General features: G+C 60.2%; 53 protein-coding genes and 1 pseudogene (2 of these 54 running past the window's edge). 37 read left to right on the top strand and 17 right to left on the bottom strand.

Annotated features, from left to right (window positions below):
- Window positions 1–634, bottom strand: partial view of a biotin synthase BioB gene (gene bioB / locus CFE47_RS07430; protein ID WP_016977842.1) — the 5' portion only. 422 nt of this gene lie to the left of the window's left edge; the window shows 634 of its 1,056 coding nt (coding positions 1–634); it begins with the start codon at window positions 632–634; its stop codon lies beyond the left edge, outside the window.
- Between the two features lie 92 nt (window positions 635–726).
- On the opposite strand from bioB, the gene CFE47_RS07425 reads away from it, so the two are divergent.
- The 5 genes from CFE47_RS07425 to rarD all read left to right on the top strand — a co-directional run bounded on the left by CFE47_RS07425 (window position 727) and on the right by rarD (window position 6,486).
- The gene (locus tag CFE47_RS07425; protein ID WP_286836124.1) at window positions 727–1,464 is read left to right on the top strand and encodes a ComFC family protein; all 738 of its coding nucleotides are present in this window, start codon (window positions 727–729) and stop codon (window positions 1,462–1,464) included.
- A 59-nt stretch (window positions 1,465–1,523) separates the two neighbouring features.
- Window positions 1,524–2,288, top strand: coding sequence for a TOBE domain-containing protein (locus CFE47_RS07420; protein ID WP_286836123.1), 765 nt, complete (start codon window positions 1,524–1,526; stop codon window positions 2,286–2,288).
- Between the two features lie 89 nt (window positions 2,289–2,377).
- On the top strand, window positions 2,378–4,276 hold the full coding sequence (locus tag CFE47_RS07415; RefSeq protein ID WP_286836122.1) for a PhoX family protein: 1,899 nt from the start codon (window positions 2,378–2,380) through the stop codon (window positions 4,274–4,276).
- A gap of 172 nt (window positions 4,277–4,448) precedes the next feature.
- The gene (locus CFE47_RS07410; RefSeq protein WP_010207031.1) at window positions 4,449–5,423 is read left to right on the top strand and encodes a serine/threonine protein kinase; all 975 of its coding nucleotides are present in this window, start codon (window positions 4,449–4,451) and stop codon (window positions 5,421–5,423) included.
- A 178-nt stretch (window positions 5,424–5,601) separates the two neighbouring features.
- Window positions 5,602–6,486: an EamA family transporter RarD gene (gene rarD, locus CFE47_RS07405; protein WP_185709245.1), complete on the top strand. Its 885-nt coding sequence runs from the start codon at window positions 5,602–5,604 to the stop codon at window positions 6,484–6,486.
- Window positions 6,487–6,709: 223 nt separating this feature from the next.
- On the opposite strand, the gene CFE47_RS07400 is transcribed toward rarD, so the two are convergent.
- The gene (locus CFE47_RS07400) at window positions 6,710–7,222 is read right to left on the bottom strand and encodes a glycine cleavage system transcriptional repressor (RefSeq protein WP_286836121.1); all 513 of its coding nucleotides are present in this window, start codon (window positions 7,220–7,222) and stop codon (window positions 6,710–6,712) included.
- A gap of 266 nt (window positions 7,223–7,488) precedes the next feature.
- On the opposite strand from CFE47_RS07400, the gene CFE47_RS07395 reads away from it, so the two are divergent.
- Window positions 7,489–9,666 (top strand): malate synthase G, encoded by a 2,178-nt coding sequence (locus CFE47_RS07395; RefSeq protein WP_286836120.1) that lies wholly within the window; start codon window positions 7,489–7,491, stop codon window positions 9,664–9,666.
- 161 nt (window positions 9,667–9,827) lie between these two features.
- Here the strand turns inward: CFE47_RS07395 and CFE47_RS07390 are convergent, their stop codons facing one another.
- Complete coding sequence (locus tag CFE47_RS07390) at window positions 9,828–10,274, bottom strand: response regulator (RefSeq protein ID WP_185709242.1); 447 nt, start codon at window positions 10,272–10,274, stop codon at window positions 9,828–9,830.
- Between the two features lie 245 nt (window positions 10,275–10,519).
- On the opposite strand from CFE47_RS07390, the gene CFE47_RS07385 reads away from it, so the two are divergent.
- From CFE47_RS07385 to CFE47_RS07350, 8 genes are all read left to right on the top strand, one after another.
- Window positions 10,520–12,442 (top strand): putative nucleotidyltransferase substrate binding domain-containing protein, encoded by a 1,923-nt coding sequence (locus CFE47_RS07385; protein ID WP_353744893.1) that lies wholly within the window; start codon window positions 10,520–10,522, stop codon window positions 12,440–12,442.
- Window positions 12,439–13,146: a 3'-5' exonuclease gene (locus tag CFE47_RS07380; RefSeq protein WP_286836118.1), complete on the top strand. Its 708-nt coding sequence runs from the start codon at window positions 12,439–12,441 to the stop codon at window positions 13,144–13,146. The genes CFE47_RS07385 and CFE47_RS07380 overlap by 4 nt, the downstream gene beginning before the upstream one ends.
- 298 nt (window positions 13,147–13,444) lie before the next feature.
- The gene (locus tag CFE47_RS07375; protein WP_185709239.1) at window positions 13,445–13,963 is read left to right on the top strand and encodes an RNA polymerase sigma factor; all 519 of its coding nucleotides are present in this window, start codon (window positions 13,445–13,447) and stop codon (window positions 13,961–13,963) included.
- Entirely contained in the window at window positions 13,960–14,928 is a 969-nt protein-coding gene (locus CFE47_RS07370) for a FecR domain-containing protein (RefSeq protein WP_286836117.1), read from the top strand. The genes CFE47_RS07375 and CFE47_RS07370 overlap by 4 nt, the downstream gene beginning before the upstream one ends.
- A gap of 198 nt (window positions 14,929–15,126) precedes the next feature.
- Window positions 15,127–17,559: a TonB-dependent siderophore receptor gene (locus CFE47_RS07365; protein WP_286836116.1), complete on the top strand. Its 2,433-nt coding sequence runs from the start codon at window positions 15,127–15,129 to the stop codon at window positions 17,557–17,559.
- Between the two features lie 63 nt (window positions 17,560–17,622).
- Window positions 17,623–18,717, top strand: coding sequence for a PepSY-associated TM helix domain-containing protein (locus tag CFE47_RS07360; RefSeq protein ID WP_286836115.1), 1,095 nt, complete (start codon window positions 17,623–17,625; stop codon window positions 18,715–18,717).
- The gene (locus CFE47_RS07355) at window positions 18,714–18,896 is read left to right on the top strand and encodes a hypothetical protein (protein WP_286836114.1); all 183 of its coding nucleotides are present in this window, start codon (window positions 18,714–18,716) and stop codon (window positions 18,894–18,896) included. The genes CFE47_RS07360 and CFE47_RS07355 overlap by 4 nt, the downstream gene beginning before the upstream one ends.
- 142 nt (window positions 18,897–19,038) lie before the next feature.
- Window positions 19,039–19,668 carry a glutathione S-transferase family protein gene (locus CFE47_RS07350; RefSeq protein ID WP_286836113.1) on the top strand — a complete coding sequence of 210 codons (630 nt, stop codon included), beginning with the start codon at window positions 19,039–19,041 and terminating at the stop codon, window positions 19,666–19,668.
- Between the two features lie 189 nt (window positions 19,669–19,857).
- Here the strand turns inward: CFE47_RS07350 and creD are convergent, their stop codons facing one another.
- The 4 genes from creD to rloA2 are packed head-to-tail and all read right to left on the bottom strand — an operon-like array spanning window position 19,858 to window position 23,900.
- On the bottom strand, window positions 19,858–21,231 hold the full coding sequence (gene creD / locus CFE47_RS07345) for a cell envelope integrity protein CreD (RefSeq protein ID WP_286836112.1): 1,374 nt from the start codon (window positions 21,229–21,231) through the stop codon (window positions 19,858–19,860).
- Window positions 21,232–21,282: 51 nt separating this feature from the next.
- The gene (creC, locus tag CFE47_RS07340) at window positions 21,283–22,722 is read right to left on the bottom strand and encodes a two-component system sensor histidine kinase CreC (protein WP_286836111.1); all 1,440 of its coding nucleotides are present in this window, start codon (window positions 22,720–22,722) and stop codon (window positions 21,283–21,285) included.
- Window positions 22,722–23,390: a two-component system response regulator CreB gene (gene creB / locus CFE47_RS07335; protein WP_286836110.1), complete on the bottom strand. Its 669-nt coding sequence runs from the start codon at window positions 23,388–23,390 to the stop codon at window positions 22,722–22,724. The genes creC and creB overlap by 1 nt, the downstream gene beginning before the upstream one ends.
- Before the next feature lie 9 nt (window positions 23,391–23,399).
- Window positions 23,400–23,900, bottom strand: a complete 501-nt coding sequence (rloA2, locus tag CFE47_RS07330) for a retropepsin-like aspartic peptidase RloA2 (protein ID WP_286836109.1) — start codon at window positions 23,898–23,900, stop codon at window positions 23,400–23,402.
- A 173-nt stretch (window positions 23,901–24,073) separates the two neighbouring features.
- Here rloA2 and yihG point away from each other — a divergent pair, with 173 nt between their 5' ends.
- Window positions 24,074–24,961 carry a 1-acylglycerol-3-phosphate O-acyltransferase, YihG family gene (gene yihG, locus CFE47_RS07325; protein WP_286836108.1) on the top strand — a complete coding sequence of 296 codons (888 nt, stop codon included), beginning with the start codon at window positions 24,074–24,076 and terminating at the stop codon, window positions 24,959–24,961.
- On the opposite strand, the gene CFE47_RS07320 is transcribed toward yihG, so the two are convergent.
- Window positions 24,958–25,527: a DUF2780 domain-containing protein gene (locus CFE47_RS07320; protein WP_286836107.1), complete on the bottom strand. Its 570-nt coding sequence runs from the start codon at window positions 25,525–25,527 to the stop codon at window positions 24,958–24,960. The two genes, yihG and CFE47_RS07320, sit on opposite strands and share 4 nt — an antisense overlap.
- Window positions 25,528–25,715: 188 nt before the next feature.
- On the opposite strand from CFE47_RS07320, the gene CFE47_RS07315 reads away from it, so the two are divergent.
- The gene (locus CFE47_RS07315) at window positions 25,716–26,342 is read left to right on the top strand and encodes an RNA polymerase sigma factor (protein ID WP_286836106.1); all 627 of its coding nucleotides are present in this window, start codon (window positions 25,716–25,718) and stop codon (window positions 26,340–26,342) included.
- Complete coding sequence (locus tag CFE47_RS07310; RefSeq protein WP_286836105.1) at window positions 26,339–27,016, top strand: anti-sigma factor; 678 nt, start codon at window positions 26,339–26,341, stop codon at window positions 27,014–27,016. Before CFE47_RS07315 ends, CFE47_RS07310 begins: the two co-directional genes overlap by 4 nt.
- A 127-nt stretch (window positions 27,017–27,143) precedes the next feature.
- On the opposite strand, the gene fdhA is transcribed toward CFE47_RS07310, so the two are convergent.
- The 7 genes from fdhA to glyA all read right to left on the bottom strand — a co-directional run bounded on the left by fdhA (window position 27,144) and on the right by glyA (window position 36,026).
- On the bottom strand, window positions 27,144–28,343 hold the full coding sequence (gene fdhA / locus CFE47_RS07305; protein WP_286836104.1) for a formaldehyde dehydrogenase, glutathione-independent: 1,200 nt from the start codon (window positions 28,341–28,343) through the stop codon (window positions 27,144–27,146).
- Window positions 28,344–28,542: 199 nt separating this feature from the next.
- A complete protein-coding gene (gene purU, locus CFE47_RS07300; RefSeq protein WP_286836103.1) occupies window positions 28,543–29,400 on the bottom strand; it encodes a formyltetrahydrofolate deformylase in 858 nt (285 codons plus the stop codon).
- A 10-nt stretch (window positions 29,401–29,410) separates the two neighbouring features.
- Window positions 29,411–30,043: a sarcosine oxidase subunit gamma gene (locus tag CFE47_RS07295; protein WP_286836102.1), complete on the bottom strand. Its 633-nt coding sequence runs from the start codon at window positions 30,041–30,043 to the stop codon at window positions 29,411–29,413.
- 124 nt (window positions 30,044–30,167) lie between these two features.
- On the bottom strand, window positions 30,168–33,185 hold the full coding sequence (locus CFE47_RS07290) for a sarcosine oxidase subunit alpha (protein WP_286836101.1): 3,018 nt from the start codon (window positions 33,183–33,185) through the stop codon (window positions 30,168–30,170).
- Window positions 33,182–33,484 (bottom strand): sarcosine oxidase subunit delta, encoded by a 303-nt coding sequence (locus CFE47_RS07285; protein WP_286836100.1) that lies wholly within the window; start codon window positions 33,482–33,484, stop codon window positions 33,182–33,184. Before CFE47_RS07285 ends, CFE47_RS07290 begins: the two co-directional genes overlap by 4 nt.
- A gap of 15 nt (window positions 33,485–33,499) precedes the next feature.
- Window positions 33,500–34,750: a sarcosine oxidase subunit beta gene (locus CFE47_RS07280; protein ID WP_010207084.1), complete on the bottom strand. Its 1,251-nt coding sequence runs from the start codon at window positions 34,748–34,750 to the stop codon at window positions 33,500–33,502.
- A gap of 22 nt (window positions 34,751–34,772) precedes the next feature.
- Entirely contained in the window at window positions 34,773–36,026 is a 1,254-nt protein-coding gene (gene glyA / locus CFE47_RS07275) for a serine hydroxymethyltransferase (RefSeq protein ID WP_033898051.1), read from the bottom strand.
- Window positions 36,027–36,409: 383 nt separating this feature from the next.
- Between glyA and CFE47_RS07270 the strand changes: the two genes are divergently transcribed.
- Both CFE47_RS07270 and CFE47_RS07265 read left to right on the top strand, forming a co-directional pair.
- Window positions 36,410–38,635, top strand: coding sequence for a hypothetical protein (locus CFE47_RS07270; protein ID WP_286836099.1), 2,226 nt, complete (start codon window positions 36,410–36,412; stop codon window positions 38,633–38,635).
- Window positions 38,636–38,659: 24 nt separating this feature from the next.
- Window positions 38,660–39,631, top strand: a complete 972-nt coding sequence (locus CFE47_RS07265; protein ID WP_286836098.1) for an NAD(P)/FAD-dependent oxidoreductase — start codon at window positions 38,660–38,662, stop codon at window positions 39,629–39,631.
- Between the two features lie 88 nt (window positions 39,632–39,719).
- Here CFE47_RS07265 and CFE47_RS07260 read toward each other — a convergent pair whose 3' ends face one another.
- Window positions 39,720–40,442, bottom strand: a complete 723-nt coding sequence (locus tag CFE47_RS07260) for a TraX family protein (RefSeq protein WP_286836149.1) — start codon at window positions 40,440–40,442, stop codon at window positions 39,720–39,722.
- 90 nt (window positions 40,443–40,532) lie between these two features.
- Between CFE47_RS07260 and CFE47_RS07255 the strand changes: the two genes are divergently transcribed.
- From CFE47_RS07255 to CFE47_RS07240, 4 genes and pseudogenes are all read left to right on the top strand, one after another.
- Complete coding sequence (locus CFE47_RS07255; RefSeq protein ID WP_286836097.1) at window positions 40,533–41,573, top strand: threonine aldolase family protein; 1,041 nt, start codon at window positions 40,533–40,535, stop codon at window positions 41,571–41,573.
- A gap of 182 nt (window positions 41,574–41,755) precedes the next feature.
- The gene (locus CFE47_RS07250; protein ID WP_185709219.1) at window positions 41,756–41,956 is read left to right on the top strand and encodes a hypothetical protein; all 201 of its coding nucleotides are present in this window, start codon (window positions 41,756–41,758) and stop codon (window positions 41,954–41,956) included.
- Window positions 41,957–41,984: 28 nt separating this feature from the next.
- Window positions 41,985–42,356: pseudogene (locus CFE47_RS07245) on the top strand (transposase); the annotation flags it as partial.
- A 118-nt stretch (window positions 42,357–42,474) separates the two neighbouring features.
- A complete protein-coding gene (locus CFE47_RS07240; protein ID WP_286836096.1) occupies window positions 42,475–42,864 on the top strand; it encodes a hypothetical protein in 390 nt (129 codons plus the stop codon).
- Between the two features lie 113 nt (window positions 42,865–42,977).
- Here the strand turns inward: CFE47_RS07240 and gbcB are convergent, their stop codons facing one another.
- Window positions 42,978–44,078 carry a glycine betaine monooxygenase reductase subunit gene (gene gbcB, locus CFE47_RS07235; protein ID WP_286836095.1) on the bottom strand — a complete coding sequence of 367 codons (1,101 nt, stop codon included), beginning with the start codon at window positions 44,076–44,078 and terminating at the stop codon, window positions 42,978–42,980.
- Window positions 44,079–44,360: 282 nt separating this feature from the next.
- Here gbcB and gbca point away from each other — a divergent pair, with 282 nt between their 5' ends.
- The 14 genes from gbca to CFE47_RS07165 form a co-directional block, all read left to right on the top strand.
- Window positions 44,361–45,656, top strand: a complete 1,296-nt coding sequence (gbca, locus tag CFE47_RS07230; RefSeq protein ID WP_185709217.1) for a glycine betaine monooxygenase oxygenase subunit — start codon at window positions 44,361–44,363, stop codon at window positions 45,654–45,656.
- 933 nt (window positions 45,657–46,589) lie between these two features.
- A complete protein-coding gene (locus tag CFE47_RS07225) occupies window positions 46,590–47,087 on the top strand; it encodes a prepilin-type N-terminal cleavage/methylation domain-containing protein (protein WP_286836094.1) in 498 nt (165 codons plus the stop codon).
- Window positions 47,062–47,442 (top strand): type II secretion system protein, encoded by a 381-nt coding sequence (locus tag CFE47_RS07220; RefSeq protein ID WP_286836093.1) that lies wholly within the window; start codon window positions 47,062–47,064, stop codon window positions 47,440–47,442. Before CFE47_RS07225 ends, CFE47_RS07220 begins: the two co-directional genes overlap by 26 nt.
- A complete protein-coding gene (locus tag CFE47_RS07215) occupies window positions 47,429–47,944 on the top strand; it encodes a type II secretion system protein (protein ID WP_286836092.1) in 516 nt (171 codons plus the stop codon). The genes CFE47_RS07220 and CFE47_RS07215 overlap by 14 nt, the downstream gene beginning before the upstream one ends.
- Before the next feature lie 64 nt (window positions 47,945–48,008).
- On the top strand, window positions 48,009–49,538 hold the full coding sequence (locus tag CFE47_RS07210; RefSeq protein ID WP_286836091.1) for a lytic polysaccharide monooxygenase: 1,530 nt from the start codon (window positions 48,009–48,011) through the stop codon (window positions 49,536–49,538).
- A 193-nt stretch (window positions 49,539–49,731) separates the two neighbouring features.
- The gene (gspG, locus tag CFE47_RS07205) at window positions 49,732–50,163 is read left to right on the top strand and encodes a type II secretion system major pseudopilin GspG (RefSeq protein WP_286836090.1); all 432 of its coding nucleotides are present in this window, start codon (window positions 49,732–49,734) and stop codon (window positions 50,161–50,163) included.
- A gap of 1 nt (window position 50,164) precedes the next feature.
- A complete protein-coding gene (locus CFE47_RS07200) occupies window positions 50,165–50,629 on the top strand; it encodes a transglycosylase SLT domain-containing protein (RefSeq protein ID WP_286836089.1) in 465 nt (154 codons plus the stop codon).
- Window positions 50,626–51,810 (top strand): type II secretion system F family protein, encoded by a 1,185-nt coding sequence (locus tag CFE47_RS07195; protein ID WP_286836088.1) that lies wholly within the window; start codon window positions 50,626–50,628, stop codon window positions 51,808–51,810. Before CFE47_RS07200 ends, CFE47_RS07195 begins: the two co-directional genes overlap by 4 nt.
- 4 nt (window positions 51,811–51,814) lie before the next feature.
- Entirely contained in the window at window positions 51,815–53,455 is a 1,641-nt protein-coding gene (locus CFE47_RS07190) for a GspE/PulE family protein (RefSeq protein ID WP_286836087.1), read from the top strand.
- A complete protein-coding gene (locus tag CFE47_RS07185; protein ID WP_286836086.1) occupies window positions 53,436–54,161 on the top strand; it encodes a hypothetical protein in 726 nt (241 codons plus the stop codon). The genes CFE47_RS07190 and CFE47_RS07185 overlap by 20 nt, the downstream gene beginning before the upstream one ends.
- Entirely contained in the window at window positions 54,158–54,712 is a 555-nt protein-coding gene (locus tag CFE47_RS07180) for a hypothetical protein (RefSeq protein WP_286836085.1), read from the top strand. The genes CFE47_RS07185 and CFE47_RS07180 overlap by 4 nt, the downstream gene beginning before the upstream one ends.
- A gap of 7 nt (window positions 54,713–54,719) precedes the next feature.
- Complete coding sequence (locus CFE47_RS07175) at window positions 54,720–55,256, top strand: hypothetical protein (RefSeq protein WP_286836084.1); 537 nt, start codon at window positions 54,720–54,722, stop codon at window positions 55,254–55,256.
- The gene (locus tag CFE47_RS07170) at window positions 55,253–55,738 is read left to right on the top strand and encodes a hypothetical protein (RefSeq protein WP_286836083.1); all 486 of its coding nucleotides are present in this window, start codon (window positions 55,253–55,255) and stop codon (window positions 55,736–55,738) included. The genes CFE47_RS07175 and CFE47_RS07170 overlap by 4 nt, the downstream gene beginning before the upstream one ends.
- A gap of 18 nt (window positions 55,739–55,756) precedes the next feature.
- Window positions 55,757–57,245, top strand: partial view of a secretin GspD/PilQ domain-containing protein gene (locus tag CFE47_RS07165; RefSeq protein ID WP_286836082.1) — the 5' portion only. Its footprint extends 437 nt past the window's final position; only the first 1,489 of its 1,926 coding nucleotides appear in the window; the start codon lies at window positions 55,757–55,759; its stop codon lies beyond the right edge, outside the window.

The raw sequence follows: 57,245 nt of genomic DNA, 5'->3' as shown, positions 1-57,245 counted from the left end.
GCAGGTTGGCACGGTCATCAAGGGACTCGCCCATGCCGAGGATGCCGCCGGAGCAGATCTTCATCCCAGAATCGCGCACATAGGCCAAGGTTTGCAGGCGCTCGCTGTAGGTGCGGGTGGTGATGATCGAACCGTAGAACTCAGGCGACGTATCAAGGTTGTGGTTGTAGTAGTCCAGGCCAGCCTGGGCCAGCGCTTCGGTCTGGTCCTGGTCGAGGCGGCCCAAGGTCATGCAGGTTTCCAGGCCCATGGCCTTCACGCCTTTGACCATCTGCAATACGTAGGGCATGTCTTTGGCCGAGGGGTGTTTCCAGGCGGCGCCCATGCAGAAACGGGTAGAACCGATGGCCTTGGCGCGAGCGGCCTCTTCAAGGACCTTCTGCACCTCCATCAGCTTTTCTTTTTCCAGGCCAGTGTTGTAGTGGCCCGACTGCGGACAATATTTGCAATCTTCTGGGCAGGCGCCGGTTTTGATCGACAGCAACGTCGACACCTGGACACGGTTGGCGTCGAAATGCGCGCGGTGCACGGTCTGCGCCTGGAACAACAGGTCGTTGAACGGCTGCACGAACAGCGCTTTGACTTCGGCGAGGGACCAATCGTGACGCAGAGTGGCGGTGGTGCTGGCGCTCATGGGCGATTCCTTGATTATGCTTTGGCAAACGCTGCGGGAAGGGCAATACCCACAGTCACGACACGGATGCTCGGCATATTTAAGGAAGATTCATGCACTGTCAACCAGAGTACAAACACACGGTTTACATCTGGCCAAAAAACGTACAATCATGTTTAGTGTGCGATGAAGCAACAGAATCCGCCGATTGTGTGTGCAACGTCTGCGAAACCGAGTTGCCATGGCTGATGGAACAGTGCGAGGTATGCGCCCTACCCTTGCCGATAGACGGTCTGATGTGCGGCCAATGTTTGCAACAGCCACCCGCGTTTAAACAGGTGATCGCCCCCTGGACCTACAGTTTCCCCATCGACAGCCTGATCGGCCGCTTCAAGCACCAGGCACGCTGGCCGTTCGGGCAGATGCTTGCGCGCCAGTTGGGCCGGCACCTGCAACATCGCTACGAGAACACCGGGCTTACCCGCCCGGACTGCCTGCTGCCGGTGCCCATGGCTCGCAAGCGCCTGCGCGAACGCGGGTATAACCAGGCCCTGATGCTGGCGAGATGGCTGAGCGAAGACCTGACTATCAACCACGATGAAGACATGTTGTTACGTCCTCATGAAACCGTCGCGCAGCAAGCCCTCGATGCCAAGACCCGCAAACGCAACCTGCTCAACGCCTTTGCATTAGCCCCCGATGCCCAAGTGCAAGGCCGCCACTTCGCCTTGGTGGACGACGTGCTCACCACCGGGGCCACCGCCCACAGCTTGGCGCGCCTGTTGCTGAACGCCGGGGCGCGGCAGGTCGACGTGTATTGCCTGGCCCGCACGCCAAAGCCTGGCGCCTGACTTGACGCGAGCACCACCTTGCCCGCAACGTTCGGGCCATCTCATCGAAGCGTATTGCCATGTCCCTGCCGACTTCCCTCAGCCAACACATCATCCGTCGTCCCCAGCGTATTGCCTTGCTGGGGCACATTGCCGAGCAGGGCTCCATCACCCGCGCGGCCAAAAGTGCTGGCCTGAGCTACAAGGCTGCCTGGGACGCGATTGATGAACTGAATAACCTCGCGCAAAAACCACTGGTGGAGCGCAGCGTTGGCGGCAAGGGCGGTGGCGGCGCCAAGCTGACCGCCGAGGGTGAGCGGGTGCTGCGCCTTTACCAGCGTCTGCAGGTGTTGCAAGCCGAAGTATTGGGCTCAGACGAAGCCGCCAGCGACTTCAACCTGCTGGGCCGCTTGATGCTGCGCACCAGCGCGCGCAACCAGTTGCATGGTCAAGTCATGACGATTGAAAGCCATGGCCGCAACGACCTGATCCGCCTGCAGCTGTCTGGAGGGCTGACACTGGACGCGCAAATCACCCACGACAGTACGCATCGCCTGGAACTGGAAACGGGCATTGAAGTGGTCGCCCTGATCAAGGCCGGTTGGCTGGAAATGCTCGCCATCGGGCAACTCGCAACACCTGGACACAATTGCATGAGCGGTGTGATCGAGACGATTCTCGACGCCGACGACGGCCCCAGCGAAGTGCGCATCTCCCTGCCCAGTGGCCAGGTTTTGTGCGCCCTGGCCCAGCCAGCCGCCCTCAAGGCGCTTAACGCGGGCGAAGGCCAACCGATCCAGGTGCAATTCGCACCCAGCAATGTGTTGCTTGGCACGCCGGTGTAGCCAACGCCTGCTCTGCCCCGCCGTTAAACTGCAACAATTGCGTCATGTCCGCTCCTTAAGGTGTCTGCAAAAACCGCAGGGAGCCTGAAATGAGCCTATTAGAAGAAAACCAAGCCACCGACCTTGAACAGATGGTCGGCCTTACCCGCCGCCGTTTTATCGGCGCCGGCGCCCTGTGCGGTGCTGCGATGTTCCTGGGTGGCAACCTGCTGAGCCGCAGTGCCCTGGCCGTGAATGCCGCAAGCGCCAGCCCATTGCTGGGTTTCACCAGCATTGCCGCCGCGACCAGCGACGCCATCACCTTGCCGCCAGGCTACAGTGCCTCAGTGCTGATCAGTTGGGGCCAGCCGCTAAGCAAGAGCGCCCCTGCCTTCGACCCGTCCGGCAACGGCACGGCCAAGGCCCAGGAGCAACAGTTCGGCGACAACAACGACGGCATGAGCCTGTTCGCCTTCCCCGGCGACGACAACCGCGCCCTCATGGCCATCAACAACGAATACACCAACTATCGCTACCTCTATGCCCACGGCGGCGCGCCGCAATCGGCCGAAGACGTGCACAAGGCCCAGGCCAGCGAAGGCGTTTCGGTGATCGAAGTGCGACGCCAAGGCGACACCTGGCAATTCGTGCAGGACTCGCGCTACAACCGGCGCATCCACGGCAATTCGCCAATCCGCCTCAGCGGTCCCGCCGCCGGCCACGCCTGGCTGAAAACGAGTGCCGACAAATCCGGCAAGAACGCCCTTGGCACCTTCCAGAACTGCGCCAACGGCAAGACGCCATGGGGCACTTACCTGACGTGCGAAGAGAACTTCACCGACTGCTTTGGTAGCAGCAACCCACAACAAACTTTCGACGCCGGGCAGAAACGCTATGGCGTGGTGGCGGCCAGCAAAGAGATCAACTGGCACCTGCACGACCCGCGTTTCGACATCGCCAAGAACCCCAACGAACTCAATCGCCACGGCTGGGTGGTGGAAATCGACCCGTTCGATCCCACCTCCACGCCGGTCAAGCGCACCGCCCTGGGCCGCTTCAAGCATGAAAACGCAGCCCTGGCCGAAACCCGCGATGGCCGCGCCGTGGTGTACATGGGCGACGATGAACGCGGTGAGTTCATCTACAAATTCGTCAGCCGCGACAAGATCAACCACAAGAACCCCAAGGCCAACAAAGACCTGCTCGACCACGGCACCTTGTTTGTCGCGATCTTCGACGCAGGCGACGGCAACGCCGACCACCCCAAGGGCAAGGGCCAATGGGTTGAACTCACCCATGGCAAAAACGGCATCGACGCCAGCACAGGGTTCGCCAACCAGGCCGAAGTGCTGATCCATGCACGCCTGGCGGCCAGCGTGGTGAAGGCCACCCGCATGGACCGCCCGGAATGGATCGTGGTCAGCCCCACCGACGGCCAGGTCTATTGCACCCTGACCAACAACGCCAAGCGCGGCGAAGACGGCCAGCCAGTGGGCGGGCCCAACCCGCGCGAGAAAAACGTGTATGGCCAGATCCTGCGCTGGAAGGCCGACGCCGATAATCACGGCGCCACGGAGTTTTCCTGGGACCTGTTTGTCGTCGCCGGCAACCCGGGCGTACACGCCGGGACGCCAAAGGGCGGCTCATCGAATATCAACCCACAGAACATGTTCAACAGCCCCGATGGCTTGGGTTTCGACAAAGCGGGTCGCCTGTGGATTCTTACGGATGGGGACTACAGCAACGCAGGCGATTTCGCCGGCATGGGCAATAACCAGATGCTTTGCGCCGACCCGGCAACCGGGGAAATCCGCCGTTTCATGGTAGGGCCGGTGGCATGTGAGGTGACGGGTATCAGCTTCTCGCCGGACCAGAAAACGCTGTTTGTGGGCATTCAGCATCCGGGTGAAACCGGCGGTTCGACCTGGCCGGAGCACTTGCCGAACGGTAAGCCGCGCTCGTCGGTGATGGCGATTCGGCGGGATGATGGCGGGATAGTCGGCGCCTGATACACCGCTTTCGCGAGCAAGCCCGCTCCCACATTTTGACCGTGCTCCAAAGGTGGAACTCGATCGAGTGTGGGAGCGGGCTTGCTCGCGAAGGCGTCCACACAGCCACCACCTATCTATGCTGTTACCATACCCGGCCGGACGCGGCGCCCTGCTGCGCGCAGGAGTTTCCATGGCCCACCCGTTTGAAACACTCACCCCCGACCTGGTCCTCGATGCTGTCGAAAGCATCGGTTTCCTCAGCGATGCACGCGTGCTGGCGCTCAACAGCTACGAAAACCGCGTGTATCAGGTGGGCATCGAAGACTCCGAACCACTGATCGCCAAGTTCTACCGCCCTCAGCGCTGGACCAATGAGGCGATCCTGGAAGAACACCGCTTCACCTTCGAGCTGGCCGAATGCGAAGTGCCGGTGGTGGCGCCACTGATCCACAACGGCGAAAGCCTGTTCGAACACGCGGGTTTCCGCTTCACCCTCTTCCCTCGCCGTGGCGGCCGTGCGCCGGAGCCGGGCAATCTCGATCAACTCTATCGCCTTGGGCAATTGCTCGGCCGTTTGCACGCGGTGGGTTCCACGCGCCCGTTTGAACACCGCGAAGCGTTGGGGGTGAAGAACTTCGGTCACGACTCCCTCACCACGCTGCTGGAAGGCAACTTTATCCCCAAGAGCCTGCTGCCGGCCTACGAGTCCGTCGCCCGCGACCTGCTCAAACGTGTAGAGGAGGTGTACAAGGCCACCCCGCACAAAAACATCCGCATGCACGGCGATTGCCACCCCGGCAACATGATGTGCCGCGACGAGATGTTCCATATCGTCGACCTGGATGACTGCCGCATGGGCCCGGCGGTACAGGATCTGTGGATGATGCTCGCGGGTGATCGCCAGGAATGTCTGGGCCAGCTGTCGGAATTGATGGACGGGTACCAGGAATTCCACGACTTCGACCCGCGTGAACTGGCGTTGATCGAGCCCCTGCGTGCCTTGCGACTGATGCATTACAGCGCCTGGCTGGCACGCCGTTGGGACGACCCGGCGTTCCCCCACAGCTTTCCGTGGTTTGGCAGTGAGCGGTATTGGGGGGATCAGGTGTTGGCGTTGCGTGAGCAGCTCTCAGCCCTGAACGAAGAACCCCTCAAACTGTTTTAACTGGCCCCACACTCCCCTGTGGGAGCTGGCTTGCCTGCGATGGCATCAACGCAGTCCGGCAGACAAACCGAGGCGCCTGCACCGCAGGCAAGCCAGCTCCCACAGAAAAGCGGGTCCCACTGGCAGACAAATATCCTTACAATCGCGCTTTGTTAGCTGCCTGAGCAAGGATTCTGCAATGCAAGCTGCCAACCCCCGCAAGGGGTACATCCTGGGCCTGAGTGCCTACGTCATCTGGGGTCTGTTCCCGCTCTACTTCAAAGCCATCGCCAGTGTTCCGGCCGCCGAAATCATCGTGCACCGCGTGTTGTGGTCGGCACTATTCGGCGGTTTGCTGCTGCTGGTGTGGAAGCACCCTGGCTGGTTCCGCGAACTGCGCGACAACCCCAAGCGCCTGGCGATCCTGGCCCTGAGCGGTTCGTTGATTGCAGGCAACTGGCTGACCTATGTGTGGTCGGTGAACAGCGGGCGCATGCTGGAAGCGAGCCTGGGTTACTACATCAACCCGCTGGTGAATGTGCTGCTGGGCATGCTGATCCTCGGCGAACGCCTGCGTCGCCTGCAGTGGGTTGCGGTGGGGCTGGCTGCCGCGGGTGTGGCGCAACAGGTGTGGCAGGTGGGCAGTTTGCCGTGGGTGTCGCTGGTGCTGGCCTTGACCTTCGGTTTCTACGGGCTGATCCGTAAGCAGGCACCGGTGAAGGCGCTGCCGGGGTTGGTGGTGGAAACCTGGATGCTGGTGCCGATTGCCGTCGCATGGTTGCTGTTCAACCCATCGGCCCACAGTGCGCAGCTTGAGTTCTGGAGCACTTCCGAAGCGTGGTGGCTGGTGGCCGCAGGCCCGGTAACGCTGATCCCATTGGTATGTTTTAACGCCGCCGCACGGCATTTGCCCTACACCGCGCTGGGCTTTTTGCAGTACGTGGCGCCGACCCTGGTGTTGCTCGAAGCCGTGCTGTTGTTCGGTGAGCACCTGGCGCCGAGCACGTTGACCGCCTTTGCGTTCATCTGGGCTGGCCTGGTGGTATACAGCGTGGATATCTGGCTGAGCGCACGCAAACGCTGATCAAAAAACACACAAACCTCTGCAAGCCACGGCCGGCTTGGCTTGCAGACATCCACCCCAAGGTTATCCACAACCTGGTCCCCGCCATTTGTGCACAAGCTTTTGAAATTGCTCGTTTTTTGCTCAAATGTCGTAGAAGCCCGGCCCGCGTGGCCTGGCGCCTGGTCTCTACAGGTTATCCACAGGCCCATGCAAGATTTCCATGCATAACCTTGTGGGCAACTTATTCCTCGTGATGCAGTTCCACCATCAAGTCGTCCGCCAGGGTTTCAAGGGATAGCTGCAAGGTATCCAGCGACAAGGCTGTCGGCACCCGCAACACAGCCTCGGCAGTAAACAATGGATCACCGCTCATAGGTGCCGGACGTACATCAGTGCTCAGGCTTTCCAGATTCACCCCCTGCTTGCTCAACAACGCGGTGATCTCGCGCACGATGCCCGAACGGTCATTGCCCACCAAGGTCATCAGAATCGATTTGGACGCCGATGCCTGCCCGCTGCTGCCCTCTCCCACCAAGACGCGGATGCCGTGTGTGGATAAGTCCTCCAGCGCCGCCACCAACGCCTGACGGTTTTCCGTAGGAACACTGACTCGCAGGATTCCGGCGAACTGCCCAGCCATGTGGGCCATGCGGCTTTCCAGCCAGTTACCACCATGGGCGGCGATGTTCTGCGCGATGCGTTCAACCAAGCCGGGTTTGTCGGCAGCGATAATTGTGAGTACAAGATGGTCCATGGCGATGCCCTCTGGAATTCAATCTACAAGGTGGACTCGGCAGCCACCGAAAACAAATCGTGTACCATTTTTATATTTATCTGGAACAATCCAATAGTTTTTTGAGAACATCCCGTTCTCCGCTGTGACCGTACGACCAAAGTGGGTCGCTAAACGACGTATTTAGTCTAATTTTCACAACCGCAAGTCATCATGTAGTATGCGCAACCGTGCACTACATAATGAAAATCTAAAAAGCGCTTAAGCTGTGCAGAGTGAGGCAAGCAATGACTGAACACGTTCAAGTCGGTGGCCTGCAGGTCGCCAAAGTCCTGTTCGACTTCGTGAACAACGAAGCCATTCCCGGCACCGGCATTACTGCCGACCAGTTCTGGGCCGGTGCCGACAAGGTCATCCACGACCTGGCACCGAAGAACAAAGCCCTACTCGCCAAACGCGACGATTTCCAGGCGCGCATCGACACCTGGCACCAGACCCACGCCGGCCAGGCCCACGACCCGGTGGCCTACAAGGCCTTCCTGCAAGACATCGGATACCTGCTGCCAGAAGCCGCAGATTTCCAGGCCACGACCCAAAACGTCGATGACGAAATCGCCCGCATGGCCGGCCCCCAACTGGTAGTGCCGGTGATGAACGCCCGTTTTGCCCTCAACGCCTCCAATGCGCGCTGGGGTTCGCTGTATGACGCGCTGTATGGCACCGATGCCATCAGCGAAGCCGACGGCGCCGAAAAGGGCCAGGGCTACAACAAAGTACGCGGCGACAAGGTGATTGCCTTCGCCCGTGCCTTCCTCGACGAAGCCGCACCGCTCACGGCCGGCAGCCACGTTGACTCCACCGGCTACAAGATCGTTGATGGCAAGCTGGTTGTCAGCCTCAAGGGCGGCAGCAACAGCGGCCTGCGCAGCGATGCACAACTGATCGGCTACCAGGGCGACGCCGCCACGCCAACCGCGATTCTGCTCAAGCACAACGGCCTGCACTTCGAAATCCAGATCGACGCCAGCACCCCGGTCGGCCAGACCGATGCCGCCGGTGTCAAAGACGTGCTGATGGAAGCTGCGCTGACCACCATCATGGACTGCGAAGACTCCGTCGCCGCCGTCGATGCCGATGACAAGGTGGTGATCTACCGCAACTGGCTCGGCCTGATGAAAGGTGACCTGGCCGAAGAAGTGGCCAAGGGCGGCAAGACCTTCACCCGCACCATGAACGCCGACCGCGTTTATACCGGCGTCAATGGCCAGGACGTGACCCTGCACGGTCGTTCGCTGTTGTTCGTGCGTAACGTGGGTCACTTGATGACCATCGATGCGATCCTCGACAAAGACGGCAACGAAGTACCCGAAGGCATTCTCGACGGTCTGGTCACCAGCCTCGCCGCGACCCACAGCCTCAACGGCAACAACAGCCGCAAGAACAGCCGCACTGGCTCCGTGTACATCGTGAAACCGAAGATGCACGGCCCGGAAGAAGCGGCGTTCACCAACGAGCTGTTCGGTCGCATCGAAGACGTGCTGAACCTGCCGCGCAACACCCTGAAAGTCGGGATCATGGATGAGGAGCGCCGCACCACGGTCAACCTCAAGGCCTGCATCAAGGCGGCCAGCGAGCGCGTGGTGTTTATCAACACCGGCTTCCTCGACCGCACCGGTGACGAGATCCACACCTCCATGGAAGCTGGCGCGATGGTGCGCAAAGCAGCGATGAAGGCGGAAAAATGGATCGGCGCCTACGAAAACTGGAACGTCGATATCGGCTTGAGCACTGGCCTGCAAGGCCGAGCACAAATCGGTAAAGGCATGTGGGCCATGCCCGACCTGATGGCGGCGATGCTCGAACAGAAAATTGCCCACCCGCTGGCTGGCGCCAACACCGCTTGGGTACCGTCGCCAACGGCGGCTGCGCTGCACGCATTGCACTACCACAAGGTCGACGTATTCGCCCGCCAAGCTGAGCTGGCCAAGCGCGAGCGCGCTTCGGTGGACGACATCCTGACCATTCCTCTGGCGACCAATACCGATTGGTCTGACGAAGAAATCCGCAACGAACTGGACAACAACGCCCAGGGCATCCTTGGCTATGTTGTGCGCTGGATCGACCAGGGCGTGGGTTGTTCGAAAGTGCCAGACATCAACGATGTGGGCCTGATGGAAGACCGCGCCACCCTGCGTATCTCCAGCCAGCACATCGCCAACTGGCTGCGCCATGGCATCGTCAACGAAGCCCAGGTACTGGAAAGCCTCAAGCGCATGGCGCCGGTGGTAGACCGTCAAAATGCCGGGGATAAGTTGTACCGCCCACTGGCACCGGATTTCGACAGCAACATCGCGTTCCAGGCAGCGGTGGAGTTGGTGATTGAAGGCACCAAGCAACCTAATGGGTATACCGAGCCGGTGTTGCACCGCAGGCGTCGGGAGTTCAAGGCTAAGAATGGCCTGTAAATGAAAAAAGCCCCGGTCGTAAGACCGGGGCTTTTTCTTTGGGTTGTGGTGACTGTGGTGCCCTCATCGCAGGCAAGCCAGCTCCCACACTTGATAGACGGCGCGGTCAAAATGTGGGAGCTGGCTTGCCTGCGATGAGGCCAGTCCAGTCACCACAGAGCTCAGGAAGCCATCCCCAACTCCCGCTTCACCATCTTCGCCAACTTCACGCTATCGATCGGCTTGAGCAAAAAGTCCACCACGCTCAAATGCATCGCATCGATCACATCTGGTGCTTCCGCGTCCCCGGACATGACGATAATCGGCAACGCCGCCCGCGTGGACCCGCGCACCTGGCGGATCAACTCCAGCCCATTGCTCGGCGCCATGCGCAGGTCGGTGATCAACAAACCAATCGAGCTGCTGGAGTTCAACAAGTCCCACGCTGCCTCACCACTCTCGGCAGTCATGCAGCGAATACCGTCCAGCCCCAGGATTTCCGCCAACAGTTCGCGAGCGTCCTTGTCGTCGTCGACGATCAACACCCGTTGCGGCGGTAAATCAGGCTCCAGCATCACGGCGCTCAGCGCCTCGCGCTCGGCATCACTTAAAATATCGTGGTCGGACATACGGTTCTCAGCAGTTCTCATCAATCTCCCAGCACACTCGTCAGACATCTGCAGAAGGGCGAACAATGTGCACTTCGTCGGAAAGTTTGCCTAGTGGGTGTTCTACGGGGTTTGGACGACAGTCATGTAAGGTTTTTCCTTAGTTTTACGCCATTTTCATCGACCTAGACTTACGTCCAATGGGCACCTGCCGCGTGGGAGTCGACCATGAAGGACGATAACGACAAAAAAATGCGGTCATGGTTATGAGTAAAGCTGATGCCTTCGCCCAGGCGGGGAAAACTGCTGTTTTGCAGAACATCCACGGCACCCTGCAGTTCCTGCAACGCTTCCCCCCGTTCAACCAGATGGAAAACGCGCACCTGGCGTTTTTGGTAGAGCAGTGCCAGTTGCGTTTCTTCGGCCCCGGCGAGAGCATCCTCAAGCCGTCGGGCGGACCGGTGGAGCACTTCTACATCGTCAAACAGGGCCGCGTTGTCGGTGAGCGACCTGACTCCGCTGAAACCACTTTCGAAATCACCACCGGCGAATGTTTCCCCCTCGCCGCCCTGCTTGGTGAACGGGCGACCCGTACCGAGCACAAGGCCGCTGAAGACACCTTCTGCCTGCAACTGAACAAACCTGCGTTTATCAAACTGTTCGCGCTCTCCAGCCCGTTTCGTGACTTTGCCCTGCGCGGCGTCAGCAGCCTGCTGGACCAGGTCAATCAGCAGGTGCAGCAAAAAGCCGTGGAAACCCTCGGCACCCAGTACTCGCTGAATACCCGCCTGGGCGAACTGGCCATGCGCCACCCGGTCACTTGCAGCCCGCAAACACCGTTGCGCGAAGCCGTTACGTTGATGCATGAACAACAGGTCGGCAGCATCGTGATCGTCGACGAGCACAAGGCGCCCCTGGGGATTTTCACCCTGCGCGACCTGCGCCAAGTGGTGGCCGATGGCACCAGCGATTTCAGCCAGGCCATCGAAGGCCATATGACCCAGGCGCCGTTCTTCCTGACGCCGGACCACAGTGCCTTCGACGCAGCCATTGCAATGACCGAGCGGCATATTGCCCACGTGTGCCTGGTCAAAGATCAACGTCTGTGTGGCGTGGTGTCCGAGCGCGACTTGTTTTCCCTGCAACGCGTCGACCTCGTGCACCTGGCCCGTACCATCCGCAATGCGCCCCGGGTGGAACACCTGGTGGCGATTCGCGGTGAGATCGGCCAATTGGTGGAGCGCATGCTCGCCCATGGCGCGTCGTCTACCCAGATTACCCACATCATTACGCTGCTCAACGATCACACGGTGTGCCGAGTGATCGAACTGACCCTGGCAGAAAAAGGCGACCCCGGCGTGCCGTTCAGCTGGCTATGTTTTGGCAGCGAAGGCCGTCGTGAGCAGACGCTGTATACCGACCAGGACAACGGCATCCTGTTCGAGGCCAAGGACGCTGCCGAAGCCGCTGCGATCCGCGCCCGGTTATTGCCGCTGGCCCAGCAGATCAACCAAAGCTTGGCGTTATGCGGGTTCAGCCTGTGCAAGGGCAATATCATGGCCGGCAACCCAGAGTTGTGCCTGTCGCGGGCCGAGTGGGCGCGGCGCTTCGCGGCGTTTATCCGCGAGGCGACTCCGGAGAATCTTCTGGGCTCGAGTATCTACTTCGACCTGCGCGTGGTGTGGGGCGATGAACGTGGCTGTGAGCAGCTGCGCCAAGGCATTCTCGACCAGGTCGCGGATAACCGTTTGTTCCAGCGCATGCTGGCCGAGAACGCGTTGCGCCAGCGACCGCCCGTAGGACGTTTCCGCGAGTTTGTGCTCACCCGTAAAGGTGGGGAAAAAGCCACGCTGGATCTCAAGGTGCAGGGCCTCACCCCCTTTGTCGACGGCGCGCGCCTGCTGGCCCTGGCCAATGGCATCCACGCCAACAACACCCTGGAGCGCCTGCGCCAACTGGTGGCCAAGGAGGTCATCGAGCCACTGGACGGTGCCGCCTATGAAGAGGCGTATCACTTCATCCAGCAAACCCGCATGCAGCAGCATCAGTTGCAAACCCGTGAGAACCAGCCGTATTCCAACCGCGTCGATCCCGACAACCTCAACCACCTGGACCGGCGCATCCTGCGTGAATCCCTGCGCCAGGCCCAACGCCTGCAAAGCAGCCTGACCTTGCGGTATCAGTTGTGAGTTGGTTCGGGTGGTTGCGTGCGAAAAAACCGGGACTCGATGCCACACAACAGCAACGCCTGATGCAGTTGCCCAAACCCGCCGCATTGGGCGACGGCTCCTTGCGCAGCCAGCGCTGGGTGGTGGTCGACCTCGAAACCAGCGGCCTGAACCTCAACCGTGACCAAGTGCTGTCGATCGGCGCCGTGGTGATTGAAGACGGCGCGGTGGATTTCTCGCAGATGTTTGAACGCACCCTGCAACGGGCGGAGACCAAACTGAGCCCCAGTGTGTTGATCCACGGCCTTGGTCCCAGCGCGATTGCCGCCGGCAGTGATCCTGTGGAGGCACTGCTGGATTTCATGACATTTGTGGGCGACAGCCCGCTGCTCGCATTCCATGCGCCGTTCGACCAACACATGCTGTGCCGGGCGCTCAAGGACAGCCTGGGTTACCGCCTGAGCCATCCGTTTCTCGATGTTGCAGAGATTGCTCCACTGCTGTGCCCCGAAGCGCATATCCGCGAAGCGGGGCTGGACGACTGGATCAACCACTTCAACCTGCAGGTAGGCGAACGCCACCACGCCAGCGCCGATGCCCTGGCCACGGCCGAGCTGATGTTGATCTTGTTCAGTCGCGCACGTCAGCAGCACATCGACACGCCACAGGCATTGCAAGAGCGTTTGAGCCAATGGAAACGGCGCAAACAATCCCCCGCCTTCTAAACACAATGATTTCCCTGTAGTGAGCGGGCTTGTCGAATCGTCGCACCGCCCGCGCTGGGTGGCGAAGCCGCCCCATTTCAGGCACTGAGTTTTTCCAGTTAGAACCGAGGTGCCTGGGTTCAGGGCGGCTTCGCCCCCCAGCGCGGGCGGTGCGACGATTCGACAAGCCCGCTCACTACATCCTCAGCGTTTACATTCGGTCTTAACCCGACAGACGCCAATTGCACCTACACGACGCCTCTGACACAATCGCGAATAATTCTCGTTAGTTTAAACCTCTTGTTTATTCGGTGATGCCTTGTCGTCGGTCCCAAACCCACACAGTGAGCTGGTTGGCGCGTTGTATCGCGACCATCGTGGCTGGCTGTTGGGTTGGCTGCGGCGCAATGTGGCCTGCCCGAGCCGGGCCGAAGACCTGAGCCAAGACACCTTCATGCGCCTGCTGGGCCGTGACGAATTGCGCGAACCCCGCGAGCCACGGGCGTTCCTGGTGGCCATCGCCAAGGGCTTGTTGTTCGACTACTTCCGACGCGCAGCGCTGGAACAGGCCTACCTCACCGAATTGATGCTGATCCCGGAAAGCGAACACCCCTCGCCCGAAGAACAGCAACTGATCCTCGAAGACCTCAAGGCCATCGACCGCCTGCTCGGCAAGCTGTCGAGCAAGGCGCGCGCGGCCTTCCTCTATAACCGCCTCGACGGCATGGGCCACGCTGAGATCGCCCAGCGCCTTGGCGTCTCGGTACCCCGCGTACGCCAGTACCTGGCCCAGGGCATTCGCCAGTGCTACATCGCACTGTATGGCGAGCCGCTGTGACGGTGATCAGCTCCAAGCCGGTGTCGGCACGCGTGCTGGATGCGGCGATTGCCTGGCAACTGTCCCTCGACTCGGGCGACGGCAGCGCGGTGGAACAGGAAGAGTTCGACAAGTGGCTGGCCAGCGATGAGGAGCACGCCCGTGCGTGGCGCCAGTTGGGCATGCTCGACCGACGTTTCAGCGTGGCCTCGGGGCCGGCGCGAGCAGCGTTGTTGCAGTCGCGCGAAGGTATTCGCCAGCGCGTGCGTAAACTGGGTAGCGGCTTGGCAAGTATCGCGCTGGTGCTTGGCCTGGCCTTGTTTGCCGGTGAGCGCTATGTGCCGATCCACTATTGGCTGGCTGACCAACGCACCGCCACCGGTGAACAACGCACGCTGAAACTGGCGGACGGCACGCTGATCAACCTCAACACCCACAGTGCCATCGACGTGCGTTTTGATGAAAAGCGCCGGTTGATCGTGTTGCAGGAAGGCGAAATCCTGGTCGAAACCGGCCACAACGACGCACGGCCGTTCTACGTGCAAACCCGCGACGGCAGCCTGCGTGCACTGGGCACGCGGTTTATCGTCAAGCGCGAAGACGACGCCACGCGCTTGAGCGTGCTGCAATCGGCAGTAGGCGCGCAGCCCGAGGCGTTGAACGAAGAGCAGATCTTCAAGGAAGGCCAGCAAGTGCTGATGCGCAGCAATGGCCTGGGCCCTGCGCTGGCCGTCACCCCTGCCACCGACGCCTGGACCCGCGGCATGCTGGTGGTGGACAACGCCCGCCTGGGGGATGTGGTAGCGGAACTGGCGCGTTATCGCACCGGGTACCTGGGTGTGGATAAACATGTGGCCGACTTGCGGATTACCGGCAGCTTCCCGCTGCATGACACGACCTTGGCGTTGAATGCGTTGCTGCCCACGTTGCCGGTGCAGATTGAGCAGCACACGCCGTGGTGGGTGACGGTGAGCGCTAAGCCTTAGGGTCTGCGGTGCCTGGTCCATCGCTATCGCAGGCAAGCCAGCTCCCACCTTGGAATGCATTCCCCTGTGGGAGCTGGCTTGCCTGCGATGAGGCCCTCAATTGCACCCCAAAAAAATATTTTCACCCAGCCCTATCACTTTTTGATTCTCGCTCGGCACCTAGGCAATTGAGAAATATTTCCATTCAGGAGCCGCCCCATGTCCCGCACGCTAGACACCCTGTTGCGCCCCAGCCTGTTAGCCGTGGCCATCGCCCTCAGTGCCCCGCTGGCCAGCCCTTTGCTGATGGCCGCCGAGCAAGCGTCCAGCGTGCGCGCCTACAACCTGCCGGCCGCGCCCTTGGCCAGCACCCTGAACCAGATCGCCAGCCAGGCCGGCCTCGCGCTGACCCTCAGCCCGGCGCTGGCCTCGGGCAAGACCTCGGCACCGGTCCAGGGTCAGTTCGATGCACCGGGTGCGCTGCGTGAAGCGTTGCGTGGGACAGGGTTGCAGCTGGAGCAGAGCAGCGCCGGGACTTATACGTTGGTGGCGATTCCGGAGGGTGTGATGGCGCTGCCGGTCACCAACATCACCGGGCAAGACGCCAACCTGGAAAGCGCCTGGGGGCCGGCGCAAGGCTACCTGGCGACCCGCACCGCCGCCGGGACCAAAACCGATACCGCGCTGGTGGAGGCACCGCGCTCGATCTCCGTCGCCACCCGCGAGCAGATGCAGGACCGCAACGTCCAGAACCTGGATGACGCTGTCAAATACATGCCCGGCATCGTGTCTGCCAGCTACGGCAGCGACACCCGCTACGACTGGATGCGTGTACGCGGTTTCGAACCGACCCAATTCCTCGACGGCCTGCCACTGCCTCGCGGCGTGTACGCCAACCCCAAGGCCGAAACCTGGAACCTCGACCGCATCGCCCTGCTGCGCGGCCCGGCTTCGTCGGTGTACGGCCAGACGCCACCGGGCGGCCTGCTGGACATGGTCAGCCGCCGCCCCAGCGCCGAGTCGAGCAATGCCATCCAAGTGCAATACGGCAGTGACAACTACCGCCAGATCAATTTCGCCAGCACCGGCAAGATCGACGATGAAGGCCAGTTCCTCTATGGCGTCAGCGGCGTGGTGCGAGACGCGGGTACCCAGGTCGACCACATCGACAACAAGCGCTACAACATTGCGCCGAGCCTGACCTGGAACATCGACACCGACACCAAGCTGACCTTTCTCTCGCAGTTCACCCGTGACGATACCGGAGCTACCAGCCAGTTCTTGCCCATTGTCGGCACCAAGATCAAATCGCCGCTTGGCGATGTGTCCCATCACAAAAACCTGGGCGACCCGGACTACGAGTTCTACGACCGTACCTACTACGCGCTGGGCTATGCCTTTGAACATCGCTTCAACGACACCTGGCAGTTCAAGCAGAACCTGCGCTACACCAAATCGGAGTTGTCGTTCCAGCAGTTGACCGTGGGCGCCTATGCCTACGCTCCCGTGGATGCCGCCGGAAATATGAATCGGCTCTCGACCAACGTCGACGAGAACATCGGCCAGTTCGCCGTGGACAACAACTTCCAGGCTGACTTCGCCACAGGCGACGTCACCCATACCCTGCTGCTCGGCCTGGACCACCAACGCACCGACACCTCGTACTTGTCGATCTACGGCGGCGCAGGCACGGTCAACATCTTCAACCCTGCCAACTCCACGCCGGTCGTACGTCCCCTGCGCTCCGGCGCGTCTTACGACTACAACCAGAAAACCGTACAGACCGGCCTCTACGCGCAAGACCAGATGGCCCTCGACAACTGGCGCCTGACCCTGGGCGGGCGTGAAGACTGGGTCCATCAGGGCACCACTTATTTCAACAAGCTGGACGCTACCAACACCGACCGCAGCAAGAACTTCAGCGGCAACGCGGCGTTGAGCTATGTGTTCGACGCTGGTTTTGTGCCGTACCTGTCCTACGCCGAGTCGTTCCAGCCGGCGAGCAATGCCAGCGTCGACCCGTTGAAGTCATACAAGCCCACCGAAGGCAAACAGTGGGAATTGGGGATCAAGTACCAACCGCCAGGCTCCAGCACCTTGTTGAGTGCGGCCATCTATGACCTGACCCAGAAGAACGTGCTGGTCACCAGCACCGGCAGCAGCGGTACTCCAGTCACAGACCAGACCGGCGAAGTGAAGGTCAAGGGCCTGGAACTGGAAGCCGTGTCTGACGTCACCGAGAACCTCAAGGTGATCGCGGCCTACACCCTGGCCAAATCCGAAGTGCAAAAAGGCGACTTCAAGGGCAACCGCCTGCAATTGATGCCAAACCAACAAGCCTCGCTGTGGACTGACTACACCTGGCACACCGGCGTACTCGATGGCTTCGGCATCGGCTTCGGCGCTCGCTACACCGGCAATACCTACGGCGACCAAGGCAACACCTGGCTGGGCAAGGCCAACGCCTACACCGTGTTCGATGGCGCGGTGCATTACGACTTGGGTCGCCTGGACAACAGCCTCAAGGGCGCCTCGGTGAAACTCAACGCCACCAACCTGTTCAACAAGGACTACATTTCCACCTGCGACGGCTCCTACTGCTACTTCGGCGACCAACGCAGCGTCATCGCCAGCGCCACCTACCAGTGGTAATCGGCTGAGTTAACAACCAGGCCGCCCACCCTGGGCGGCTTCGGTGTGTCTGAAGGCTAGAAAATGAAAAGCAAAACCATCCGCCGCTGGTCCTTCATCCACACCTGGACCAGCCTGATCTGCACGGTGTTCCTGCTGCTGCTCGCCCTCACCGGCCTGCCGTTGGTATTTCACCACGAGATCGATCACCTGCTGGGCAACGAGCCGCAATTGGCGCAAATGCCCGCCGACACACCACAGCTCAACCTGGAACAACTCGTGACCGCCGCCCAGGCCCATCGCCCTGGCGAAGCCATGCAGTACCTGGCCTGGGACGAGGACGACAAGAACGGCGTGATCGCGATCATGGCGGCCACCGCCGGGACCGAGCCCAACTCATCCCACACCTTCATGCTCGATGCACGCACCGGTGAGGCCGTGGAGATGCCATCGGCCAATGGCGGGTTCACCCTGTTTCTGCTGCGCTTGCATGTAGATATGTTTGCCGGTTTGCCGGGCAAGTTGCTGCTGGCGTTCATGGGCATTTTGTTTGTGGTGGCGATTGTCTCCGGCACGGTGTTGTACCTGCCGTTCATGCGCCGCTTGAAGTTCGCCACCGTACGCCAGGACAAATCCACACGCCTGCGCTGGCTCGACCTGCATAACCTGATCGGCGTGGTGACCCTGACCTGGGCACTGGTGGTGGGCGTGACCGGCGTGATCAGCGCCTGCGCCGACCTGATCATCGCCGCCTGGCGACAGGACAGCCTCAGCGCCATGATCGAACCCTACAAAAACGCACCGCCGCTGACCCAGCGTGCACCGGCCACCGAGCTGCTGGCCATCGCTGCCAAGGCTGCGCCCGGCATGGAGCCGGACTTCATTGCCTTCCCCGGCACGCGTTTTTCCAGTGAGCACCACTATGCGGTGTTCATGAAGGGCAGCACCCACCTCACTTCGCACCTGCTCACGCCGGTACTGATCGACGCCAGCACCCTGGCCGTCACCGCCATCGCCGAGCGGCCGTGGTACATGGACGCCATGGGCATGTCCCAGCCGCTGCACTTTGGCGACTATGGCGGCATGCCGATGAAGGTGTTGTGGGCGGTGCTGGATGTGCTGACCATCATCGTGCTGGGCAGCGGGGTTTACCTGTGGATCGTCAGGCGTAAAACATGAAGCCGCGTCAATCGAGTTTCTGGAAGGTGTTTGCGATTCCGCTGGGGATTGGCCTGCTCAGTGCCGGCGGGTTGTTTGCGGCGTTGCTGGGGGATGGACTGTGGGATTCGTTGAGTTGGCTGGGGTTGGGGATTCCGGCTGTCATTGGTGTTTGGGCGTTGTTTAAGCGGCGTGGCTGAGCCCCTCATCGCAGGCAAGCCAGCTCCCACAGGTTGATGTGTGAACACGGTCAAATGTGGGAGCCGGGCTTGCCCGCGATGAGGCCTTCAAAAACACCTTCGATACCTCTAGGCTAGCCACTGCCCACAGTGAGGAATGTCCATGTCCGCTCCCAGCATGACCTTGTTCCACAACCCCGCCTCGCCCTTTGTCCGCAAAGTTCGCGTACTGCTGCTGGAAACCGGCCAGCAGGATCGCGTCGCCCTGCAAACCTGCATGCCAACACCGGTCACCCCGGACGCCAACGTGGTGCAAAGCAACCCAGTCGGCAAGATCCCAGCCTTGCGCCTGGCCGATGGCTCGGTACTGCACGACAGCCGGGTGATCCTCGATTACTTCGACCACCAGCACGTTGGCAACCCGCTGATACCCCGCGACGGCTCGGCCCGCTGGCGCCGTCTGACCCTGGCCTCGATGGCCGACGGAATCATGGATGCTGCCGTGCTGGTGCGCTATGAAAGCGCCCTGCGCCCGGTGGAGAAACACTGGGACCAATGGCTGGATGAGCAGCGCAATAAGATCCGTCGTACCCTCGCCGAGCTGGAAGCCGACGCGATTGCCGAACTGGCCAGCCATTTCGACATTGCCGCCATCAGCGTGGCGTGTGCCTTGGGTTACCTGGATTTCCGCCACCCGGACATGCAATGGCGGTTGGATAACCCGAGGCTTGCCGCTTGGTACGCCGAAGTCAGCCAGCGTCCTTCGATGCAACAGACCCAGCCACCGGCCTAAAATCCACCGCGAACCAATGTGGGAGGGGGCTTGTGTGGGAGCCGGGCTTGCCCGCGATGGCATCACCTCGGTTTGACTGACATACCGAGGTGCCTGCATCGCAGGCAAGCCAGCTCCCACAGAGTCCCATGGCGTGATTGAGATAGTCGACAATCCGCGCCTTCATTTGCTGATCCTCGCGCAAGCCAATCATTTCACCGCCTCCAGATCAAACTGCAACGGTTCCACCACCTTGCGCTTGCCCACGCCATACCAATCCAGTTTGCGCGTCAGCACCATCACCGTCCCCAGCAAGCCAAACAGCAGCAGCGAGCCCATCAGCAACGCGTAATCCTCGGCACTCAGCAACCCGTACAACAAGCCATACAGCGCTGCCAGCCCCGCCGAAAAACCCAAGCCGTGAGTGATGCTGCGCAGCACGTGGCACACGTAAAAACCGATCAACAACACACAGGCGCTGGCGGAGATAAGGTAGGCCATGGCGAAGCCGATGTGCTCGGACAACGACAACAGCAGCAGGTAGAACAACGCCAGCGCAACGCCCACCAACGCATACTGCACCGGGTGTACCGCCAGGCTCTTGAGGACTTCGAACAGGAAGAAGCCGGCAAAGGTCAGGGCGATGAACAGCAATGCGTATTTGATCGCCCGGTCGCTCTTGAGGTACTGGTCAACCGGGTCGATGAAGTTCACGCCAAAGCTGCGGTTGCTGAAGTCCTTGCAGCTCTGGCCATCCAGGCAGTTTTGCAGCGCTTGTTCGAGGTTGGTGGAAAAGAATGAGGTCTGCCATGTGGCGGTAAAGCCCTGGTCGGTGACTTCACGCTGGGCCGGCAGGAAGTTGCCGATAAAACTCGGGTGCGGCCAATTGGAAGCCAGTGACACCTGGCTGGTCTTGCCCACCGGCACCACTTGCAATTGCTCGGTGCCTTGCAGGCGCAGGTCAAACGCAAACGCCATGACGTAGGGCTTTTTGCTGTCCTGCTCGGGCAATGTCACGTGCACGCCTTCACCCAACCAGTCGACCTGGGAGCCCGGTTCAAAGTCCAGGCGCTGGCTGCCCAGCTCAAGCTTCAGCGCGTTTTCGATGCCACGAATATCGCTGATACCCACCGCCAGAAACGCCGGATCAAAGCGGTAATCGACGAAGTCTTCGGTGATACCCAACTGCGCAGGCAGTTCGAAATGCCCACTGATGCGGTTGTCGGCATGGAACAACCGCGCCTGGTAGATACCCCGTGCCCGCAGTTCGGTCTGCACCTTGCCGTCGAGTTCAAATCGATCCGGCAGGAAATACAGACGACCACGCTCTTCACGGGTGACTTCGTAGCGTTTGTTGAGCTTTTCATTGAGCTTCCACTCGCGCACGGTCTTGCGATAGGGCACCACCATCACCGGGCCGGTGAGGCGCTGGCTGTAGCTGGAACTGCGGGCAATTTCCTCCAGCACGCTGTCGCGAGTGTATTGCCGGTCGCCGATGATGCCGTTGATCATCAGCAATGGAATCAGCAATACCAGCATCAGCAGCGCAATTGCGCCCAGTTTGAAAAGCAGACTGCGGTTCATGGGACTCTCCCTGTTTTGATGGGGCGAGTCTGGGCAGCCTGTGTGGGAGATTTATGTGGGCAATGTGGAGACTGTATGGAGATGCAGCACCACGTGCACGCCCCCCGGCACATTGCCGATCTGCAACGCACCGCCGTGCAGCTTCATCACTTCCTCGACAAAGTTGAGGCCCAGGCCCGTGCTTTTGCGCCCACTGGCCGGGCGTGGCAGCGAGTAGAAGCGCTCGCTCAGGCGCGGCAGGGCGTAGTCGGGAATTGGTGCTGCCTGGTTGAACAGGCTGACCTGCACGTCGTTGTGCCGGGTGCTGGCACTGAACCTCAGCGTGCCGCCGGGGGGTGTGAAATCCAGTGCGTTTTCCAGCAGATTGCCCAACGCCTGGCGCAACAGGAACGGCTCGCCGTACACCCTCACGTCAGCAGCAATCGCCTGCTCGACCTGCAAGCCGGCGCCTTCGATGCGCGCGCATTGGGCCTTGAGTACGTCATCGACCATCGCCGCCACCGCAATACTCACCTGCTCCTCCAGGCCCTGGCGCTGCTCGACTTGCGCCAAGTTCAGCAGGCGTTCGATCAAGTGCTGCAGGCGTGCGCTTTCACTGTCGATATTGCCGACGAAACGCTGCTGCTGCTCGCGGCTCATATCGCCCTGCAACAGCTCCGCCGCACCCCGAATTGCCGCCAATGGGCTCTTCAATTCGTGGGTCAGGGTGTGCACGTAATGTTCGACGTAGGCCTTGCCTTCCAGTTGGGTGCGCATGTGCTCCACGGCGGTGGACAGCTGCTTGAGTTCACCACCACGGTAATGCGGCAGCTCGGCACGCCGGCCTTCGCTGACGGCCTCTGCGTACGCCGTGAGCCGCCGTAGGGCGACGCTCAGCCACCACGACAGCAATGCGCCAAGCAACAGGCCGAGGATCACCAACCCCGCGCCGTACCACAGCAGGCGCCGCTCAGTGCGATCAACATAGGGCTGCAACGAGCTATTGGGCTTGGCCACGGTGACCACGCCGATGATCTCGCCGTTGTCGCGAATCGGCGCGCCCACGTGCATCACCGACGACGCCGGGTCGTCCAGTTCGCTGCGGGTGGAACGGGCGCCGTATTCACCGCGCAGGGTCAGGTACACGTCGTTCCACTTGGAATAATCCTGGCCCACCGCTTCGCCGGTGGAGTCGAGCAGCACGATGCCCTTGGCGTCGGTCACATAGATACGGTGGTTGACCTGGTTTTTCGGCAAGCCCCAGATGGTCGCCCCCGGCTGGCGATTGCCATAAGCCTTGAGCAGTTCGGGCCAGTGGCTTTGGCCGAGGGTGCCGTTCTTCACGTCATCGCGCAGGACTTCGGCCAGAAGATTGGCGGTGTCCACCAGGGTTTCTTCGGTGGACTGGCGCACGCCCGGGCGGATTTCCTTCATCACCGTGCTGAGCACGAAGTAGCCGGTGAGCCCGATAAACAGCGCGTACACCAGGAAGATCCGCAGCCCCAGGCGCATCAGCTGTTGCCCGGGCTGTAGCTGTAGCCGAGGCCGCGGTGGGTCTGGATCGGCTCGGCATCGGCAGCCACCGCTCGCAATTTGCTGCGCAGGCTTTTGATGTGGCTGTCGATGTTGCGCTCATAGCCGGCATCCGCCGCCACGCCGACAGCGTCCAGCAGTTGCTCGCGGCTGAACACCCGCTCGGGCTGTTCCAGCAGGCTGTGCAGCAGGCGGAATTCGTGGCGCGTCAGGCTCAGCGGCTGGCCGCGATAATGGATCTGCATGCGTTCCAGGTCCACTTGGAACACAGCGGGCGTCACTGCGGGGCCGACACGCTTGAGGATCGCCCGTACCCGCGCCGCCACTTCCCGAGGGCTGAACGGCTTGACCACATAATCGTCAGCGCCGATCTCCAGCCCCACCACGCGATCGATCTCGCCATCCCGCGCACTGAGGAACATCACCGGCACTTCGCTGAACCGTCGCAGTTGCTTGCAGGTTTCAAAGCCGGTGATATCCGGCAGGCCGATGTCGAGGATGACCAGGTCCGCCGGCGTCTGGCGCTGATGGGCCAGCGCCTCCTGGCCGAGGCTCAGCCAGGTGGTGGTGAAGCCCTCGCCCTGCAGGGCGAATATCAGCGTGTCGGCAATCGCCGCTTCGTCTTCGACAATCAGGATGTGGGGCATGTGGATCCGTCAGCAGTCCGGTTTGTCGGCAGTGTAACGACGCGCCGGGTTCACCGCTGCACCGAATTCACGCAGGGCCTTGGCGCCGATCAGCAGCGGGTAGTTGAAGCTGCTGCGGTCGGTGAGGTTGACCTCGACGGTGCGCTTGACGTTGCCCAGGCACATTTCCAGGTCGATCACCGGGCGCTTGGCTACGGTGGCTTCGTCCTTGTCGTCGTCTTCGTCGGCGCGGCTCTTGATCTTGCTGATGCGCGATACCTTGTGCTCGTAGACCTTGTCGCTGGCATCCTTGCCGCCGAGGCGGAAGCGCACCCAATCGTCACCGTCACGCTGGAAGGTTTCGATATTGCGCGCCGACAGCGAGGCGGTCAGGGCGCCGGTGTCCATCTTGGCCTTGAAGGTTTCGCCGATCTCCGGCAGTTGGATGTATTCGTAGCGACCGTAGAGGGTCGGTTCGGCAGCCATGACGGGCAAGGCGACCAGGGCGAAGGCGGCAAGGAGCAGTTTCACGAAGTGATTTCCTCGGAAAGAAGTAGGCGGATTCTAGACCGCAAAAGCGGCACTTAGTTAGCGTCCTCAACCATAACCGGCACATTGTGAAACATTCGTGCGGCGATTTGCGATTTGGCCTCTAGACTCAGCTCTCTTATCATGGTCCGCCCACAAGATCCCAAGAGTTGCTTATGCGCCGCCTGCTCACCGGCTGTTTTGTCACCCTGCTGCTGTTGCTCAACACCCTGGTCCTGATCGGTCCGTTGATGGTGTTTGCCCTGCTCAAACTGGTCGCCCCCGGCCGCTCGCGCGACTACATGTCGTGGGCGGTGATGTGGATCGCCGAGACCTGGGCCGAGATCGACAAGCTGATTTTCGCGCTGTGCATCCCCACCCAATGGGACATTCGCGGTGGCGGCGACTTGCGCACCGACACCTCTTACCTGGTCATCAGCAACCACCAATCCTGGGTCGACATCCCGGCGCTGATCCAGGCCCTCAACCGCCGCACGCCGTTCTTCAAGTTCTTCCTGAAAAAGGAGCTGATCTGGGTGCCCTTCCTGGGCCTGGCGTGGTGGGCGCTGGATTACCCGTTCATGAAGCGCTACACCAAGGCGTTCCTGGCCAAGCACCCGGAGCTGGCGGGGCAGGACTTGAAGATCACAAAGGAGGCGTGCGAGCTGTTCAAGCGCCAGCCGGTGACGGTGGTCAACTACCTGGAAGGCACACGGTTCAACGAGACCAAGCGCAAGCAGCAAGATTCACCGTTCAAGCGGCTGCTCAAGCCCAAGGCGGGCGGCGTGGCATTTGTACTGGCGGCGATGGGTGAACAACTGGACGCGATTCTCGACGTCACGGTGGTTTACCCACAGGAGAACATCCCAGGGTTTTGGGACCTGATCAGCGGCGCGGTGCCAAGGGTGATCATCGATATCCGCACCCGCGAACTGGACCCGGCCTTATGGCAGGGGGATTACGAGAACGATCCGGCATTTCGCCAAACCGTCCAGAGCTGGGTGAACCAGCTCTGGAAGGAGAAAGACGCGCGCATCGAACAACTGCGCGCGGAACGTCCTTAACCGCCGGTACCCCAGGCCTGGGCCAGTTTGCCCAGCACAGAAGTGCTGGCGCCCTGGCTGCCCAGGTATTGCAGGATCACCGGCGCAAACTGGCCGACCATCCCACTGTCCATGCCCAGTGCGCTGAACGCGGTGTTCAGGTCGTTGGTGCTCTTCACGTTACCCAGCAAGCCGTCCAGGCCGCTGGTCTTGCTGCCGCCACTCTGGCCGAGCATCCCGCTCAAGGCGCCGAGGCTGCCCAGGGAATTGCTGCCCGACAGTTGGTCCAGGCCGGGCACGCTTTTACCCAATTGCGAATAGTCGGTGCCGCTCAGTTGGTTCTTCGCCAGACCCAGCATGGCGCCGGTGCCGCCTACGGCTTGTTCTGGGGTGACATTGAGTTGCGAGGTCAGGGCGCTGAGCAGACCGGCGGTCTGGGAGCTCGGCGCCGCAGCCGCCGCCTTGTTGGTGCCCTGGGCGCCGGAAACGGCGTTGGCCACGTCACCGAGGCTGAAACCTGCGGCAAACACCGGGCCGGCGGCCACGCTCAGCAGGCAGGACAGGGCAAAACCGCGTGAAATCTTCATCAAAATAACCTCTGAAAGTAGGCGCTAAAAGCAGGGATTTGACTGACAGTCCCGAAGGATTGTTCCCACACTCAGATTAGTTCAGATAGTCACCGCATCCGAATCAGTCGTCTGCGCGTATATCTACCATGTACCGCCCGAAGTGGGATGGAGAGAGGGATGGAGAGAGGGATGGGGAGTGGGATGGAATGAATGCCAGAGCTGAACTACCCTCTGCCTACCGTGCGCAGTCCCATCGCCCTCGTTCGAGCGCTTGGAGAGGCCCTATTTCGATCAACGATACTGACCCATTACGGCCATTACTGGCTCAATGCGCCCTAGGCAACCGCCAGGCGTTCGAAACCCTTTACCGCAACGTTTCACCGCGACTGCACGGTGTGGCCCTGCGTTTCATGGGGCGCCCTGACCTGGCCGAAGAGGTTCTGCAGGAAGCCTTCGTGCGTATCTGGTACAACGCCCCGCGCTACGAGGCGCACCTGGCGGCGCCGATGACCTGGATGGTCAATATCACCCGCAACCTGGCCATCGACCAATTGCGCAAGCACCGTGAGCAACCGCTGGTGGATGGCCAACAAGACGCCATGGTCGATGACGCCCCCAGCGCCCACGACCTGCTCGACAGCCAACGTGAGGCCAACGCCTTGAATCGCTGCCTGGAGACCCTGGACGGCATGCAGCGCCAATCCATCAGCGTCGCTTACTTCCAAGGCCTCTCCTGCTCCGAATTGGCCGACCACTTGGCAGCGCCACTGGGTTCGGTCAAATCCTGGATTCGCCGAGGCATGGAGCGCCTGCGCAGGTGTCTTGAATCATGAATTACCAAACCCCGGCACTGCGCCGCGCCCTTGCCGCCGACTACGCCATCGGACTGATGCCCGCCACTGCACGTCGGCGTTTTGATGCCTTGTTGCTTGACGATGCCGCGCTGCGGGTCGAGCTGGGTCATTGGCAAGACGCCCTTGCCAGCCTGACCGGCACTTTGCCGGAACGGCCGGTCCCCGATCATGTTTGGGCCGGCATCCAGGCACGCATCGAGCCGCAAGTGCTGCATGTGCCGGCGAAGAAACCGTTCTGGATGAATGTGCGCCTGCTGGCAGCCGCGTGTGCGGTCGTCGTCGCAGTGTTGGTGGGCGTTCTTTATCAGCGTGATATCGGCGCCGAGTACAGGGCCACGCTGGTTGCCGCTAACCAGCAACCGGCGTTGCAGATCCAGGCTTTTGCCGATTACCTGCAAGTCGAGCCTTTGACGCTGGCGGCGCTGGAACCGACGCGCGTCCTGGAATTGTGGGCTATTCCCGCTGGCGGCAAACCGATTTCACTGGGCTTGGTGCCTAGCGCCGGTAAGGGTCGGATTGAGTTGAGCAAAGAGCAGCAAGCGCTGCTGACCGCATCACTGACCCTGGCCGTCAGCCTGGAGCCGCTAGGTGGTTCGCCGACCGGGCAGCCGACTGGGCCCGTGTTGTATCAAGGAGCGCTAGCCACTCGCTGACACCCCATAACCCATGTGGGAGCGGGCTTGCTCGCGAAAGCGGTGGGTCAGCCCCGTATCAGCCGACTGACACACCGTCTTCGCGAGCAAGCCCGCTCCCACATTTGGATCTTTGTTTGCCTGTGGTTTACGCAGCGCTGAACAGTTTGTGCGGATCGATCACAAATTTCTTCGGCACGCCCGCATCGAACTCGCCATAACCACGTGGCGCGTCATCCAGGCTGATCACCTGCACACCGACGATTTCAGCAATGTTGATACGGTCCCACATAATCGCCTGCATCAGCGCGCGGTTGTACTTCATCACTGGGGTCTGGCCAGTGTGGAAGCTGTGGGATTTGGCCCAGCCCAGACCAAAACGAATGCTCAGGCTGCCCATTTTTGCGGCGGCATCCACAGCACCCGGGTCTTCGGTGACGTACAGACCCGGAATACCGATCTTGCCCGCCACGCGCACTACGCCCATCAGCGAGTTGAGCACGGTGGCCGGGGCTTCAGCCTTGACGCCTTCATGGCCATGACCACGGGCTTCGAAGCCTACGGCATCGACGGCGCAGTCCACTTCCGGTTCGCCCAGCAATGCAGCTATCTGTTCGTGCAGCGGGGTATCAGTGGACAGGTCGGCCACTTCAAAACCCTGGGCCTTGGCGTGGGCCAGGCGGATCGGGTTGACGTCGCCGATGATCACCACCGCTGCGCCGAGCAGGCGTGCCGAGGCAGCAGCAGCCAGGCCGACAGGGCCGGCACCGGCGATATACACGGTGCTGCCTGGACCAACGCCAGCAGTGACGGCGCCGTGGTAACCGGTAGGCAGGATGTCGGAGAGGCAAGTCAGGTCGCGGATTTTCTCCATGGCCTTGTCGCGGTCCGGCAGTTTGAGCAGGTTGAAGTCGGCGTATGGCACCAGCACGTATTCGGCTTGGCCACCGGTCCAGTCGCCCATGTCGACGTAGCCGTAGGCACCACCGGGACGGGCCGGGTTAACAGTGAGGCACACGCCGGTGTGTTGCTCTTTGCAGGAGCGGCAACGGCCGCACGCCACGTTGAACGGTACGGACACCAGGTCGCCGATTTTCAGGTTCTCGACGTCGCTGCCCTTCTCGATCACTTCACCGGTGATCTCGTGACCGAGCACCAGGCCGGTCTGGGCAGTGGTGCGGCCGCGCACCATGTGTTGGTCGGAGCCGCAGATGTTGGTGGAGACCACGCGCAGGATGACGCCATGTTCGATCTTCCTGCCACGGGGGTCCTGCATTTTGGGATAGTCGATTTTCTGTACTTCGACTTGGCCGTTGCCGAGATACACGACACCACGATTACCAGACATGCTTTCACCTCGCTGTTGTTTTTATGGAACCGCGTCGCCCAGGCAGGCGGCGCGTAAAGTGCTCGGGTACAGATGCTGTTTCTTGTGTTGTTTGTTGGGGCCTCTTCGCGAGCAAGCCCGCTCCCACATTGACTGTATTTACACATTTGGATGTGTGAACACATTCCAATGTGGGAGCTGGCTTGCCTGCGATAGCGATCTAAAGAACGACTGTGCGATTGGCGTTGAGAAACACCCGCCGCTCAATGTGATACCCAACCGCCCGGGCCAATGTCAGCCCTTCAATATCCCGCCCCTTGGCAATCAAGTCCTCGGGATAGTGGCTGTGGTCCACCACCTCCACGCCCTGGGCGATGATGGGGCCTTCATCCAAATCGTTGTTGATGTAATGCGCCGTAGCGCCCACCAATTTCACGCCCTTGTTGTACGCCTGATGATAAGGCTTGGCGCCCTTGAACCCGGGCAACAACGAGTGGTGAATGTTGATGGCCTTTCCATCAAGTTTGCGGCACAGCTCAGGCGACAACACTTGCATGTAGCGCGCAAGAATCACCAGCTCCGCGCCTGTGTCTTCCACCACTTGCCACACCTGACGCTCCTGGGACGGTTTGTCGTTGGGGTCGAGGGGGAAATGGTAGTAGGGAATCTGGTGCCAGTCGGCCAACGGTTTCAAATCGGGGTGGTTGGACACCACCGCGACCACATCCATCGACAACTGGCCGATGCGCTGGCGATACAGCAGATCATTCAGGCAGTGATCGGCCTTGGAGACCATGATCACCACTTTCGGCCGGTAGTTCGGCGCCGTCAGTTCGAAGATCATGCCGAACGCTTGACCGCGCGTGGCCAGGCCATCACGGAAGGCTTGTTCGTCAAACCCATCGGGCTGGCGGAATTCCACGCGAATGAAAAACCGCCCGGAAAGCCGATCATCGAACGAGTGGTGCTCAGTCACGTAGCAGCCCTGTTCGAACAGGTAGCGGGTGACCGCGTCCACCGTGCCGAGCACGCTGGGGCAGTCGGCAGTCAAAATCCATGTATCGGGTGCGCGGCTCATGGGGCATTCCTCAGGCTTGGACGCTCAGGCCGAATTCGGCAGAGGCATCCTGCAACCACAACCACCAGTAGTCCGAGAAGCTGCGACGAATCAGCAGCTCCCAGGTGTCTTCAGCGGTGTGGCGGATCACCAGTTGCGACTTGGCGAACACCGTACCCACTGCCTTGCCCACCGGGAAGTTATTGGGGTGCACGTCGTAGCTGGTGGACTTCATCAGCACATCGCGCACGTTCGGGCCGCTGAGTTCGAGAATCTGCTGGCCGCCGCTGACGTTGACCACCTGGATATGCAGCTCGCCCAGGGCTTCGCGCAAGCTTTTCTCGGCAGCGAATTCTTCACCGCTTGGCACGATGAGCAACCACTCATCCGGGCCGAGCCATTGCAGGCTGGTTTCGCCCTTGATGATCACTTGCAGGGCGCCTGGCAGTTCGATGCCCAGGGCCTTGTGCACACCGGCTGCGAAAGCCGCGTCATGGCCATCGCCACGGATGGTCAGGTGGCCCAGGAGTTTCTTTTCACGCACGGTCACGCCGGCGTTCTTGCGGCCCTTGCCGACCAGGCTGGCGAGGTCGGCATGGTGCAGCGACGACTCGGCCTTGGCCCCGGACGTTGGGCGTTGTTGGTAAACATTGGCTGCTGTCATAAAGCACCTGTTTTGAATGCTGTGGTGTCTGTTCTGGCCTCATCGCGGGCAAGCCCGGCTCCCACAGGGGAATGCATTCCAAATGTGGGAGCTGGCTTGCGTGCGATGCAGGCGACTCGGTCCATCAGATGTTCTGACGATCGCCTTTCGGGTCAAAGAACACCGAAGACACAATCTCCGCCTCGATCACGCTGCCATCCGCTTGCGGTGAGAACACCCGCTCGCCAATACGCTTCAAGCCGCCCTTCACCACGCCCATCGCAAATGAATAACCGAGGGAGTTGTGTGCATAACTTGAGGTCACATGACCGACCATCTTCATCGGGATCGACTGCTTCGGATCGAACACCAACTGCGCGCCTTCCGGCAGCCACACTTTCGGGTCCACCGGCTTCAAGCCCACCAGTTGCTTGCGTTCTTCACGCACGCAGTCTTCACGGTTCATGCCGCGCCAGCCGATCCACGAGAACGGCTTGGTACGCCCTACGCACCAGCCCATGTTCAGGTCGTCCGGGGTCATCGAGCCGTCGGTGTCTTGGCCGACGATGATGAAGCCCTTTTCGGCCCGCAATACGTGCATGGTTTCGGTGCCGTACGGGGTCAGGTTGTACTTCTTGCCGGCCTCGACGATTTTTTCCAGCACGCCCATGGCGTAGTCGGCCTGCACGTTGACTTCATACGACAGCTCACCGGTAAACGAGATACGGAACACCCGCGCCGGTACGCCGCCCACCAGGCCTTCTTTCCAAGTCATGAACGGGAAGCCGTCCTTGTCCAGGTCGATGTCGGTGACTTCCGCCAGCAGCTTGCGGCTGTTAGGGCCGGACAGGGTCATGGTGGCCCAGTGGTCGGTGACCGAGGTGAAGTACACCTTGAGGTCTGGCCACTCGGTCTGTTGGTAGATTTCCAGCCACTGCAGAACGCGTGCCGCGCCGCCGGTGGTGGTGGTCATCAGGAAGTGGTTGTCAGCGAGGCAGGCGGTCACGCCGTCATCGAAGACCATGCCGTCTTCCTTGCACATCAGGCCGTAGCGCGCCTTGCCCACGTCGAGCTTGGTCCAGGCGTTGGTGTAGATGCGGTTGAGGAACTCGCGGGCATCCGGGCCCTGAATGTCGATCTTGCCGAGGGTGGACGCGTCCAGCAGGCCGACGCTGTCGCGCACGGCCAGGCATTCGCGTTTCACCGCCGCGTGCAGGTCTTCACCGTTGCGCGGGAAATACCATGGGCGTTTCCACTGGCCGACGTCTTCAAACTCGGCGCCGTTCTTCACGTGCCAGGCTTGCAGCGCGGTGTAGCGTACGGGTTCGAAGATGTGCCCACAGTGACGGCCTGCTACCGCGCCGAAAGTCACCGGCGTGTAGTTCGGGCGGAACATGGTGGTGCCCATCTGCGGGATGGTCACGTTCAACGAACGGGCAGCAATCGCCAGGCCGTTGACATTACCCAACTTGCCTTGGTCGGTGCCAAAGCCCAGTGCGGTGTAGCGCTTGACGTGCTCGACCGACTCGAAACCTTCGCGGGTCGCCAGTTCGATGGCGGCGGCGGTCACGTCGTTTTGCAGGTCGACAAACTGCTTGGGCGCCCGTGCGGTTGGCTTGTCATGCGGCACTTGGTACACCGCCAAAGTCGGCTCTTCCAAACGGCTCAGCGCTTTGGGCAAGGTGCCTTCCACCGGCGCAAAACCGGCTTCGCTGGCGGCGCGCACGCCACCTTCAAAACCGTCTGCCAGGGAATCGCCCAGGCCGTAGACGCCATTGATGCCGCCCACGCACACGCGTTTTTGCGGTGCTTCGCCCGGCACAAAACCGAGGATGTCTTCGCGCCAGGTCGGCTTGCCGCCCAGGTGCGAGGCCAAGTGGACCACCGGGCTGTAGCCGCCGGAGCTGGCGACGAGGTCGCAGTCCAGCCACTCGCCGGGGCTGGTGACTTTGTGCGCCTTGACGTCAATCGCGGCGATCCGCGCAGCGGTCACGCGCTTGGTGCCACGGGCCTCGACCACGGCGCTGCCGGTGAGGATACGAATGCCTTTGGCGCGGGCTTCTTCCACCAGCGCGCCGCGTGGGTTGTGGCGTACATCGGCCACCGCAACCACTTGCAGGCCGGCATCCAACCAGTCCAGCGCTACGCGGTAGGCGTGGTCGTTGTTGGTGGACAGCACCAGTTTCTTGCCCGGTGCCACGCCGTAGCGGCGCACGTAGGTAGAGACCGCACCGGCCAGCATGTTGCCCGGCACATCGTTGTTGCCGTACACCAGCGGGCGCTCGCAGGCGCCGGTGGCCAACACCACACGCTTGGCACGCACACGGTGGATACGCTGGCGCACCACGCCAATCGGCGCACGGTCACCCAGGTGATCGGTGAGGCGTTCGTGAATGGTCAGGAAGTTATGGTCGTGGTAGCCGTTGACGGTGGCGCGGGGCAGCAGCACCACGTCCGGCAACGCTTTCAATTCGGCGATGACGCTGGCGACCCACTCAGTGGCCGGCTTGCCGTCGAGGCTTTCGCGCGAATCCAGCAGCGAGCCACCGAACTCTTCTTGTTCGTCAGCGATGATCACGCGGGCACCGCTGCGCGCAGCAGCGAGTGCGGCGGCCAGGCCAGCAGGGCCTGCGCCCACCACCAGCACGTCACAGTGACGGTTGAAGTTGTCGTAGGTGTCCGGGTCGTTCTCGGTCGGCGAGCGGCCAAGGCCAGCGGCCTTACGGATGTACTTCTCGTAAGTCATCCAGAACGATTGCGGGTACATGAAGGTTTTGTAGTAGAAGCCCGGCGGCATCAGCTTGCCGCCGACCTTGCCGAGAATGCCCATCACGTCGGTGTTGACGTTCGGCCAGCCGTTGGTGCTGGTGGCGACCAGGCCTTGGTACAGCGCCTGTTGCGTGGCGCGCACGTTGGGGATCTGGGTGGCTTCGGTGGCACCGATCTGCAGCACCGCGTTCGGCTCTTCGGCGCCAGCAGCAAAGATGCCGCGAGGGCGTGAGTACTTGAAGCTGCGGCCGATGATGTCAACGCCGTTGGCCAGCAGGGCAGCGGCCAAGGTGTCTCCTTCAAAGCCCTTGTAGGTCTGGCCGTTGAAGCTGAAGGTCAGGACTTTATTACGGTCGATCCGGCCACCGTTGGACAGGCGATTGGTCTGGCTCATACCTTCTCTCCAGCAGCCTTGGCGGTGAATTGCGGCTTGGTGCCGATCTTGTAGGTTTCAAGAATTTCGTAGGTCAGCGTGTCGCGGGTCGCGTTGAAGTACTGGCGGCAACCGGCGGCGTGAATCCACAGTTCGTGGTGCAGGCCACGCGGGTTGTCGCGGAAGAACATGTAGTCGCCCCACTGCTCATCGGTGCAGGCATTCGGGTCCAGCGGACGCGGGATGTGCGCTTGGCCGGACGCATGGAATTCCTCTTCGGAGCGCAGTTCGCCACAGTGAGGACAGAAGATATGCAACATAGGAAATTTCTCCTGTTAGTGGGCGACGGCCGCAGCGCCGTGTTCGTCGATAAGCGCACCGTTGTGGAAACGGTCGATGGAAAACGGTGCCGCCAACGGGTGCATCTCACCCTTGGCCAAACTCGCGGCAAACACGTTGCCTGAGCCCGGCGTGGCCTTGAAGCCACCGGTGCCCCAACCGCAGTTGAAGAACATGTTCGGCACTGGCGTCTTGGAGATGATCGGGCAGGCATCCGGCGTGGTATCGACGATGCCGCCCCACTGGCGGTTCATGCGCACACGCGACAGCACGGGGAACATCTCGACGATGGCCTGGATGGTGTGCTCGATCACCGGGTACGAACCACGCTGGCCGTAGCCGTTGTAGCCGTCGATACCGGCGCCGATCACCAGGTCGCCCTTGTCGGACTGGCTGATGTAACCGTGCACGGCGTTAGACATGATCACGCTGTCGATAATCGGCTTGATCGGCTCCGACACCAACGCTTGCAGCGGGTGGGATTCAATCGGCAGGCGGAAGCCGGCGAGTGAAGCCATGTGCCCGGAGTTACCGGCAGTCACCACACCGACGCGCTTGGCGCCGATAAAGCCCTTGTTGGTTTCCACGCCGATGCACACGCCGTTTTCCTTGCGAAAGCCGATCACTTCGGTCTGCTGGATCAAGTCCACGCCCAGTGCGTCAGCGGCACGGGCAAAACCCCAGGCCACGGCATCGTGACGGGCCACGCCGCCGCGACGTTGCACGGTGGCGCCGAGTACCGGGTAGCGGGTGTTTTTCGAGCAATCGAGATACGGGATCTCGTCAGCCACTTGTTTGGCGTTGAGCAACTCGCCGTCCACGCCGTTGAGGCGGTTGGCACTGACGCGACGCTCGGAATCACGGATGTCTTGCAGGGTGTGGCACAGGTTGTACACACCACGTTGGGAGAACATCACGTTGTAGTTCAGGTCCTGGGACAGGCCTTCCCACAGTTTCATCGCGTGTTCGTACAGGTGAGCCGACTCGTCCCACAGGTAGTTGGAGCGCACGATGGTGGTGTTGCGCGCGGTGTTACCGCCGCCCAGCCAGCCTTTCTCGACCACGGCCACGTTGGTGATGCCGTGTTCTTTGGCCAGGTAGTAGGCGGTCGCCAGACCATGCCCGCCACCGCCGACGATGACCACGTCGTACACCTTTTTAGGGGTGGGCGTGCGCCACATCTTCTGCCAGTTTTCGTGGTGGCTGAGTGAGTGCTTGAAGAGGCCAAAGCCCGAGTAGCGTTGCATAGTCATTACTCCAAAACCGCGCTCAGCGATAAACCGGGAAATCAGCGCACAGGGCAGACACGTGCTTGGCCACGTTGGCCTCGACATCGGCGTCGCCGAGGTTGTCGAGGATGTCGCAGATCCAGCCCGCCAGTTCGATGCACTGCGGCACTTTGAAACCACGCGTAGTCACCGCCGGGGTGCCGATGCGCAGGCCCGACGTCACGAACGGCGACTGTGGGTCGTTCGGCACGGCGTTCTTGTTGACGGTGATGTGGGCGCGACCCAGGGCGGCGTCCGCCTCTTTGCCGGTGAGGCCCTGACGAATCAGGCTGACCAGGAACAGGTGGTTATCGGTGCCGCCGGACACGACATCGTAGCCGCGCTTGATAAACACCTCGGCCATCGCCTGGGCGTTGTCGATCACTTGCTGTTGATACGCCTTGAAGCCCGGCTCCAGCGCTTCCTTGAAGCACACGGCCTTGCCGGCGATGACGTGCATCAGCGGGCCGCCCTGAGCGCCGGGGAATACGGCGGCGTTGAGTTTCTTTTCGATTTCTTCGTTGGACTTGGCCAGGATCAAGCCACCACGTGGACCGCGCAGGGTCTTGTGGGTGGTGGTGGTGACCACGTCGGCGTAAGGCAGCGGGTTCGGGTACAGGCCAGCGGCGACCAGGCCGGCGACGTGGGCCATGTCTACGAACAGCAGTGCGCCTACCTTGTCGGCGATCTGGCGGAAGCGTGGGAAATCCAGGGTCTTGGAGTAGGCAGAGAAACCGGCCACAACCATTTTCGGCTTGTGCTCGACCGCCAGGCGCTCGACTTCGTCGTAGTCGATCAGGCCGGTGTCGGTGTTGATACCGTATTGCACCGCGTTGTACAGCTTGCCCGAGGACGACACTTTGGCGCCGTGGGTCAGGTGACCGCCGTGGGCCAGGCTCATGCCCAGGATGGTGTCGCCGGCATTGATCAGTGCCAAGTACACGGCGCTGTTGGCGGAAGAACCGGAGTGCGGCTGCACGTTGGCGTAATCGGCGCCGAACAGCTGCTTGGCGCGCTCGATGGCCAGGGCCTCGACTTTATCCACATGCTCGCAGCCACCGTAGTAGCGCTTGCCCGGGTAGCCTTCGGCGTATTTGTTGGTGAGGCCGCTGCCCTGGGCTTCCATCACACGCTTGCTGGTGTAGTTCTCTGACGCGATCAGCTCGATATGATCTTCCTGGCGCTGCTCCTCAGCATTCATGGCCGCCAGCAGTGCGTCGTCATATCCCTGAATCTGGTCTTGTTTGCTGAACATCGCGTCTCTCCCAGCCTTTCGTATTGTTGAGGCCCGGTGCAGGGCCCTTTGATGCGATGGTAGGGCTGGCGCCTCTGGGTCAAATGCCTACGGGCGCCACGCAAAGGTGCGTTTACGACATCAGCAGCCATACGGGCAGAAAATTAATCCTACACACCTCAACGCAGCCGCCGTAAGAAACAACTTAAAAAGCTATAAAACCATCATTCAAAACCAAACTTAAAAATACAAACTTAAAATATCCAGCCAAATAAAACCTTACACAACCCTTATAGATCGAACACCATACCCGCTGTATTAATACCCCCTTCGAAGCGCCACTCAGCCTGCAACTTAGTCACTGTAGAAAACTTGAACCTCATGTTTATTCCAGGAGACACGGCATGACATTAATCGACAACGCGACTTCTATTTGCAAACGGCTGGCCCCCGGCGGCTGGCATAACTTACTGCTTAAACATGGCCTTGATATACTGGCGCCATGCCTTGCAACTGAACTTCGCAAGCCGTTAACTCATATAGATCGGACACTCGCCGGCTTCGAAGACTTTTGCCCCACCGGCCAACATGGCATAGAGCCGGGCAAACCGGCACAAAGCCTGCTGTATCACGCACTGGCCAGCCCTAACGTGACCCACGACGCGCAAGGCACACCGCTTCAGGACTACCCCACCACAGCCGAACTAGAGACCCTCCTCAACCTGGTCTACGGGATTGATCCCCCCAGCATCGAACATCTCAAAGAGCGCGCTCAGGGCGCACCCCTGGCGGTTGTGGTGTTCTCCCATGAATATCGCCCGGCACCCGACACCGTCCACAAAGCCCGCGCCGACCTGTGCTTCTCGCGAACAGGCATCGCACGTGTGGGCACCATGCCAGCCCTGTATGACCCACAGCGCCGGGGCTTCCTGCCATTCGTGGAGGGTCAAGACCATCAAATCCGCGTATTACCTGCACGCTATAGCGCTTTTGTTGCAATACAGCGTAAGGGGGATCAAGCCAGCTTTGGCCCGATGCGCTTTGGCACCAGTGATGGCGACCGCGACTTTTGGGTGCCTGTGCACAAGCTGTTCGATGGCGACGAATGTATTGCCGGTATGAACCTTGAGCTTGAACTGCTGAGCGAACACAAAAACGAGAAGCTGCGCCGCATCCATTTGGCGCTAGGGGCAAACTCAGGCTGGGGAGAACCCGATATCAGCCGCCAACCCTTCGTAATCAACGAAGGGTTGGCCGACTGGCTAAGCGTCATTGGAGGGCTAGTGACCGATGAACATGACCCGGGACTGCTCTGCCCACTGCCACGTGACTGCTTGGTCGAAGCGGCTCGCTATCAGGGTAAACCCCTGACATTCAGAGTTCCAGGCCAGCCACTGTTACTGGACTCGAGCTTGTCCATGCCTCCCCACGCACCCGAATTTGTCCACATTCGCCATCAGGTGCTTTCCACTGGCGACATCATTGATCTCAACCAATCCCCCAGCATGATGAAGGTCTTGAACAAAGGTCGCTTCGATGCCTTGCACTATCTGGACTTTACCGCGGACGGCTGGATCAACGCCAAGTGCGCTGCACTGGATGCCATTTTTCCGCAGCGCGTTGCGGCTTACTCACTGATCAGCGCCCCAGACTTCTACCCGCTGTGCACTCAGCGCCAACTGAGTGAATGGCTTGAAAGCATGCCGACCGACATCCAAGAGGAACTTTTCAGCCAGCCCCCTGTATGTTTGTCGGACGTCAGAAGCCCCGCCAACCTGAGCTCGTTTGCTGCAACCTTTGATCGCTCGGACACAGGAATCACAGCGATTGTTGCACAAGCCGATACGCCCCTCGGCACGCCCCTTCCGGCCCTGCTCAAAGTTGACTCTGCCAGGCGAGCGTCCTATTTGCCGGACGCCGCTGCGGGACTGTTCGCACCGGGTTGGGACGTGGGAACAGACTTCGAGGGTGACGTTTTCGACTATGACAACACCGAGTGGCACCTGGCCGCTTATAGGCTGGGAAGCCCCTTCCCGGAGGATGCGAAACTGTGTGCCGCCTTGAGTTCCTTCTGGCCTGCCGTCGCACCCGACACGGTCCAGCAATTCGAACCATCGAGCAGCCGGCAGACGGTAAAACCCATGCTTGATGCCGAAATCGGCAAGGCCGGCGGCGTCCCTTGGGATGGTACCCCTGCGCCACACCATTACAGCGAAAATGGCCAGCCCTATATCGCTTTTACTTCGTCCTTATATGGGGATTACACGCAAAGTGCACTTGATGGGGCATTTTCCCTAACACATACCGGTAAAGTTGACGCCAAGGAATATCAACAGCGAATGAGCGCATTGCTGCGTGTGCGCTCAATCATTGGGAAAACATATAAAGAGTGGCGAATCATTTCATTTCGACTTGCCATGGAGGAGGATATGAAAGAACTTGATCACTGCCTGGCCGCGCAAGTTAAAAGTGTGCAAACCGCTTATCGATTTGAAATGGCACGGCTTGGCTCAGCGACGTCTACAGCGTTCAACAAAGTGCATGTAAAAGTGATTGAAAGCTCAACTTTCCTGGTATGGCCCGAAACAATCCTGCAGCGATATGCAGAGCGCCCATGGCGGCGTACCTGACCCACAACCGACACCTGGTAACCTATGGAACGCTATGACGTTATTGTCATCGGCGCAGGGCCGGCAGGTTGCGCGTGTGCGATTCATAGCGCTCGAAACGGCATGAGTGTTGCCATTATCGAGCGCCATCCCGCCACGCGTGATCGTCCGGGTGAAACCCTGCATCCCGGCATTGAGCCCCTGCTTCACCAACTCGGTGTTGCCGAGTGGGTGAACAATGGGGGCTTTGCCCGCCCCTTGGGGGTATGGGTCGCATGGCAGCATGAGCGTCGCTTCGTCCCGTTTGGCGAGGATGCAAACGGGCCGTGGCGCGGGTTTCAAATCCCCGGAGCCAGGCTGGACAGCCTGCTGCTGGAAGCGGCCAAGGCATGCAACGTCGTTATCAGGCAACCGTGCCACGCCAAAGGCGTTATTACACGGCACCAGCGGGTCATCGGCGTTCAGACCAATGAGGGGGTTTTACACAGTACCTATCTGGTCGACGCCAGCGGTGCCAACGGCTGGCTGGCACGTCAGTTGGGTCTCAAGCTCCATCGATATTCTGCGCCGCTGATGGCGTTTTATGGGTATGTACAAATCGAAGATGACGATGAACGCCCGCCTGAAGGAATGTTCGCAGATCCGTTCGGCTGGTATTGGTGGCTCATCTGGGTGACGGCCGCTATAACTGGACGCGGCTGCGATTTGAGCATGCCGCTGACCAACGGGCGAACACTGCTCCCTTGTCGCTCACAGGCATCAACCCCCTGGGGAAAACACGCGGCGCTGATGTCACCTGGAGGATCTACGACCATCTGGCGGGCGACGGCTACTTCATCACGGGGGATGCGGCGGCGGTTCTCGACCCTGCGGCATCCCATGGCGTGCTCAAGGCAATCATGTCCGGAACAATGGCTGCCCATGGGATTTTACAGAGCCGGACATCCCGGGCACAGCAACATGCAATCGCAGTGCATTACCATCAATGGTTACAGGACTGGTTCGATCAGGATGTGAAGAGCATGCGCGCACTGTACGCAGAGCATCCATTCCCACCGGCCTGGCTTCCCGTTTCCTGACGTGCGCGGGCCATTGGGCCGATCGTTCAGGCGATAACCTGCCGGACAGCGAGCAATACCACAAAATGTGCCGGGTAGAGGGCATACGCCCAACGGCGCATAGCTGGCGGGGAGGCGCTTTGGGCATGTCGCAACAAGATCAGGCCGAGCAGCGGCCCAATCAGGCATGCGGCCAGTCCCAATAGCGCCACGAGCTTGCCGTTAATGAGCAGAACCTGCCATTGGTTAGCAGCCACACAGACCAACCCTGGCAGCAGGCTGAAATACCAGGGCCGACGAAATACCAGCAGCATCGCCAACGGCAGCAATACACCGAAAAAACCGAACATCAGTTGGCTGGAAAATACTGTGGCTATGCTGAGGGCAACCAACGCCAATCCGCGATCAACAAGCGCCCTCTGTTGCCATCCTCGCGCAACCAGCAAACCCAGCGCCAAGGTCGGCAACACATTCAACGTATCGGCATCCTCGATAAACAGCCGATACGGCACTTCACTGATCACACTGAACAGCAGCAACCAGCCCAGGTAACGACCGGTGACCGGCGTGCTTCCCATTCGGTGCAAATTCGCCGCAATGGCCAAGCAAAACCACGGAAAAGCCAGGCGCCCCGGCACATACAGTCCATCCAGGCTTAAACCGACATAACGCAGGTGATCAAGCACCATGCACAGCAGCGCCAGCCACTTGAGCAGGTCCAGGGCGCCGTCTCGGACACGTCCGACAGGCAAGGTGTAGGCAGCGTGCATAATTCCCCAACGACTTTGCATTTACAGTACGTGCGCACCCCAGACAATCTTGGTTACAGTGCGCACCAACATCGACCACAGGAATGGGCCATGACCGACAAGAGCCAACAATTCGCCAGCGACAACTACTCCGGCATCTGCCCGGAAGCCTGGGCCGCCATGGAACAAGCCAACCAGGGCCATCAACGGGCCTACGGCGATGATGAATGGACCCACCGCGCCGCCGACGGTTTCCGCAATCTGTTCGAAACCGACTGCGAAGTATTCTTCGCCTTCAACGGCACCGCTGCCAACTCCCTTGCGCTGTCCTCGTTGTGCCAGAGCTACCATAGCGTGATTTGCTCGGAAACCGCCCACGTCGAAACCGACGAATGCGGCGCGCCGGAGTTTTTCTCCAACGGCTCCAAGCTGCTCACCGCCCGCACCGAAAACGGCAAGCTGACCCCGGAATCGATCCGCGAGATCGCCCTCAAGCGCCAAGACATCCACTACCCCAAGCCGCGCGTGGTCACCCTAACCCAAGCCACCGAAGTCGGCAGCGTGTACACCCCGGAAGAAATCCGCGCCATCAGCGCCACCTGCAAGGAATTGGGCCTGAACCTGCACATGGACGGCGCGCGTTTTTCCAACGCCTGCGCCTTCCTCGGATGCTCGCCGGCCGACCTGACCTGGAAAGCCGGGGTGGACGTGTTGTGCTTTGGCGGTACCAAAAACGGCATGGCCGTGGGTGAAGCGATCCTGTTCTTCAACCACAAGCTGGCCGAAGACTTTGACTACCGCTGCAAACAGGCCGGCCAACTGGCATCGAAAATGCGCTTCCTCTCCGCCCCATGGGTAGGCTTGCTGGAAAACGACGCGTGGCTCAAACACGCACGCCATGCCAACCACTGCGCGCAATTGCTGAGCAACTTGGTGGCGGATATTCCGGGGGTGGAATTGATGTTCCCGGTGCAGGCCAACGGGGTGTTCCTACAACTGTCAGAACCGGCTATCGCGGCGCTGACGGCCAAGGGCTGGCGCTTCTACACCTTCATCGGCAAGGGCGGCGCACGGTTCATGTGTGCGTGGGATACCGAGGAAGAACGTGTAAGGGAATTGGCGGCGGATATCCGGGAAGTGATGGGCGCCTGACCGTAGCGGATACTGGCGCAATGCCGAGTCTGTTATTTGATATTTCTGACAGCAGCACACTGTGTTTTCGTTGACTAGCCTCTTGAAACCCGAAGGGAAAAGCCGCTGCAGCGGCCCCCTTTCGGGAACAACTGCCTGCCGAATAATCGGCCGGAAACGGAAGTCCAGCAGAGAGCTAAACCATGGAATACCAAAGCAACGGCAACACCCTGCAAAGCGACGGCACCATCAACACCACGGTCATCGACTGGGATGAGTTCCGCAAGTACGCAAAAGTCGGCGACACCATCCGCGAGCCATCAAGGACACTGCGGATCTACGATAAAGTCTATGAATTGACAGCATCAGGCCAGCACTTCGTGGTCCATATCTACGCGCAGTAATCACACAGACTTAAGCCTTTATGGCTAAGTCATCCTCGAAAACCACCTGCATTTTGTTGCCCAGGCACCCGACCTGAACAAGTGCCTCCGCCAATTCAAATCTTTCACCGCCCGCTCCATCATTGATGACCTGCAAAACAAAGGCGTCGAACGCGTTCTGCAACGCCTGCGCTTCAGCAAACGCGCGCACAAGACAGATCGGGTTTATCAACTTTGGTAGGAAGGTTCACATGCCGAGTTGGTGTACAGCGAGGCGGTGATGCGACAGAAGCTCGATTACATCCACCACAATCCGGTTAAACGCGGCTACGTGGATCTGGCAGAACACTGGCGGTATTCCAGTGCGCGTAACTATGCAGGGGTGGAAGGGCTGATCGATATCCAACGTTGGTATGAATGAGGCGGGACGCGGAGCGTCTTGGGAGGCATTCCCACGCGGAGCGTGGGACCGATCAACAACCGAAGCCTGCGCCAGAAAGTCATGACCTCTGGCGCGGGAATGATCGAACTGGAAGCGAATGCCCTCCGGCGGACCTTCAGAAAACAATGGACAACTGCCGTTCATCTGCACTGGTATTTCTCACAGTGCCACCGTTTTCGGCCAGGGAGTAGATTCTGCGAACCTGAAAAGGAATTTGCGCAGTCTTTCAGGAAAAGGTGCCTACCGAGAACTCGGCGAGCAACAACAACTCAGAGAGGACTGCACAATGAACAGTGGAAAGCACGCCAACGCTCTAAAAAGCAAAAACCATGTCAGCGAAACAATCGTCGATTGGGATGAATTCAGGAAAATCGTGCAAGTTGGCGATACTTATGACGCCCTCGGGCAAAAAAGAACAGTCAGTGAAAAGGTCTTTGAAATGAGTGAGTCAGGGGAAGGTTTCACCATCCATGTTTTCGTCAAATGACTAAGTGCGGGAGGGGACCAACACCCTCCCCTACTCGACTGCCCCACTTGAGACATGAGAACTCGATGTGCACGTCACCCTTCGGCATGCTGCAGTACGATCAGTGATCAGGGTCAAAACTCAATGCGTACGTCGCCTTTCGGCACGCTGCAGCACGACAGGATGTAACCCTCTGCCTCGTCTTCCTCGGTGATCCCGCCGTTGTGGTCCATCTCGACTTCCCCGCCCAGCTTCATCACTTTGCACGTTCCGCAGATCCCCATGCCGCAGGCCTTCGGAATCAACAGGCCAAGCTTGGCCGCTGCTGCGTGCACGGTTTCGCCCGGTGCCACACGAATGCTTTTGCCCGAGGCAATGAATTCCACCTGGTGCAAATCTGCCAGGTCGATTTCCGGTGCATCTGCCGCTTGCTCGGCCTGTTCCACCGCGTCGGCACGGGCTTCCGGCGGCGTGGCACCGAAGGATTCCTCGTGGTAACGCGCCATGTCGAAACCTGCGACTTCCAGCAGGCGCTTCACTGCGTTCATGTAGGGCGTCGGGCCGCAACAGAACACCTCGCGCTCCAGGAAGTCCGGCACCATCAGTTCCAGCATCTTGTGGTTCAGATAGCCGCGATAACCCGCCCAAGGCTCGCCCAGGCCGTGCTTCTCACAAATCAGGTGCAGGCTGAAATTGTCGATCCGCGACGCCATGTGCTCCAGCTCACGGTGGTAAATGATGTCTTTGGGCGAGCGAGCGCTGTGGATAAACGTCATGTCGACGTTGGCATTGGTGTCGTAGAACCAGCGCGCCATGGACATCACCGGGGTGATGCCAACACCTCCGCTGAGGTACAGCACTTTTGGGCTTGGGAAGTCGATGGCGTTGAACAACCCCACCGGCCCGTGTACCGCCAACTCTTGCCCTTCATGAAGGGTATCGTGCAGCCAGTTGGAGACCCGACCGCCCGGCACGCGCTTGATGGTCACCGAGAAGCTATAAGGCACCGAAGGCGAGCTGGAAATGGTGTAGGAGCGCATGATCGGCTGGCCTTCAATTTCCAGCTCCAGGGTGACGAATTGCCCCGGCTTGAAAAAGAACAGGATCGGCTGGTCGGCCATGAAACAAAAGGTGCGCACGTCCCAGGTTTCCTGGATGACTTTGACGCAACGGACGATGTGTCGACCATTGGCCCAGGTCTGGGTGGTTACCGGGTTCAGGAAGCTGTTGGACATGCTCATTCTCCACTGCCGATGTTCGGCTTTATGGTGGCGATTCTGCGTAACGCCGGATTCGCCCATTTACCTATCTGCGACATTCACATACTTATCGCGACCAGCCCCCAACGACCTAGGGTTGCGCGTCGGGAACAGATTGGGCCATGTCGCCCATGGATAAGGTTCGGCACATCGGCGGCCCCACACTCGCTTCCAACAACGACGCTTTCTTTACGCCTTGCTGCAAACCTGATTAGCCACTTATCTCGGCCACACAGAATGGCCATGAGGACACACACGATGGACGTCACCGCAACCTTAAGCTTGGGCGATCCGCTGGAACCCGCACGCAAGGCCACCGCGCAAATGCTGCAGGAACGTGAGCGCACGTTCTCGCTGCCACAGCCGTTCTACTCTGATGAGCGGTTGTTTGATATCGACATGCAGGAGATCTTCCAGAAAGAGTGGTTGATCGCCGGCATGACCTGCGAGATCCCCACCAAGGGCAACTACCTGACCCTGCAAGTGGGCAAGAACCCGATCATCGTGATCCGTGGCGCCGAAGGTGTGGTGCATGCGTTCCACAACGTGTGCCGTCACCGTGGCTCGCGCTTGTGCACCAGCGACAAGGGCAAGGTCGCCAAGTTGGTCTGCCACTACCACCAGTGGACCTACGAACTGGACGGGCGCCTGCTGTTCGCCGGTACCGAGATGGGCGCCGACTTCGACATGAAGCAATACGGCCTCAAGCCAGTGAACGTGAAGACCGCCGGCGGCTACATCTTCATCAGCCTGTCGCAGAACCCGCCGGCCATCGATGACTTCCTGTCGACGCTCAACCATTACATGGAACCCTACGACATGGAGAACACCAAGGTGGCGGTGCAAACCACCTTGATGGAAAAGGCCAACTGGAAGCTGGTGCTGGAAAACAACCGCGAGTGCTACCACTGCAACGCCTCGCACCCGGAACTGCTCAAGACCCTGCTGGAATGGGACGACGTCACCGACCCGCGCGCCGACCAGGCGTTCAAGGACCACGTGGCCGCGTCGGCTGCCGCTTGGGACGCGGAAAAGATCCCTTACGCCCACGCCAGCTTCGGCCTGCGTAACCGCATCGTGCGCATGCCGCTGCTCAAGGGCACCGTGTCGATGACCATGGACGGCAAACAGGGCTGCGCGAAGCTGATGGGTCGCATAAAGAACCCGGATTTGGGCTCGATGCGCATCCTGCACCTGCCGCACTCGTGGAACCACTGCATGGGCGATCACATCATTGTGTTCACCGTGTGGCCGATCAGCGCCCAGGAAACCATGGTCACCACCAAGTGGATCGTGCACAAAGACGCGGTGGAAGGCGTGGACTACGACCCAGCGCGCATGCGCGAAGTATGGGACGCCACCAACGACCAGGACCGTCGCCTGGCCGAAGAAAACCAGCGCGGGATCAACTCCACCGCCTACCAGCCCGGCCCATACTCCAAGACCTATGAGTTTGGCGTGGTGAACTTCGTGGACTGGTACAGCGAGCGCATGCTCAGCAACCTGGGCGCGGCGCCGGCGCCGTACCTCAAGGGCGTGGCTGTACACGAATAACCGGCATCCCACAGGTCAAAACGTGGGTATCTACACAACTCGTAGTGAGCGGGCTTGCCCCGCGCTGGGGGGCAAAGCCGCCCCCAAACCAGCCGCCGCGTTCTGTCTGACAGAAGGCGGCGTTCTTATTGGGGCGGCTTCGCCCCCCAGCGCGGGACAAGCCCGCTCACTACAGCAAGCCCCCTCCACCTTTCAGATCTGTTTAATGGTCAGAATTTGAGCAACACCCTCGCACCCCTTTGGCTTCCTGCCCTCCAGCCTTTCCCCAACAACTTATCCACAAAGCCACCCACAGCAATTGTGGGCAACTGCGTTGTTGCGGCGAAATTAAACCAAGAAAATCCGTGACTTATTCAAGATCGCAGTTTCAACCCCTACCTGATCACTTTTTAACCATAAGTCTGTAGACCTTATGAATCGTGGCCTGTAGCGGTACGCGAACACCTTATCCACAGAACAGCCAACAGACTTTGGGTGTAACTTTGGGACCGCTGTGGAAAACCGCGTCAAACCTTCATAAACCAAGGGTTTCAGCAGTTTCATTGTCATTAAAGCGCGATTTGGTCAAAATTTAACCATAACCGCAAAAGCCTTTATCCATAAGGCCTGTAGCCGATAGCAAACATCTTATCCACAGAAGCGCCAACAGACTTTGGGGGCAACTTCAGATCGCGCAACGCGCTTATCCACACGAAAACTCTCTTAAAAACCGCAACTTAGCCTGGTCATTTTTCGTACAAGAGTCTGTAACCCTTGATACACGTGCCCTGCGGCAAGCCACGAACACCTTATCCACAGTTACGCGCACAGCGATTGTGGGTAACCGTCTTGCCTGTACAAAAAACATCCAGCATCTAGACTCATCCTTGCAGTTCATTTCACTAGCCTGGGTTAATGCGGAAGTCCTTGGCGGGATAACAGGAGATCAGAACGGTGACGTGGCAGGGCAACCCCAGCCATCACTGCGCCAAAGGTTTTACGCTGATTGAATTACTACTGACGCTGGCCCTGCTGGCCACGCTCGCGACAGTGGCTTATCCGCTGACGGCACTGATGGGTAAACGCGACCGGGAACTCGACTTGCAACGCTCGTTGCGGGAAATACGGCGCGCGATCGACTCCTACAAAGAAGCCACTGACGACGGGCGTGTTGAAAAAAGCCTCAGCGCAAGTGGTTATCCGCCCACCCTGCACGTGTTGGTTGAAGGGGTCACAGACAAAACCAACCTGCAAGGCAACAAACTCTATTTCCTGCGCCGTATTCCCCGCGACCCTGTGTGCGAGTGCCCCGAACTTGCGCCTGAAAAAACCTGGCAACTGCGCAGCTACAAAAGCACCGCTGATAACCCACAAGAGGGAGAAGATGTATTTGACGTTTCATCCCGCAGCACCCGGGAGAGTTTGAATGGAACGTCATACAGCCAGTGGTAACCAGGGTTTTACCCTGATCGAGTTGCTGGTGGTCATGGCGATTATCGCCACCCTCATGACCTTGGTGACCCCCCAATATTTCCGCCAGCACGCCAAGGCCCAGGAAACCGTGCTGCGCCATAACCTGTCGTCCATCCGCCAGGCGCTGGATCAATTTCGCGAAGACCACGGCACTAACCCCGACTCCCTGCAAGCCCTGGTGGACCGCCGCTACCTGCGGGAAATCCCGGTGGATCCGGTGACTGGTAAACGAGACACCTGGCAACTGCAACCCTCCGACGAACAAGGCCTGGGCGATGTGCGCAGCGGCGCTCCCGGCACTGCGAAAGACGGGAGCACCTATGCCGACTGGTAAGCAACGCCAGCAAGGCTCGGTGTTCATGGGCATGTTGGTGACGGTGGCCGTGGTGGCCGTAATGCTGATGGAAGTGGGCACGCTGTGGTCCAGCGTGTTGCAGCGCGAGCGCGAGCAGGAGTTGTTGGCACGCGGCAATGAAATCCGCCGGGCGATTGGGTTGTATTACCGGGAGGGCAACACCTTTCCCAAGTCCCTCGATGACCTGGTGCTAGACGGCCGCCAACCGACGATCAAACGCTACCTGCGTCGGGCCTACGACGACCCGCTCACCGGCACCGCCGAATGGGGTGTGGTTGAAGGCCCCGGCGAAACCATCATGGGCGTGTTCAGCAAGGCCAAGGGCACGCCGTTTAAACAAGGCAACTTCATAGCCAGCAACCAAAGTTTTACAGGGCAAGGTAGTTATCAAGGGTGGGTGTTTCTGTATGGCTCTGTACAGAGTAATCCTGCAACCCGCACCGGTCCCAAGGGAGATCAGCTGACCCATGATGCCAATTGAATAATCACACTGATCGTTCCAGCAGTTCGGAACTTGTTTATCTGAATTGAAGGTGGACTAGAGCATGAATAATTTACAGCGATATACGGAGCATTTGTTTAAGTGGGTGTTGGCGGCAGTATTACTGGCGCCCGCGCTGGTCTGGGCCCATGGCGCATTAGACTTCCCGCAGACGCGCGCAGTGAACTGCCAAGTTACCGGAGGTTACTGGCAGCCACCGATCCTTGATAAAGGTTGCCGAGAGTCGGCAAAAATATTTAATACCGATGCGGAAAAAGTATATCCCGCACAACAGTGGAATGAGGTTGCGCACATTCCGTTGATTGATAATCCAACGCTGGATCAGATCAAGGCAATCATTAAAGATGGTCAGATATGCTCCGCGAATGATCCGAAAAAGGCCAGTTTGGACCTCCCTTTGCCCGATTGGACAAAAACCGATGTCACCCCTGGGCAACCCCTGACGATGCGCCTCATCGGTACAGCCCCTCATGTGCCCAGTACGTTCTATGCATTTACAACGAGAGCTGGCTTCAACAGCGCTACTGACACGCTCAAATGGAGCGATCTGACGCCTTTAGCACAACCCGAATTACTCACCGTTGCCAAAACCGTCTATCCCCCCAATAACCCACCAAAAATCTCGGGGGCCTGGGGATACTTTGAGATTGTGAGAACAATCCCAAGTGGACTCTTGGGAAATGGCTTGATCGTTACCATCTGGGTCAGGAGCGACCCGCATGGTGAGTTTTTTATCGGTTGCTCAGATGTGAATTTCAAGGGCAATAGCGTACCGAGTAAACGCTACAACTTAGGTCAGTTCATTAAGCCTGACATGCAAGCCCTTAAACCTGGCGATGCTGTGCACTACCGGATTTTCGGCAGGGACAGTAAAGTTAGCGAAATTGTCGATATCGAGCTTCTCATTACCCAATCCAATCTGCCTCCAGGTAAGTGGGGGAAGGAGCTGGCGAGCAAGGTGAATGCAACGGATGCCGAGATCGGTGAACTGGAAAACGATATCGTTACTTTCAATGATGTCGATGCACTTCTTAACTCCACATTTGTTAAACAAGAAGGTTACTCCCAAGCAATGTCGATTATTGAAGGGGGGGGCACCGGCCCAGTGAACCCGGCTCCACCCGTAGCACGAATCACGGGACCAACATCGATAAAGTCGGGAGACTCCTTCACGTTCAATGGCACGGCTTCATCCGGTAGCAACGGACCACTGCTTTATCAATGGGCTATCCCAGGATTGGTCGGCTCACAAGGTAACAGTACAGCGAGCGGGAAAGCACCCACCGTCACCCAATCAACCCCCTTCAAAGCGCGACTTAATATTCGTGATCAAAAAAATGGAAAAACCAGCCAAGCGGAGTTTGATTTTACGGTAACGCCTGCGGGCGGCGGCGGGGATCATCCGGCTTATAAAGAGGGCACTCCTTATAAAGATGGAGATGTCGTGAGCAACAACGGTAAAAACTATAAGTGCAAACCTCACCCTTATACCGCGTGGTGTGCGGGTGCGGCATGGGCTTATGCGCCCGGTTCAGGCACTGCCTGGGAGCAAGCATGGGACGAGGTCCAGTAGCCCACTGGGTATATTCGTTAATCCAATAAATGTCAGAGCCAAACGTTATAGGGCGCCTCACCGCGCCCTATACACGACAACGCTACAGTTGAAGAAGTACAACGCAGTCCTACCGGCGGTGCCCGCGTAAAAAACGCGGGCCGGGAGAGTTACACACAACCGCCGTACCTTGGCACTCCCACAGGGTATCTCCATGCGCAATCGTTCGCTTATCCACAGCCCCCTACGCGGCTTCACGCTGTTGGAACTGCTGGTCGTCCTGCTGATCATCGCCCTCCTCGCCGGCTACGTCGGCCCGAAGATGTTCGATCGCCTGGAACTGGCCAAAGTCCAGACCGCCCAAGGCCAGATGAAGTCCCTCGCCGACGCCTTGAATCAGTTCCGTCTCGACAACGGCAACTACCCCGACGAAACCCTCGGCCTCAACGCACTGACTACCCGCCCCGCCAACGCGGGCAATTGGCAAGGGCCCTATTTGAAGACGCTGCCACCAGACCCCTGGGGCAACCCGTACCTGTACAAGAACCCCGGCACACCGCCCAACGATGTGGAAATCATCTCGCTGGGCCGCGATGGCAAAGCCGGTGGTGTGAACACCTACGCCGACATCGTGTACGGCCTGTGATATGCACACCCTGCGGATTGCCCTGACCCTGCTGTGCCTCACGGGCACCGCCCAGGCCAACTGTTGGCAACTGGCGGCCAGCCGCTACCACGTCGACCCGCTGCTGCTGTATGCGATCGCCAAGGTCGAATCCAACCTCAACCCCAACGCACGCAATATCAACGGCGACGGCACCCAGGACATCGGCCTGATGCAGATCAACAGCCGCCACTTGCCCGCGTTGGCACGCTTCGGCATCACCGAGCAGCACCTGCTGGCTCAGCCGTGCACCAGCGTGATGGTCGGTGCGTGGATCCTTGCCGGGTTCATCCAAGAGAAGGGCTACGGCTGGCAGGCCGTCGGCGCCTATAACGCCGGGGGCAAACCCGGCCGCGATGAGCGCCGTGCACGCTATGCGTTGGCGGTTTGGCGCTACTACGGCGTGTTGTTGCAACAACGGCAACAACTGGCCAGGCAAACCCCATGATCGACATCGATGCCCGCATCATCCGTGACGGCCATTTGCAGACCCTGCGCCTGCAAGCCCTCGACGTGGCTCAGGCTCGCCAACAACTGCAAGCCGATGGCGCCCAAGTCATCTCGCTCAAGGCCCGACGCCAACTAACATTGCCCAGTCGTCGCGCAAAATTTGCCCTCGGCCTGTTTATCCAGGAATTGGTGGTGTTACTCGACGCCGGCCTGGTGCTGGTAGAAGCCGTGGAGACCCTGCGCGATAAAGCACCGCCGGGCATCAACCGCCAAGTCATGAGCGACTTGCTCGCTTCGATGTACGAAGGCAACTCATTGTCCAAGGCGATGCAGCTCAAGCCACAGACGTTTCCTGAGCTGTTGGTCGCCACCGTGGCGTCCTCGGAGCACAGCGGCCAACTGGCCGTAGCCCTGCGTCGTTATCACCATTTTGAAGCGCACTTGGAGACCGTGAAAAAACGCGTGAGCGGCGCACTGATGTACCCCTTGGTGGTGTTGAGCGTGGGTGCGCTGATCCTGCTGTTCCTGCTGTTTTTTGTGATTCCGCGCTTCGCTTCGGTGTTCGACTCGGTCGCCGACCTGCCTGCTACCGCACGCTTCATGGTGTGGTGGGGCGCGCTGGTAGACACGCGAGGCACCGAGCTGCTGATCGGCATGGCGGTAGCAATCGCCACGCTGGTCGTGCTCTTTCGCAGCGCCGCCTTCAAGCGCCAGGTCGCCAACCTGTTCTGGAAAATTCCCAGCCTGGGCGCTCAACGCACGCTGTTTATCCTCGCGCGTTTTTATCGCACCGCCGGCATGTTGTTGATGGGCGGCATGCCGGTCGTCACGGCCGTGGAGCTGTCCGGCGCGCTGCTGCCCCTCGAGCGCCAAGGCGATCTGCGCCACGCCATGACCGACATAAGGGCCGGACAGCCGTTGTCCACGTCCCTGGCGCGTCACCAACTGACCACCGCCGTCGCCGAGCGCCTGCTGCGCGTGGGCGAGCAAAGCGGCGAGTTGGCGGCGATGTGCGAGCGTATTGCGCAGTTTCACGATGAAGCGCTGGAACGCGCCATCGAGCTGTTCAGCAAGGTCTTCGAGCCGATACTGATGCTGGTGGTGGGCGGCCTGATCGGCCTGATCGTGTTCATGCTGTACATGCCGATCTTTGAACTGGCCGGGTCCATACAGGGGTAACGCCATGAGCGAGCAGACACGGCAATGGCAAGCACTGGCAGAACAGCGCTCGATGTCGTTGGCCAACTACCTGCTGGAGGTGCTGGACAAAGCACCGGATCAACTGCCAACCATCGCCGCGCCACTGGGCATGCGCGCCATTGAGCCCAAACATCTGCTGGAAAACCATTGGCGGTTTGACGTGCTGTCACTGCCCCAGGCACTGATTCACAACGTGCTGCCCGTGGACTACCAAGACCAGACCTGCCTGGTGCTAGGCGACCCGTTTGCCTTGGCCAATCGGCACTGGATCCAGTCCACTTCCGGCCTGCGCGCACTGCCCCTGGCCATGAGCCTGCCGGGCGCGGTCAAGGCTCAGCTTGCCCTCGCGGAGGCCAGCCAGCGGGTCATGCAACCGTTTGGCGAGGACGACGCAAGCGCCCGCGTCAGCCAAGCCGCCCAGGAAATATCCTTGAGCAGCATCGCCCGCGACGACAACCCAGTGGTGCGCCTGGTCAACTCCATGCTGTTCGATGCATTGCAGAGTCGCGCCAGTGATATTCACGTCGAGACCAACCCCGAAGGCCTGGAGATCAAGTACCGCATCGACGGTGTCTTGCAGAAGATGGGCAAGGCCAATGGCCTGGACATGGCCGAGCAGGCACTGTCGCGCATCAAGGTCTTGTCGGAGCTGGATATCGGCGAGCGACGCGTGCCCCAGGACGGGCGTTTCAAGATGAAAATCCAGGGTCGTGAGGTGGATTTTCGTGTGTCGATCATGCCCAGCATCCACGGTGAAGATGCGGTGCTGCGCATTCTCGACAAGTCGCAACGGGGCGAATCCCTGAACCTGGAAAGCCTCGGCCTGGCCGCCGATACCATCGCGCGAATACGCATCCTGGCCAACGAGCCCTACGGCATGTTGCTGGTCACCGGGCCCACCGGCAGCGGCAAATCCACCACCTTGTACGCCGCCTTGTCGGAGACCAACACCGGCGAGAAAAAGATCATCACCATCGAAGACCCGGTGGAATACGAGTTGCCCGGCGTGCTGCAAATACCGGTGAATGACAAGAAGGGCCTGACCTTCGCCCGTGGCCTGCGCTCGATCCTGCGCCACGACCCGGACACGATCCTGGTGGGTGAAATCCGCGACGGCGAAACCGCAGGCATCGCGGTGCAGGCGGCGCTCACCGGGCACTTGGTGATGTCGTCGGTGCACGCCAACAGCGCATTCAGTGTGTTGGAGCGCTTCACCTACATGGACGTGGACCCAGCCAGTTTTGTCGAGGCCCTCAACGGCGTGGTCGCCCAACGCCTGGTACGGCGGATCTGCCCGGACTGCGGCGTCGATGCCAAGCCAGACGCGGAACTTGCCCGCCTTGCCCATGTACCCGAAGCGCAACTGCAACAAGGTCATTACCGCGTGGGTAAAGGCTGCGAAGCCTGTCGTCACACCGGCTACCGCGGCCGGTTGGCCCTGGCCGAAGTGCTCAGCGTGACTGACAGCATCAAGGAAGGCCTGCTCAACCGCAGCTCGGCGTCCACCTTGCGCGAACTGGCGCGCGAAGCCGGCCACGTGTTCATCCGCGATATTGCCCTGGCCCACGCCGCACAAGGCGACACCACGCTCAAGGAGATCCACCGTGTCATTTCCCTTTATTGAGCATGTGGTGTGGCTGCACAGCAGCGGGGCCGTCTGGGCGGCACGCCCACGTTGGCGCGGTGCGAGGGTGTGGCGTGCGGAGCAAGCGGGTGAGCCATTGAGTGCCTGCGCGGCCTTGCTGGAGCAAGCACCCCGTGGCCGTTTGCGCTTCTTGGACCGCGCCACGGTGCTGCTCGGATTTCCCCATGTGCACTACCTGATGCTGGCGTGGCAAACGGGCCTGTACAGCCACGCTGACTGGCAGAACTTTGCCGAAGCTACTTTCCATCAACAGGCCGGCATCGATGCAGAGCGCTGGCAGGTACAGGTCGCCAATAGCGTGTTCGGCCAACCACGCTTGGCGGTCGCCACCCCAAAGGACCTGCTGCAAGACCTGCGCGAGCTGTTCAAGCTGCACCGTCTGCCGCTGCTGACCTGCACCCCGCTGCTGACCGCCGTGGCGCAACAGTACTGGCGGCGATTGCCCGATGACTGCGTGCTGGCGGTGCCTGAATCGGAAGGCCTCAGTTGCCTCTACCGGCAACAGGGCATCCCCCATCAGGTATGCGTGCTGCCCACACATCCCGGCAGCGCATTGAGCGACAACCTGTTCACCGCCGACGTGCTCGCGCAACAGCAGGCCCCTGTCACGCTGATCGTCGCCAATCGCCGCACCGAGGATTGGCTGGGGCCACTGCATCCATGGCTGGAGGAATTGCCCGCATGAAGTTCAACCTCGCAGCCATCCGCCAACACCTGAGCACCCCACGCGCGCCCGGTATTGATTTCCAACATGCCAACAGCCCCCATCGACCGCTGGTGGCGGTGCTGTGGCTGCTGGCGACAGGGCTGTTGTTCACTACCTGGCAGCACTGGCAACGCATGGAAGAGCAACAACTGCAGACCGATGAACTGGAACAGCACTTTATCCAACTGACACGCCGGCAGGAGCAGTTGATCCAGGCCGCCATCCGCCTCTCGCCTCGACAAAAACAGCAGCTGGCGGCGTTCTCCAAACAATCGGCGACGCCCTTCGCGCTGATGGACTCAGTGGCCCAGGCCTGGTCCCGGGAGATCGCCCTGACACGGGTGGAGGTCAACACCCAGACGCAGTTATTGCACCTGGACCTGGAAGCCAAGGCGCTGGGCGATGCGTTCCGTTTTGTCGAGCGGCTCAAGACCCAGCCTGGCGTACACGTGAACCTGCAGCAAAGCGCGCGCAAGACCAACGACCCGCAACACCCGGTTCAGGTCAAACTCGCCATTGGCGCGGGGTAAGCCGCCCATGGAAGCCCTCACGCGCTACCTGCCACGCCTGCGCTGGCACTTGATGCAGTGGCAGCAGAACCTCGGCTTCTGGGGGCTGCTGGCCCTCGGCGTGATGGCGGCAGCGTTGTTGATTGAAATCAGCGTGATTCACCCGGCGGGTGCCGCCGACACCCTGCGACGCGAGGAGCTGGAAGCGGGCATCGGTGAACAACCGCAGAATGTGCATGTCACCGAGCCCGCGGTGGTCGAAAAAATGCCCAGCGCCGACGACTTCGCCCCACGCGTGGAGAAACTGCTGGGCACCCTTACCCGACGCGGCTTCATCATCGAACAAACCACCCTGGCCTATTCCGCACCCGGTGATACCGGATTGCAACGGCTGGACGTGGACATCCCGCTCACCGGCCCATATGTCCTGCTACGTGAAGCCTTGACCGACGTGGCACAGGAACCGGCAGTACGCATCGAGAGCGTGACGCTGGAGCGCAAGGAAATCATCAGCGGCATGCTGAGCATCAACCTCAAGGTCAGCGTACTGGGGGTGGTGGAATGAAACTGCCGCTGTATTTACGTCTGCTGTTGCTGCTGACCCTGGTCGTCTGCGGCTGGCTGTTCTGGCAGGACACGCCGGACAGTCCCCCCCTTGCGCCCGTAGCGGGGGTCGCCAAACCCATCGAACCCGCTCCCGTCTCAACGCCAGGACCGGTGGCGAGCACGGTGATCGACCTGTTCCCCGCCCAAACCTGGACCCCACCACCGCCGCTGACACCGGTGGATAACTCGCCGCCCAGGCCCCCACCGCTGCCGTTCACCGTCACTGCGCAATGGCGCTTCGAGAACCAATCGAAAATCGTCGTGCTGCGCGGCAACGGCACTCAATACACCTTGTGCAACCGTTGCTCGGTTCCTGGCCGCATCGTTCCCGGCAAGATGCTGGACGCGCACTACCGCTTGGACAAACTCACCGATACCGCCGTGGTGCTGACCTACATGCCGCTCAAGCATGCCAGCACCTTGCGCCTGGACACTCACTGACCGGGAGAGGACACCGTCATGGCGAAGCGTTCGAGGATGTCCTTAAGCCTGATGCTGGCGTTGCTCGGCGCCTGCCAGACACAGAACGCGATCAAGCAAAGCGATGAATTGCGCCAGAAGGGCGACATCGTGCGCTCGGTCGAGGTGCTGCAAGCCGAAGCCAAGCAATCCCCCGACGACGTGCAATTACGCAGCGCGCAATTCGGCAAACTGGAACTGCTGGTCGCCCAATACAGCCGCGAGGCCAGCACCGCCCTGATGCGCGGCGACGACGTGGCCGCCATCCAGGCGCTGGAAACCATCCTCAAATACGACCCCAGCAACCTTGGGGCACGTCAGGAAATCCAAAGCATCCAGGACATGAAGCAACTGCGCCCACAACTGGCACGCGCCTACGAAATGAAACGCGCCAACCCGGTGGAAGCACTCAACCTGGTGCGCCAGATCATCGCGCAAAAACCCAATTACCGAGAAGCGTTGGACTTTCGCAATGCACTGACCCGCGAGCTGGTGAGCGCCGACTACCTCAGCGCAGACCTCACTGACGCCATGCGCAAACCCTTGAGCCTGGAGTTCAGCGCCCAAAGCCTGACCACGATTTTCGAAACCATCGCGCGCCTGTCGGGGGTCAACTTTGTCATCGACAAAGACGTGAACCCCAGTGCTTCGGCGAGCATGACGGCCACCCGCACCACTGCCGAAGATGCGCTGAACCTCTTGCTGACGACACAAGGCCTGGAGAAGAAGATCCTCAACCGCAACACGATCCTGATCTACCCCAAACGCCCTGACAAAGAGCGTGAATACCGCGAGTTGGCAGTGCGTACTTTTTACCTGAGCCATGGCGACGCCAAAGTCGTTGCCGCCGAGATCAAGCAAGTGCTCAAGCCTAAGGAGGTGCTGGTGGACGAGCGCCTGAATGCGGTGATCGTGCGTGACGGGTTGGACACCCTGAGTGCGGTGGAAAAGATGGTCGAGGCCATTGATATCGCGCAGTCGGAGGTGACCATTGATATCCAGGTGCTGGAAGTCAGCCTCACGGACGAATTGAACCTGGGCATCAAGTACCCGGAAAGCGTGGGTGTGTCGGTGGGCAACCTGGCGAATGTGCCCGCCGGGCTGGCGGGCACCCCCATCAGCGCCTTGCGCGGCATCAATGGCGACAACATTCTGCTGGATGCCGGCAGTACTTCGGCGCGCATCAATATGCTGCAGCGCAGTGGCAACACGGTCACCTTGGCAAACCCCAGGGTGAGGGTGCGTAATCGTGAAGAGGCCGCAGTGAATATCGGTGACAAGATTCCCGTGGTCACCACCACCACCGCCAACCAGATCACCACCTCGTCGGTGTCTTACCAGGACGTAGGGCTACAGATCACGGTCAAGCCCAACATCAGCCTGAGCGATGAGGTGAACCTGGAACTGAATGTGGAAATGAGCCACATCACCAAGCGAATTCCCGGTTCGGAAAACGTACCCGCCACCTTTGAATTGGGCTCGCGCTCCA

Origin of the sequence: Pseudomonas sp. PGPPP1 (genome assembly GCF_002255865.1) — a bacterium.
Lineage (GTDB): Bacteria > Pseudomonadota > Gammaproteobacteria > Pseudomonadales > Pseudomonadaceae > Aquipseudomonas > Aquipseudomonas cremoris.
Note: the sequence above shows the minus strand (reverse complement) of the source record. Positions and strands in the feature narration are given on the sequence as shown.

What these genes read in the sequence shown, in the direction of transcription:
- CFE47_RS07265 (WP_286836098.1), top strand. Translation starts at nt 38,660, where the DNA reads ATGGAACGCTATGACGTTATTGTCATCGGCGCAGGGCCGGCAGGTTGC.
- CFE47_RS07195 (WP_286836088.1), top strand. Translation starts at nt 50,626, where the DNA reads ATGATCGACATCGATGCCCGCATCATCCGTGACGGCCATTTGCAGACC.
- CFE47_RS07425 (WP_286836124.1), top strand. Translation starts at nt 727, where the DNA reads ATGCACTGTCAACCAGAGTACAAACACACGGTTTACATCTGGCCAAAA.
- CFE47_RS07355 (WP_286836114.1), top strand. Translation starts at nt 18,714, where the DNA reads ATGAAGCCGCGTCAATCGAGTTTCTGGAAGGTGTTTGCGATTCCGCTG.
- CFE47_RS07385 (WP_353744893.1), top strand. Translation starts at nt 10,520, where the DNA reads ATGAGTAAAGCTGATGCCTTCGCCCAGGCGGGGAAAACTGCTGTTTTG.
- CFE47_RS07390 (WP_185709242.1), bottom strand. Translation starts at nt 10,274, where the DNA reads ATGTCCGACCACGATATTTTAAGTGATGCCGAGCGCGAGGCGCTGAGC.
- CFE47_RS07360 (WP_286836115.1), top strand. Translation starts at nt 17,623, where the DNA reads ATGAAAAGCAAAACCATCCGCCGCTGGTCCTTCATCCACACCTGGACC.
- gbcB (WP_286836095.1), bottom strand. Translation starts at nt 44,078, where the DNA reads ATGTCCAACAGCTTCCTGAACCCGGTAACCACCCAGACCTGGGCCAAT.
- gspG (WP_286836090.1), top strand. Translation starts at nt 49,732, where the DNA reads ATGCGCAATCGTTCGCTTATCCACAGCCCCCTACGCGGCTTCACGCTG.
- CFE47_RS07200 (WP_286836089.1), top strand. Translation starts at nt 50,165, where the DNA reads ATGCACACCCTGCGGATTGCCCTGACCCTGCTGTGCCTCACGGGCACC.
- CFE47_RS07175 (WP_286836084.1), top strand. Translation starts at nt 54,720, where the DNA reads ATGGAAGCCCTCACGCGCTACCTGCCACGCCTGCGCTGGCACTTGATG.
- CFE47_RS07210 (WP_286836091.1), top strand. Translation starts at nt 48,009, where the DNA reads ATGAATAATTTACAGCGATATACGGAGCATTTGTTTAAGTGGGTGTTG.
- CFE47_RS07290 (WP_286836101.1), bottom strand. Translation starts at nt 33,185, where the DNA reads ATGAGCCAGACCAATCGCCTGTCCAACGGTGGCCGGATCGACCGTAAT.
- CFE47_RS07315 (WP_286836106.1), top strand. Translation starts at nt 25,716, where the DNA reads ATGAATGCCAGAGCTGAACTACCCTCTGCCTACCGTGCGCAGTCCCAT.
- yihG (WP_286836108.1), top strand. Translation starts at nt 24,074, where the DNA reads ATGCGCCGCCTGCTCACCGGCTGTTTTGTCACCCTGCTGCTGTTGCTC.
- CFE47_RS07270 (WP_286836099.1), top strand. Translation starts at nt 36,410, where the DNA reads ATGACATTAATCGACAACGCGACTTCTATTTGCAAACGGCTGGCCCCC.
- CFE47_RS07250 (WP_185709219.1), top strand. Translation starts at nt 41,756, where the DNA reads ATGGAATACCAAAGCAACGGCAACACCCTGCAAAGCGACGGCACCATC.
- CFE47_RS07295 (WP_286836102.1), bottom strand. Translation starts at nt 30,043, where the DNA reads ATGACAGCAGCCAATGTTTACCAACAACGCCCAACGTCCGGGGCCAAG.
- CFE47_RS07350 (WP_286836113.1), top strand. Translation starts at nt 19,039, where the DNA reads ATGTCCGCTCCCAGCATGACCTTGTTCCACAACCCCGCCTCGCCCTTT.
- glyA (WP_033898051.1), bottom strand. Translation starts at nt 36,026, where the DNA reads ATGTTCAGCAAACAAGACCAGATTCAGGGATATGACGACGCACTGCTG.
- CFE47_RS07310 (WP_286836105.1), top strand. Translation starts at nt 26,339, where the DNA reads ATGAATTACCAAACCCCGGCACTGCGCCGCGCCCTTGCCGCCGACTAC.
- CFE47_RS07365 (WP_286836116.1), top strand. Translation starts at nt 15,127, where the DNA reads ATGTCCCGCACGCTAGACACCCTGTTGCGCCCCAGCCTGTTAGCCGTG.
- CFE47_RS07420 (WP_286836123.1), top strand. Translation starts at nt 1,524, where the DNA reads ATGTCCCTGCCGACTTCCCTCAGCCAACACATCATCCGTCGTCCCCAG.
- CFE47_RS07280 (WP_010207084.1), bottom strand. Translation starts at nt 34,750, where the DNA reads ATGCAACGCTACTCGGGCTTTGGCCTCTTCAAGCACTCACTCAGCCAC.
- CFE47_RS07395 (WP_286836120.1), top strand. Translation starts at nt 7,489, where the DNA reads ATGACTGAACACGTTCAAGTCGGTGGCCTGCAGGTCGCCAAAGTCCTG.
- CFE47_RS07260 (WP_286836149.1), bottom strand. Translation starts at nt 40,442, where the DNA reads ATGCACGCTGCCTACACCTTGCCTGTCGGACGTGTCCGAGACGGCGCC.
- CFE47_RS07415 (WP_286836122.1), top strand. Translation starts at nt 2,378, where the DNA reads ATGAGCCTATTAGAAGAAAACCAAGCCACCGACCTTGAACAGATGGTC.
- CFE47_RS07285 (WP_286836100.1), bottom strand. Translation starts at nt 33,484, where the DNA reads ATGTTGCATATCTTCTGTCCTCACTGTGGCGAACTGCGCTCCGAAGAG.
- CFE47_RS07255 (WP_286836097.1), top strand. Translation starts at nt 40,533, where the DNA reads ATGACCGACAAGAGCCAACAATTCGCCAGCGACAACTACTCCGGCATC.
- CFE47_RS07240 (WP_286836096.1), top strand. Translation starts at nt 42,475, where the DNA reads ATGCCCTCCGGCGGACCTTCAGAAAACAATGGACAACTGCCGTTCATC.
- CFE47_RS07190 (WP_286836087.1), top strand. Translation starts at nt 51,815, where the DNA reads ATGAGCGAGCAGACACGGCAATGGCAAGCACTGGCAGAACAGCGCTCG.
- gbca (WP_185709217.1), top strand. Translation starts at nt 44,361, where the DNA reads ATGGACGTCACCGCAACCTTAAGCTTGGGCGATCCGCTGGAACCCGCA.
- CFE47_RS07180 (WP_286836085.1), top strand. Translation starts at nt 54,158, where the DNA reads ATGAAGTTCAACCTCGCAGCCATCCGCCAACACCTGAGCACCCCACGC.
- purU (WP_286836103.1), bottom strand. Translation starts at nt 29,400, where the DNA reads ATGAGCCGCGCACCCGATACATGGATTTTGACTGCCGACTGCCCCAGC.
- CFE47_RS07220 (WP_286836093.1), top strand. Translation starts at nt 47,062, where the DNA reads ATGGAACGTCATACAGCCAGTGGTAACCAGGGTTTTACCCTGATCGAG.
- fdhA (WP_286836104.1), bottom strand. Translation starts at nt 28,343, where the DNA reads ATGTCTGGTAATCGTGGTGTCGTGTATCTCGGCAACGGCCAAGTCGAA.
- rarD (WP_185709245.1), top strand. Translation starts at nt 5,602, where the DNA reads ATGCAAGCTGCCAACCCCCGCAAGGGGTACATCCTGGGCCTGAGTGCC.
- creD (WP_286836112.1), bottom strand. Translation starts at nt 21,231, where the DNA reads ATGAACCGCAGTCTGCTTTTCAAACTGGGCGCAATTGCGCTGCTGATG.
- creB (WP_286836110.1), bottom strand. Translation starts at nt 23,390, where the DNA reads ATGCCCCACATCCTGATTGTCGAAGACGAAGCGGCGATTGCCGACACG.
- CFE47_RS07215 (WP_286836092.1), top strand. Translation starts at nt 47,429, where the DNA reads ATGCCGACTGGTAAGCAACGCCAGCAAGGCTCGGTGTTCATGGGCATG.
- creC (WP_286836111.1), bottom strand. Translation starts at nt 22,722, where the DNA reads ATGCGCCTGGGGCTGCGGATCTTCCTGGTGTACGCGCTGTTTATCGGG.
- CFE47_RS07170 (WP_286836083.1), top strand. Translation starts at nt 55,253, where the DNA reads ATGAAACTGCCGCTGTATTTACGTCTGCTGTTGCTGCTGACCCTGGTC.
- CFE47_RS07400 (WP_286836121.1), bottom strand. Translation starts at nt 7,222, where the DNA reads ATGGACCATCTTGTACTCACAATTATCGCTGCCGACAAACCCGGCTTG.
- CFE47_RS07320 (WP_286836107.1), bottom strand. Translation starts at nt 25,527, where the DNA reads ATGAAGATTTCACGCGGTTTTGCCCTGTCCTGCCTGCTGAGCGTGGCC.
- CFE47_RS07410 (WP_010207031.1), top strand. Translation starts at nt 4,449, where the DNA reads ATGGCCCACCCGTTTGAAACACTCACCCCCGACCTGGTCCTCGATGCT.